51 protein-coding genes and 1 other RNA gene (1 of these 52 only partly in view) are annotated in these 55,860 nt (G+C 69.8%); 19 read left to right on the forward strand and 33 right to left on the reverse strand.

Features of this window, described 5'->3' with window-relative positions:
* Together ABZT49_RS06945 and istB are read left to right on the forward strand one after the other, a co-directional pair.
* A partial coding sequence (locus ABZT49_RS06945) for a hypothetical protein (protein ID WP_355284793.1) occupies window positions 1-199 on the forward strand: 199 nt, incomplete at its 5' end.
* Window positions 196-990 carry an IS21-like element helper ATPase IstB gene (gene istB / locus ABZT49_RS06950; protein WP_355284796.1) on the forward strand — a complete coding sequence of 265 codons (795 nt, stop codon included), beginning with the start codon at window positions 196-198 and terminating at the stop codon, window positions 988-990. The genes ABZT49_RS06945 and istB, both read left to right, overlap by 4 nt.
* Window positions 991-998: 8 nt before the next feature.
* Here the strand turns inward: istB and ABZT49_RS06955 are convergent, their stop codons facing one another.
* The 4 genes from ABZT49_RS06955 to ABZT49_RS06970 all read right to left on the reverse strand — a co-directional run bounded on the left by ABZT49_RS06955 (window position 999) and on the right by ABZT49_RS06970 (window position 6,691).
* Window positions 999-1,790, reverse strand: a complete 792-nt coding sequence (locus ABZT49_RS06955) for a transposase (protein WP_355284799.1) — start codon at window positions 1,788-1,790, stop codon at window positions 999-1,001.
* A gap of 172 nt (window positions 1,791-1,962) precedes the next feature.
* Window positions 1,963-4,041, reverse strand: a complete 2,079-nt coding sequence (tkt, locus tag ABZT49_RS06960) for a transketolase (protein ID WP_355284801.1) — start codon at window positions 4,039-4,041, stop codon at window positions 1,963-1,965.
* A gap of 40 nt (window positions 4,042-4,081) precedes the next feature.
* Complete coding sequence (locus tag ABZT49_RS06965) at window positions 4,082-5,965, reverse strand: glycoside hydrolase family 15 protein (protein WP_355284804.1); 1,884 nt, start codon at window positions 5,963-5,965, stop codon at window positions 4,082-4,084.
* Between the two features lie 66 nt (window positions 5,966-6,031).
* Complete coding sequence (locus ABZT49_RS06970; RefSeq protein ID WP_355284805.1) at window positions 6,032-6,691, reverse strand: hypothetical protein; 660 nt, start codon at window positions 6,689-6,691, stop codon at window positions 6,032-6,034.
* Window positions 6,692-6,917: 226 nt separating this feature from the next.
* Here ABZT49_RS06970 and ABZT49_RS06975 point away from each other — a divergent pair, with 226 nt between their 5' ends.
* Window positions 6,918-7,553 (forward strand): ANTAR domain-containing protein, encoded by a 636-nt coding sequence (locus ABZT49_RS06975; protein WP_355284807.1) that lies wholly within the window; start codon window positions 6,918-6,920, stop codon window positions 7,551-7,553.
* A complete protein-coding gene (locus tag ABZT49_RS06980; protein WP_355284810.1) occupies window positions 7,550-8,548 on the forward strand; it encodes a CmpA/NrtA family ABC transporter substrate-binding protein in 999 nt (332 codons plus the stop codon). The genes ABZT49_RS06975 and ABZT49_RS06980 overlap by 4 nt, the downstream gene beginning before the upstream one ends.
* A 25-nt stretch (window positions 8,549-8,573) precedes the next feature.
* Here the strand turns inward: ABZT49_RS06980 and chrA are convergent, their stop codons facing one another.
* Window positions 8,574-9,959: a chromate efflux transporter gene (gene chrA, locus ABZT49_RS06985; protein ID WP_355284813.1), complete on the reverse strand. Its 1,386-nt coding sequence runs from the start codon at window positions 9,957-9,959 to the stop codon at window positions 8,574-8,576.
* A gap of 134 nt (window positions 9,960-10,093) precedes the next feature.
* Here chrA and ruvB point away from each other — a divergent pair, with 134 nt between their 5' ends.
* The 8 genes from ruvB (at window position 10,094) to ABZT49_RS07025 (ending at window position 18,641) form a co-directional block, all read left to right on the forward strand.
* Complete coding sequence (gene ruvB / locus ABZT49_RS06990; protein WP_093571207.1) at window positions 10,094-11,140, forward strand: Holliday junction branch migration DNA helicase RuvB; 1,047 nt, start codon at window positions 10,094-10,096, stop codon at window positions 11,138-11,140.
* Window positions 11,133-12,080 carry a metallophosphoesterase gene (locus ABZT49_RS06995; RefSeq protein ID WP_355284817.1) on the forward strand — a complete coding sequence of 316 codons (948 nt, stop codon included), beginning with the start codon at window positions 11,133-11,135 and terminating at the stop codon, window positions 12,078-12,080. The genes ruvB and ABZT49_RS06995 overlap by 8 nt, the downstream gene beginning before the upstream one ends.
* Window positions 12,081-12,342: 262 nt before the next feature.
* Window positions 12,343-12,747 (forward strand): tol-pal system-associated acyl-CoA thioesterase, encoded by a 405-nt coding sequence (gene ybgC, locus ABZT49_RS07000; protein ID WP_355284954.1) that lies wholly within the window; start codon window positions 12,343-12,345, stop codon window positions 12,745-12,747.
* Between the two features lie 187 nt (window positions 12,748-12,934).
* A complete protein-coding gene (gene tolQ, locus ABZT49_RS07005) occupies window positions 12,935-13,651 on the forward strand; it encodes a protein TolQ (RefSeq protein WP_093571205.1) in 717 nt (238 codons plus the stop codon).
* A 31-nt stretch (window positions 13,652-13,682) separates the two neighbouring features.
* Window positions 13,683-14,129, forward strand: a complete 447-nt coding sequence (locus tag ABZT49_RS07010) for a biopolymer transporter ExbD (protein ID WP_355284820.1) — start codon at window positions 13,683-13,685, stop codon at window positions 14,127-14,129.
* Window positions 14,130-14,204: 75 nt separating this feature from the next.
* On the forward strand, window positions 14,205-15,629 hold the full coding sequence (gene tolA / locus ABZT49_RS07015; RefSeq protein ID WP_355284957.1) for a cell envelope integrity protein TolA: 1,425 nt from the start codon (window positions 14,205-14,207) through the stop codon (window positions 15,627-15,629).
* Between the two features lie 50 nt (window positions 15,630-15,679).
* Complete coding sequence (gene tolB, locus ABZT49_RS07020; protein ID WP_355284822.1) at window positions 15,680-17,020, forward strand: Tol-Pal system beta propeller repeat protein TolB; 1,341 nt, start codon at window positions 15,680-15,682, stop codon at window positions 17,018-17,020.
* A 595-nt stretch (window positions 17,021-17,615) separates the two neighbouring features.
* Entirely contained in the window at window positions 17,616-18,641 is a 1,026-nt protein-coding gene (locus ABZT49_RS07025) for a Hint domain-containing protein (protein WP_355284825.1), read from the forward strand.
* 85 nt (window positions 18,642-18,726) lie between these two features.
* On the opposite strand, the gene ABZT49_RS07030 is transcribed toward ABZT49_RS07025, so the two are convergent.
* From ABZT49_RS07030 to ABZT49_RS07060, 7 genes are all read right to left on the reverse strand, one after another.
* A complete protein-coding gene (locus tag ABZT49_RS07030; RefSeq protein WP_355284828.1) occupies window positions 18,727-20,241 on the reverse strand; it encodes a DegQ family serine endoprotease in 1,515 nt (504 codons plus the stop codon).
* A gap of 237 nt (window positions 20,242-20,478) precedes the next feature.
* The gene (locus ABZT49_RS07035) at window positions 20,479-20,673 is read right to left on the reverse strand and encodes a DUF2065 domain-containing protein (RefSeq protein ID WP_093571202.1); all 195 of its coding nucleotides are present in this window, start codon (window positions 20,671-20,673) and stop codon (window positions 20,479-20,481) included.
* A 203-nt stretch (window positions 20,674-20,876) separates the two neighbouring features.
* Window positions 20,877-21,797, reverse strand: a complete 921-nt coding sequence (locus tag ABZT49_RS07040) for a protease modulator HflC (RefSeq protein WP_355284831.1) — start codon at window positions 21,795-21,797, stop codon at window positions 20,877-20,879.
* Window positions 21,794-22,906, reverse strand: a complete 1,113-nt coding sequence (hflK, locus tag ABZT49_RS07045; RefSeq protein WP_355284833.1) for an FtsH protease activity modulator HflK — start codon at window positions 22,904-22,906, stop codon at window positions 21,794-21,796. Before hflK ends, ABZT49_RS07040 begins: the two co-directional genes overlap by 4 nt.
* Window positions 22,907-23,046: 140 nt before the next feature.
* The gene (locus ABZT49_RS07050; protein WP_407943455.1) at window positions 23,047-23,622 is read right to left on the reverse strand and encodes a dihydrofolate reductase; all 576 of its coding nucleotides are present in this window, start codon (window positions 23,620-23,622) and stop codon (window positions 23,047-23,049) included.
* Window positions 23,623-23,624: 2 nt separating this feature from the next.
* Window positions 23,625-24,419, reverse strand: a complete 795-nt coding sequence (locus ABZT49_RS07055) for a thymidylate synthase (RefSeq protein WP_355284835.1) — start codon at window positions 24,417-24,419, stop codon at window positions 23,625-23,627.
* 155 nt (window positions 24,420-24,574) lie between these two features.
* Complete coding sequence (locus ABZT49_RS07060; RefSeq protein ID WP_355284837.1) at window positions 24,575-25,219, reverse strand: CPBP family intramembrane glutamic endopeptidase; 645 nt, start codon at window positions 25,217-25,219, stop codon at window positions 24,575-24,577.
* 132 nt (window positions 25,220-25,351) lie between these two features.
* Between ABZT49_RS07060 and ssrA the strand changes: the two genes are divergently transcribed.
* Window positions 25,352-25,716, forward strand: a transfer-messenger RNA (tmRNA) gene (ssrA, locus tag ABZT49_RS07065).
* Between the two features lie 43 nt (window positions 25,717-25,759).
* Window positions 25,760-26,407, forward strand: a complete 648-nt coding sequence (locus ABZT49_RS07070; protein ID WP_355284839.1) for a ClpXP protease specificity-enhancing factor SspB — start codon at window positions 25,760-25,762, stop codon at window positions 26,405-26,407.
* Window positions 26,408-26,827: 420 nt separating this feature from the next.
* Here ABZT49_RS07070 and ABZT49_RS07075 read toward each other — a convergent pair whose 3' ends face one another.
* The 6 genes from ABZT49_RS07075 to ABZT49_RS07100 all read right to left on the reverse strand — a co-directional run bounded on the left by ABZT49_RS07075 (window position 26,828) and on the right by ABZT49_RS07100 (window position 37,309).
* Window positions 26,828-29,107, reverse strand: coding sequence for an NADP-dependent malic enzyme (locus ABZT49_RS07075; RefSeq protein ID WP_355284842.1), 2,280 nt, complete (start codon window positions 29,105-29,107; stop codon window positions 26,828-26,830).
* 481 nt (window positions 29,108-29,588) lie between these two features.
* Entirely contained in the window at window positions 29,589-31,421 is a 1,833-nt protein-coding gene (gene lpdA / locus ABZT49_RS07080; RefSeq protein ID WP_355284845.1) for a dihydrolipoyl dehydrogenase, read from the reverse strand.
* Between the two features lie 24 nt (window positions 31,422-31,445).
* Complete coding sequence (aceF, locus tag ABZT49_RS07085) at window positions 31,446-32,777, reverse strand: dihydrolipoyllysine-residue acetyltransferase (protein ID WP_355284960.1); 1,332 nt, start codon at window positions 32,775-32,777, stop codon at window positions 31,446-31,448.
* 185 nt (window positions 32,778-32,962) lie between these two features.
* Window positions 32,963-35,620 carry a pyruvate dehydrogenase (acetyl-transferring), homodimeric type gene (aceE, locus tag ABZT49_RS07090; protein WP_355284847.1) on the reverse strand — a complete coding sequence of 886 codons (2,658 nt, stop codon included), beginning with the start codon at window positions 35,618-35,620 and terminating at the stop codon, window positions 32,963-32,965.
* Window positions 35,621-35,839: 219 nt separating this feature from the next.
* On the reverse strand, window positions 35,840-36,109 hold the full coding sequence (locus ABZT49_RS07095) for a DUF6489 family protein (protein WP_355284850.1): 270 nt from the start codon (window positions 36,107-36,109) through the stop codon (window positions 35,840-35,842).
* A 207-nt stretch (window positions 36,110-36,316) separates the two neighbouring features.
* Complete coding sequence (locus tag ABZT49_RS07100) at window positions 36,317-37,309, reverse strand: LysR family transcriptional regulator (protein ID WP_355284852.1); 993 nt, start codon at window positions 37,307-37,309, stop codon at window positions 36,317-36,319.
* A gap of 129 nt (window positions 37,310-37,438) precedes the next feature.
* Between ABZT49_RS07100 and ABZT49_RS07105 the strand changes: the two genes are divergently transcribed.
* Both ABZT49_RS07105 and ABZT49_RS07110 read left to right on the forward strand, forming a co-directional pair.
* A complete protein-coding gene (locus ABZT49_RS07105) occupies window positions 37,439-38,374 on the forward strand; it encodes a ring-cleaving dioxygenase (protein WP_355284855.1) in 936 nt (311 codons plus the stop codon).
* 199 nt (window positions 38,375-38,573) lie between these two features.
* Window positions 38,574-39,482: a hypothetical protein gene (locus tag ABZT49_RS07110; protein WP_355284857.1), complete on the forward strand. Its 909-nt coding sequence runs from the start codon at window positions 38,574-38,576 to the stop codon at window positions 39,480-39,482.
* 9 nt (window positions 39,483-39,491) lie between these two features.
* Here ABZT49_RS07110 and ABZT49_RS07115 read toward each other — a convergent pair whose 3' ends face one another.
* The 8 genes from ABZT49_RS07115 to ABZT49_RS07150 all read right to left on the reverse strand — a co-directional run bounded on the left by ABZT49_RS07115 (window position 39,492) and on the right by ABZT49_RS07150 (window position 46,590).
* Complete coding sequence (locus ABZT49_RS07115) at window positions 39,492-39,683, reverse strand: hypothetical protein (RefSeq protein WP_355284860.1); 192 nt, start codon at window positions 39,681-39,683, stop codon at window positions 39,492-39,494.
* Between the two features lie 602 nt (window positions 39,684-40,285).
* Window positions 40,286-40,468, reverse strand: coding sequence for a hypothetical protein (locus ABZT49_RS07120; RefSeq protein ID WP_355284863.1), 183 nt, complete (start codon window positions 40,466-40,468; stop codon window positions 40,286-40,288).
* A 226-nt stretch (window positions 40,469-40,694) separates the two neighbouring features.
* Window positions 40,695-41,618, reverse strand: coding sequence for an NAD(P)/FAD-dependent oxidoreductase (locus ABZT49_RS07125; protein ID WP_355284866.1), 924 nt, complete (start codon window positions 41,616-41,618; stop codon window positions 40,695-40,697).
* Window positions 41,619-41,769: 151 nt separating this feature from the next.
* Window positions 41,770-42,108: a Grx4 family monothiol glutaredoxin gene (grxD, locus tag ABZT49_RS07130; RefSeq protein WP_093566515.1), complete on the reverse strand. Its 339-nt coding sequence runs from the start codon at window positions 42,106-42,108 to the stop codon at window positions 41,770-41,772.
* 27 nt (window positions 42,109-42,135) lie between these two features.
* Window positions 42,136-42,657 (reverse strand): DUF29 domain-containing protein, encoded by a 522-nt coding sequence (locus ABZT49_RS07135; protein ID WP_355284869.1) that lies wholly within the window; start codon window positions 42,655-42,657, stop codon window positions 42,136-42,138.
* Window positions 42,658-42,679: 22 nt separating this feature from the next.
* Window positions 42,680-42,916, reverse strand: coding sequence for a BolA family transcriptional regulator (locus ABZT49_RS07140; protein ID WP_355284871.1), 237 nt, complete (start codon window positions 42,914-42,916; stop codon window positions 42,680-42,682).
* A gap of 232 nt (window positions 42,917-43,148) precedes the next feature.
* Window positions 43,149-45,371 carry a phosphoribosylformylglycinamidine synthase subunit PurL gene (gene purL, locus ABZT49_RS07145; protein WP_355284874.1) on the reverse strand — a complete coding sequence of 741 codons (2,223 nt, stop codon included), beginning with the start codon at window positions 45,369-45,371 and terminating at the stop codon, window positions 43,149-43,151.
* A 97-nt stretch (window positions 45,372-45,468) separates the two neighbouring features.
* Window positions 45,469-46,590 carry a PepSY-associated TM helix domain-containing protein gene (locus ABZT49_RS07150; protein ID WP_355284877.1) on the reverse strand — a complete coding sequence of 374 codons (1,122 nt, stop codon included), beginning with the start codon at window positions 46,588-46,590 and terminating at the stop codon, window positions 45,469-45,471.
* 409 nt (window positions 46,591-46,999) lie between these two features.
* Between ABZT49_RS07150 and ABZT49_RS07155 the strand changes: the two genes are divergently transcribed.
* Entirely contained in the window at window positions 47,000-48,289 is a 1,290-nt protein-coding gene (locus ABZT49_RS07155) for a branched-chain amino acid ABC transporter substrate-binding protein (RefSeq protein ID WP_355284880.1), read from the forward strand.
* Window positions 48,290-48,431: 142 nt separating this feature from the next.
* Here ABZT49_RS07155 and ABZT49_RS07160 read toward each other — a convergent pair whose 3' ends face one another.
* From ABZT49_RS07160 to ABZT49_RS07170, 3 genes are all read right to left on the reverse strand, one after another.
* Window positions 48,432-48,929 carry a CinA family protein gene (locus ABZT49_RS07160; protein ID WP_355284882.1) on the reverse strand — a complete coding sequence of 166 codons (498 nt, stop codon included), beginning with the start codon at window positions 48,927-48,929 and terminating at the stop codon, window positions 48,432-48,434.
* Between the two features lie 43 nt (window positions 48,930-48,972).
* The gene (locus ABZT49_RS07165) at window positions 48,973-49,113 is read right to left on the reverse strand and encodes a hypothetical protein (RefSeq protein ID WP_355284885.1); all 141 of its coding nucleotides are present in this window, start codon (window positions 49,111-49,113) and stop codon (window positions 48,973-48,975) included.
* A gap of 288 nt (window positions 49,114-49,401) precedes the next feature.
* Window positions 49,402-50,370, reverse strand: coding sequence for an FAD-dependent oxidoreductase (locus ABZT49_RS07170; RefSeq protein ID WP_355284887.1), 969 nt, complete (start codon window positions 50,368-50,370; stop codon window positions 49,402-49,404).
* 200 nt (window positions 50,371-50,570) lie between these two features.
* On the opposite strand from ABZT49_RS07170, the gene ABZT49_RS07175 reads away from it, so the two are divergent.
* Window positions 50,571-51,500, forward strand: a complete 930-nt coding sequence (locus ABZT49_RS07175; protein ID WP_355284890.1) for a glutaminase — start codon at window positions 50,571-50,573, stop codon at window positions 51,498-51,500.
* 52 nt (window positions 51,501-51,552) lie between these two features.
* Here ABZT49_RS07175 and ABZT49_RS07180 read toward each other — a convergent pair whose 3' ends face one another.
* Window positions 51,553-51,741, reverse strand: coding sequence for a DUF2735 domain-containing protein (locus ABZT49_RS07180; RefSeq protein ID WP_355284893.1), 189 nt, complete (start codon window positions 51,739-51,741; stop codon window positions 51,553-51,555).
* Window positions 51,742-52,144: 403 nt separating this feature from the next.
* Here ABZT49_RS07180 and ABZT49_RS07185 point away from each other — a divergent pair, with 403 nt between their 5' ends.
* Window positions 52,145-53,179, forward strand: coding sequence for a glutamine synthetase beta-grasp domain-containing protein (locus ABZT49_RS07185; protein ID WP_355284896.1), 1,035 nt, complete (start codon window positions 52,145-52,147; stop codon window positions 53,177-53,179).
* Window positions 53,180-53,541: 362 nt separating this feature from the next.
* Here the strand turns inward: ABZT49_RS07185 and ABZT49_RS07190 are convergent, their stop codons facing one another.
* The 3 genes from ABZT49_RS07190 to ABZT49_RS07200 form a co-directional block, all read right to left on the reverse strand.
* Entirely contained in the window at window positions 53,542-54,639 is a 1,098-nt protein-coding gene (locus ABZT49_RS07190) for a calcium:proton antiporter (RefSeq protein ID WP_355284899.1), read from the reverse strand.
* Window positions 54,640-54,707: 68 nt separating this feature from the next.
* Entirely contained in the window at window positions 54,708-55,589 is an 882-nt protein-coding gene (locus ABZT49_RS07195) for a branched-chain amino acid aminotransferase (protein WP_355284902.1), read from the reverse strand.
* A 122-nt stretch (window positions 55,590-55,711) separates the two neighbouring features.
* Window positions 55,712-55,860: the 3' portion of a hypothetical protein gene (locus ABZT49_RS07200; RefSeq protein ID WP_093566526.1), read on the reverse strand. The gene runs 178 nt beyond the window's last position; 149 of the gene's 327 nt are visible here — the last part of the coding sequence; its start codon lies beyond the right edge, outside the window; it ends in the stop codon at window positions 55,712-55,714.

Raw genomic sequence — 55,860 nt, forward strand, 5'->3', positions numbered from 1 at the left:
GCGGAACTCCGCCGGGTACGGGGGACGGGTTCTCGGCATGGCAAAAACACCTCACGCAAAAGCGTTCTCGGTGTCCACCGAGCCGGGGCAATCCCAGGCCCCGGCGGTGCCGGCTCCCGCCCACCCGGTGGTCGGGCTGCAGCACCCGCTTGCGCTCTATGACGGGCTCTCGGGCCTGATGACGGGAGAGCCGGCATGAGCGACCTGCAGCATGCCCGCCTCGCCGAACTCTGCGCCGAGTTGCGCCTGCAGGCGGTGCCCGCGGCCTACGGCGCGCTCGCGCAGGCAGCATCCGAGCGCGACACGCCCTATGCGGTCTTCCTGGAGGAGGTGCTGCGGGCCGAGCGCGAGGCCCGGCGCACCCGGGCACGGGAGATGTTCGCTCGGGTTGCGGGGTTCCCGGCGGTGAAGACGATGGAGGGCTACGACTTCGGCTTTGCTACCGGGGCACCGCGGGCGCAGATCCAGGAACTGGCCAGCCTGGCCTTCGTGGAGCGGGCGCAGAACGTGGTGTTCCTCGGCCCCTCGGGGGTCGGCAAGACGCATCTGGCGATTGCGCTCGGCTACCTGGCGACGCAGCGCGGGATGAAGGTGCGCTTCACCAGTGCGGCGGACCTGGTCCTGACGCTGGAGACGGCACAGCGCCAGGGGCGCCTGAAGGAGGCGATGCACCGGGCGGTGAACCTCTACCGCCTGCTGATCGTCAACGAGATCGGCTACCTGCCGTTTGCGCGCGAGCAGGCGAACCTGTTCTTCCAGGTGGCGGCCAAGCGCTACGAGCGGGGCGCGATGATCCTGACCTCGAACCTGTCGTTCGGGGCGTGGGACCAGGCGTTTGCCGGCGACGCGGTGCTGACGGCGGCGATGCTGGACCGGGTGCTGCACCATGCCAGCGTGGTGACGATCACGGGCGAGAGCTACCGGCTGAAGGACAAGCGGCGCGCCGGACTGGTGGCGCGACCCGTGCGGGAAACAGCCGTTCCTGCGTGAGGGGTGGGTCAGGTTACGATCGGCGACAAAGCCAAAGGTGAGTCAGACTTCAATCGGCGTTGACACCAGGGGATCCGGCTCCCCTCCAGGGTGATGCTCTGCTCGCGCAGCTTGCCGGTCTCGCAGGAGCCGAAGTCCTGCCAGTCCCCCTGCGCGCCCAGGCGGGGATGGTTGCCGTGCTGGCGCACCACGAAGTGGCTGCCCGCCGCGACCAGCCCCTCCAGCCGGGGCCGAACACAGAAGTGCCGATCGGCGACCCAGACCTGACCGGGCGCAGCGCCATCCAGGAGGGTCCGGGCCAGCGTCCGCTCGTCGGCATAGGCATCTTCGGCCGCCACCAGGTCGACGGCCAGGCCGGTGTCGGGATCGTAGACCACCAGGGTCAGCCCCGGCAGGGCGGCGCCGCGAAGCGCACGCAGGGGTTTCAGACGCTTGTCGCTGCCGGGCAGATGGTTGCCGTCCAGCACGCGGAGCGCGTAGCCCGGCAGGCTTGGATGGCCGGTGCCCGCGGCCGTCATCACCGGGGCCAGCCGAGCCGCGCTGCCGCGCACGAGGGCGCGCAGCAGCGCGGGCTCGGTGCGGTTGACCTTGTCGTAGAGGACGGGAAGCGAGACGGTCAGGTCTTCGGCTTCACGGGCGGCCGCGTGCAGGGAGGAGCGCAGGCCGAGCGCCACGAGCATCATCTGCCGGACGACGGTGGAGAACAGCAACTCCCGCGTGTACTGCCACTGTCGATGCTGGTCGAACACCTCGTCGACCCAACCAGCCGGCAGCGCGTGCTCCAGGGCCGTGCGCGCCATCAGGCTCGTCGGTGCATATTTCTCGAACCGCTCGATGACCGCAGACCAGAGCGCATCGGATCCTTGCAATGCTTCAGATATTGCAAGGATATATTTACGGTAGTCGTACCTTAAAAGGCATGGGTGTAAAGCCCGCCGGCGACACCCGGCGGGCTCCCACACATCTCTTGCCTCAGCCCTTCTTCTTCGCCAGCTGCGCGCGCGCCGCCTCCAAAACCTTCTCCGGCGTGAAGCCGAACTTGGTCTGCAGGTCCTTGATCGGCGCCGAGGAGCCGAAGGTGTGCATGCCGAGGATCGTGCCGGTGCTGCCGGCATAGCGGTCCCAGCCGATCACCGAGCCCTGCTCGACCGCGACGCGGGCCGTCACCTCGGGCGGCAGCACGCTGTTGCGGTAGGCCTCGTCCTGCTGCTCGAACAGGTCCCAGGACGGCATCGAGACCACCCGGGCCTTCACACCCTCGGCCTTCAGGGTCTCGTAGGCGCCGAGGCAGAGCTGCACCTCGGAGCCGGTGCCGATCAGGATCACGTCCGGCTTCGCCTCCTCTGCGCCGGCGAGCACGTAGGCGCCCTTGGCGGTGCCCGACGCCGGGGCGTATTTCTCCCGGTCGACCGTCGGCAGCGGCTGGCGGCTCAGCGCCAGCACCGCTGGCTGGTGCTTGAGATTCATGATCACCCGGTAGGCCTCCGCCACCTCGTTGGCGTCCGCCGGCCGGAAGGTCACGAGGCCGGGGATCGCGCGGAGCGCCAGCAGGTGCTCCACCGGCTGGTGGGTCGGCCCGTCCTCGCCCACGCCGATCGAGTCGTGCGTGAAGACGTGGAAGACCGGCAGCTCCATCAGGGCGGCGAGCCGGATCGGCGGGCGCATGTAGTCGGAGAAGACCAGGAAGGTCGCCCCGTAGGCGCGCAGGCCGACGAGGCCGAGGCCGTTGACGATCGAGCCCATCGCGTGCTCGCGCACGCCGAAATGGATGTTGCGCCCGCCGGGCGTGAACGGCCCGAGGGTACCGGCCTCCGGGCTCTCGAGCTTGGTCTTGTTCGAGGGCGCGAGGTCGGCCGAGCCGCCGAGGAGCCACGGCACCCGGTTGGCGAGCGCGTTCAGCACCTTGCCCGACGATTCGCGGGTGGCGAGGCCCTTGGCGTCGGCCGGGAAGACCGGGATGTCGGCGTCCCAATCCTCGGGCAGGTTCCCGTCGAGATAGGTGGCGAGATCCTTGGCGAGACCGGCGTCCCCGGCCTTCACCTCCTCGACCAAGGCCAGCCACTCCTCGCGCAAAGCCTTGCCGCGGGCGCCGATGCCTTGGCGGAAGTTGTCGTAGACGCCGTCCGGCACCAGGAACTGGGCATCCTCCGGCCAGCCATAGGCGCGCTTGGCGCCCTTGACCTCGTCGGGGCCGAGCGCGTCCGAGTGGGCCTTCGGCGTGCCCTGCTTCGTCGGCGCGCCGTAGCCGATCACCGAGTTGACGATGATCAGCGTCGGGCGGTCGCCCGATTGCAGGAAGGTCTCGAGGGCGTGGGACACCGCCACCGTGTCGTTGGCGTCGGCGACGCGCAGCACCTGCCAGCCATAGGCCAGGAAGCGGGCGGCGACCTCCTCGCTGAAGGCGAGATCGGTGTGGCCCTCGATGGTGATGGTGTTGTTGTCGTAGATCCAGCACAGGTTCGACAGGCGCAGGTGCCCGGCGATCGAGGCGGCCTCGGACGCCACGCCCTCCATCAGGTCGCCGTCGCTGCAGAGCGCGTAGACGTTGTAGTCGAAGAGCGGCCGGTCGCCGTAGGCCAGGCGCTCGCCGAGGAAGCGGCCGCCCATCGCCATGCCGACGGAGTTCGCCACGCCCTGGCCGAGCGGTCCCGTCGTCACCTCGACGCCAGTGGTGAAGTGGTATTCCGGGTGGCCCGGGGTACGGCTGTCGAGCTGGCGGAACTTCTTGATGTCCTCCAGGCTCACCGCCGGGGCGTTGCCGCCGTCCTTCTCCGCCACCTCAGCGAGGTGGAGCAGGCTGTACAGCAGCATCGAGGCGTGGCCGACCGAGAGCACGAAGCGGTCGCGGTTCGGCCAGTGCGGGTGCGCCGGGTCGTAGCGCAGGTAGTGGTTCCACAGGGTGAAGGCGACCGGGGCGAGCCCGAGGGGGGCGCCGGCATGGCCCGAATTCGCCTTCTGCACCGCGTCGATCGTCAGCGTGCGGATCGTGTCGATGCTGCGCTGGTCAATCTCGCTGGTGCCGGCCTTCGGCTTGGTGTCGGCTGCGCTCATCTTCAGGGCCTCTTGACGTGAAAGGGTCCGCGCCCGCGCCTCACGACGCGGGCCCCTGGGCCGCTTGGGCGGGCATCACGGGTTGCTGGCCCGGATGTCCGGAAGCGTCCGGGTCTCCGCCGCGCTCCTTAGCGGGTCCGATCGTCCGACTGAAGTTCAGAAGCGTGTTGACGAGCGCGACATGGCTGAACGCCTGCGGAAAATTGCCGACCTGGCGCTTGCGCACCGGGTCGTACTCCTCGGCTAGCAGCCCGACATCGTTGCACAGGGCGAGCAGCCGCTCGATCAGGGCGCGGGCCTCGTCGCGGCGGCCGAGCCCGATCAGGTTGTCGGCGTACCAGAAGCTGCACGGCAGGAAGGCGCCCTCGCCGGCGGGCAGGCCGTCGGTCGTCTGGCCGTGGGTGTCGTAGCGCAGGATGAAGCCCTCGTGCATCAGGTCCCGGCCGATCGCCTCGACGGTGCCGACGACCCGCGGGTCGTCCTGGGGCAGGAAGCCCATATGGGCGATCAGCAGCAGGCTCGCATCGAGGTCCTTCGCGCCGTAGAACTGCACGAAGCTGTTGAGCTCGGGGTCGAAGCCCTTCTCGCAGACCTCGCGGTGGATCCGGTCGCGCACGCCCCGCCAGCGCTCGACCGCCGTGACGTCGCCGGCGGTCGGCTCGTCGGCGGCATGCGCGTCGTAGAAGCGGATCGCCCGGTCGAAGGCGACCCAGGCCATCACCTTCGAGTGGACGAAGTGCTTGCGCCCGCCGCGCACCTCCCAGATGCCCTCGTCGGGCTCGGTCCAGACCCGCTCCAGGTGGTCGAGGAGGGCGCGCCCGACCCTGACGCCCGATTCGTCGGCGAGCATGCCGCGCTGGTGGGCCTGGAACAGGGCGTCGAACAATTCGCCGTAGACGTCGAGCTGGAATTGCTGGGCCGCGGCGTTGCCGACCCGCACCGGGCGCGAGCCCTCGTAGCCGGGCAGCCAGTCGAGTTCGATCTCGGGCAGGAGCCGCTCGCCGGCGATGCCGTAGAGGATGTGCGCCTGCTGCGGGCTGCCGGCCACCGCCCGGGTCAGCCAGTCGCGCCAGGCCCGGGCCTCGTCGATGTAGCCCGCATCCATCAGCGCCAGGAGCGTGAAGGTGGAGTCGCGCAGCCAGCAGAACCGGTAGTCCCAGTTGCGCACGCCGCCGATCTCTTCCGGCAGCGAGGTGGTGGGCGCGGCGACGATGCCGCCGGTCGGCCGGTAGATCAGGGCCTTCAGGGTCAGGAGCGAGCGGGTCAGCACCGCGTCCCAGGGCGTGCCGCCGTGGCAGCGCTGGCACCAGGAGCGCCACCAGGCGGTGGTGGAGGCCAGCATCTTGCGCGGTTCGATCGGGGCCGGGTCCTCCTCGTGCGAGAGGCCGTAGCTCAGCACGAAGGACACGCTCTTGCCCGCCTCGACGGTGAACTCGGACACCGTCGACTGGCCGACGCCCTTCAGCGGGGCGCGGGTGCGCAGGACGAGCTTGTTGGGGCCGGCGATGGCCCGCAGGTCGTCGTTCTCGCTGCGCGAGACCCAGGGGATGGCGGAGCCGTAATCGAAGCGCACCACCAGGTCCATGCGCATCGCCACCCGGCCGCGCACGCCCTCGACGAGGCGCACCAGGTGTGTGCCGTCCTCGACCGGCATGTAGTCGATCACCCGCACCGCGCCCTCGGCGGTCTCGTGGGTGGTCTCGAGCACCAGCGTGTTCTCGCGGTAGCACCGGGTGGTCGTCGCCTGCTCGGCGGGCGCGATGCGCCAGTGGCCGTGATCCTCGCGGGTGCCGAGCAGGGCCGCGAAGCACGCCGAGGCGTCGAAGCGCGGCCAGCACAGCCAGTCGACGCTCCCGTCGCGCCCGATCAGCGCGGCGCTGCGCCCGTCGCCGACGAGCGCGTAATCCTCGATGAGCAGCGCCATGGTGCGTCCCGAACAATGCCGTGACGCGGTTAGCTAGAGCGGCCTGCCCTTTGAACCAACCCGGGCTCAGCGCCGGCGGTCGATCAGGTCGATCATCGCCGCGCCCGCATTGGTCACGCCGTCGCCGAGCGCCACCATGGTCTGCGTCACCAGCCGGCCGGTCGGCGCGAAGGGCAGCCAGGGGGTGCGCTCCGGCTCCGCCCCGCCGCTCGCCGTGCGGGTCGCCGGCGCCGGCTTCTCGGCCGTCGGCGTCCGGACCTTGAGGCCGTCGGGCCGGGCCGGCGGGCGCAAATCCGCCAGGGCCGGCACCGCCCGGGGGCGGTGCGCCGTGGCCGCGCGGCGCGGGGCCTTCTCCGGCTTGGCCTCCTGGTCCTTGGCCTCTTGGTACTTGGCCTCCTGGTTCGGCAGCACCGGCACCGCGGCCTCGGCCGGCAGGCCGGCGATCAGCGGGAATTGCTGCTCGAATTCGAGCGGGTAGGGCGCACGCACCCGCCCGTCGGCCTCCGGGACGATGCGGAAGAGGTCGCCGCCCGGCAGCGGCTGCACCACCGCGACGTGGCTCTCCGGCGCCCGCGGCGGCGCCTCGCGCCAATAGAGCGAGCCCGCGGCGAGGCAGACTGCCACGCAGGCGGTGGGCAGGAGCGGCAGGTAGCCCCGCGAGGCGCCGGGCAGGGTGCCGAGCGCGCTCGTCTCCGCCGGCTTGCGCGTCCGCCCGTTCTGCCGCATCCGAACCTCCCGCTCGATCCTGGCGGGAGTGAAGCCTGCGTTTCGGGCCGAAGCGGGGCCGTTTCTTTGCGCTTTCGTGTCGGCGGGCCGATCCGTGCCGTTCGGGGCTGTCGCCCGGACCTCCCCCGGGGTAAGAATCGGTTCTGCCGCTTCTTGTCCGCCAATCCTTGTCCACCCTGAGCCGAGAACCGTCTCGGGCCCGACATTTGCGTGATCCGACGCCGACATGCCCGACCGCGCAAGCCCCCAAGCCCCGCCCGCCCCGGCCCCGTCCACCGGGGAGACCAGCCTCGTCATCGCCGTCGTCGACCCGAGCCGCGCCCGGGCCGCGATCCTGGAGGAGGGCCTGCGCGCCGTCGAGGGCGCGCGGGTGGTGGTGATCCCCGACACCGCCGACCTCCTCGACCGCCTCTCCGCCCTCTCGCCCGACGTGGTGGTGATCCACCTCGAGAGCCCGAGCCGCGACCTCCTGGAGCAGATGTTCGGGGTCTCGCGCCTGGTCGAGCGCCCGGTGGCGATGTTCGTCGACCGCTCCGACGCGCCGATGATGCAGGCGGCGGTGGATGCCGGCATCTCGGCCTACATCGTCGACGGCTTGCGCGCCGAGCGGATCAAACCGATCATCGAGATCGCGATCCTGCGCTTCAACGCCTTCGCGCGGCTGCAGCGCGAGCTCACGGAGGCCAAGAGCGAGCTCGCCGACCGCAAGCTGATCGAGCGCGCCAAGGGCATCCTGATGAGTGCCAAGGGCCTGACCGAGGACGAGGCCTACAAGCAGCTCCGCCGCAAGGCCATGAACGAGAAGCGCAAGATCGTCGACATCGCCCGCGCCATCGTCACCGCCGCGGACCTGCTCGGATGAGACTGCAGCTCGGCTACGTCCCGCTCACCGACGCCGCGGTGCTGGTCGCCGCGGTCGAGCGCGGCTTCACGGCGGAGGAGGGGCTGGAGGTCGACCTCGTCGCCGAGCCGTCCTGGGCCACCTTGCGCGACCGCCTGGCCCTCGGCCTCCTCGACGGCGCCCACATCCTGGCGCCGCTCGCGCTCGCCTGCCATCTCGGCCTCTCCGGGCCGCAGGCCCGCCTGATCGCGCCCGCGGCGCTCGCCCGCGACGGCAACGCCGTGACCCTGTCGCTGCCGCTCTGGCAGGCACTCGATGCCGCTTCCGACGCCGTGCCCGACGTCGCCCGGGCGCTGGCCCGGGTGGCCGAGGCGCGCGCCGGCGAGGGGCGGCCGCTGACGCTCGCCACCGTCCACCCGTTCTCCAGTCACACCTACCAGTGGCGGCGCCTGCTGGCCCTGGGCGGCAGCTCGCTCTCGGCGGTGCGCCTCGTCGTGGTGCCGCCGCCCCGCACCGTCGAGGCGCTGGAGCGCGGCCTGATCGACGGCTTCTGCGTCGGCGCGCCGTGGAGCAGCGTCGCGGTCGAGGCCGGGGTCGGGCGCATCGCGGCGCTCGGGGTCGCCATCGCCCCGGGCTGCCCGGAGAAGGTGCTGGCGCTGCCGGCCGAGATGGAGGACCGGGCCGCACCACTCCTGCGCGCGGTGAGGCGGTCGGCGCGCTGGTGCGGCGAGCCGGGAAACCGCGAGGCGCTGGCCGCGCTCCTCGGGAGCCCGCGCCATCTCGGGCTCGATCCAGGGCTGATCCTGCGCGGGCTGTCCGGATCGCTGCGGCTCGCCCCGGGCGGCCCGGTGGTCGCGGTGGGGGATTACATCGCCCTCGGGGAGGCGGAACTGACCCCCGATCCGGCCGCCCTCGGCTGGCTGTTCGCCGAGATGGCGGCGGCGGGGCAGGTCGAGGCGGGTGCGGGGCCGAACGCCTCGGGGTTGTACCGGGCCGACCTGCTGGCGGCGGCGTGAATGCGCGTCGGACGGGGTCCGGGGTTCAGATCAGCCCCGCCAGCCGCAAGGCCACACCCGCCGCGGCGCAAGCCCCGAGCACCGGGATCATCCCGACCCTGAACCGGAACAAAGCCACGGTCGCCGCCAGCGCCAGGGTGAGCGCGTAGGGGTCGACGCTCGACAGCACCGGCACGTCGAGCCGCACCGGCCCGACCGCCACCGGGCGCAACTCGCGAAACAGCGTGTGGAGGGAAAACCAGACCGCCAGGTTGAGGATCACCCCCACCACCGCCGCGGTGATCGCCGAGAGCGCGCCGGCGAGCGCCCGATGGCCGCGCAGGCGCTCGATGAAGGGCGCGCCGACGAAGATCCACAGGAAGCAGGGCGCGAAGGTGACCCAGGTGGTGAGCAATCCGCCGAGCGTGCCGGCGAGGAGCGGCGGCAGAGCCCCCGGCGCCCGGAAGGCGGCGAGGAAGCCGACGAATTGCGTCACCATGATCAGCGGGCCGGGCGTGGTCTCGGCCATGCCGAGCCCGTCGAGCATCTCGCCCGGCCGCATCCAGCCGTACTGCTCCACCGCCGCCTGCGCCACGTAGGCGAGCGCCGCGTAGGCGCCGCCGAAGGTGACGAGCGCCATCTTCGAGAAGAACACCGCGATGCGGGAAAAGACGTCGTCCGGCCCCAGGGCGAGGAGGAGCGTGGCGACCGGAACGAGCCAGATCGCCGACCAGAGCGCGAGGGTGGCGAGCGTCTCGCCCCAGGTCGCGCGCTCCCGCGGCAGCGCGTCGTCGCTGAACAGGTAGGGGCCGTCCCCCGGCTTCGCGGCGTGCCCGCCCCCGGGCCGGAAGGCCGGATGCCCGGCCCGGCCGCCGAGGAATCCGACGAGGCCCGCCGCCACGACGATGAGCGGGAACGGCACGTCGAGGAAGAAGATGCCGATGAAGGCCGCCGCCGCCAGCCCGGCCATCGCCCGGCCGCGCAGGGCCCGCCGGCCGATCCGCTGCACCGCCTCGAGCACGATCGCCAGCACCGCGGCCTTGAGGCCGAAGAACAGCCCGGCGACCGGGCCGGCCTCGCCGTAGAGGACGTAGATCCAGCTCAAGGCCATGATGGCCAGGAGCCCCGGCAGCACGAACAGCCCGCCGGCCAGAAGGCCGCCCCGGGCCCCGTGCATCAGCCAGCCGACATAGGTGGCGAGCTGCTGCGCCTCCGGCCCGGGCAGGAGGGTGCAGAAGTTGAGCGCGTGCAGGAAGCGGTTCTCGGAGATCCAGCGCCGCTCCTCGACCAGCACCCGGTGCATCACCGCGATTTGCCCGGCCGGCCCGCCGAAGGACAGGGCGGCAACCCGCAGCCAGACCGGCAGGGCCTCGGACAGGGTGACGGGCCGGGGCGGCGCCCGGTCAAGCGTCGCGGGCTCGGGGCTCGTCACGGGTTCAGGCTCTCCTGGGGTGCGCCGCAGCGTAGCGCGATCGGTCGCGTTGTGCGACAGAACGCAGCGATTACATCCGGGGAAGCGGGTGCCGCCGGCCTCGCGCCGTCCGTCGAGAGCCCGTCAGGTCCCGCTTGAGCAAGCCCAAAGCCCTCCTCACCCCCGAGCGCCGCGAGGACGATGCCGACGCGTCGATCCGGCCGCTCAGCCTCGCCGACTTCACCGGCCAGCGCGCCGCCCGCGCCAATCTCCAGGTGTTCATCGACGCGGCGAAGAAGACCGGCCAGGCCCTCGACCACGTGCTGTTCGTCGGTCCCCCCGGCCTCGGCAAGACCACGCTGGCGCAGATCGTCGCCCGCGAGCTCGGGGTGAATTTCCGCTCGACCTCCGGCCCGGTGATCGCCAAGGCCGGGGACCTGGCGGCGCAGCTCACCAACCTCGAAGAGCGCGACGTCCTGTTCATCGATGAGATCCACCGCCTCAACCCGGCGGTAGAGGAGATCCTCTATCCGGCGATGGAGGATTACCAGCTCGACCTGATCATCGGCGAGGGGCCGGCCGCCCGCTCGGTGAAGATCGAGCTGCCGAAATTCACCCTGGTGGCCGCCACCACCCGGGCGGGCCTGCTGACGACGCCGCTGCGCGACCGCTTCGGCATCCCGATCCGGCTCGAATTCTACGACATCGACGAGCTCGAACTCATCGTCAGCCGCGGCGCCCGGGTGCTCGGCATCGGCATGGCGCCGGACGGGGCCAACGAGATCGCCAAGCGCGCGCGCGGCACGCCCCGCATCGCCGGGCGGCTGCTGCGGCGGGTGCGCGACTTCGCCATCGTGGAGGACGCGCCGACCATCACCCGCGCCATCGCCGACCGGGCCCTGCGGCTCCTCGACGTCGATCCCGCCGGGCTCGACACGATGGACCGCAAGTACCTGAACATCATCGCCCACTCGTTCAACGGTGGGCCGGTCGGGGTCGAGACGATCGCGGCAGCTTTGTCCGAGCCGCGCGACGCGATCGAGGAGATCATCGAGCCCTACCTGATCCAGAAGGGCTTCGTGCAGCGCACGCCCCGCGGCCGGGTGCTCACCGCCCACGCCTTCCGCCATCTCGGCCTGCCGGAGCCGAACCGCGACCCCACCGTGCAGTTCGGGCTGTTCCCCGGGGACGAGGATGCGTGAGGAGGGCAGGGGGTACCGCCTGTTCACCCGCCGCCGCGTGCTCCAGGGGGCGGGCGCCGTCGCGCTCTCAGGGCTCAGCACCGGCGCCTACGCCACCGGGATCGAGCCGTTCCGGCAGGTCGTGACCCGTTACGCGATCAAGCCGAACCCCGCCGCGCCCTGGCCGGCGGGACTGACCTTGCGCATCGCCGTCCTCACCGACATCCATGCCTGCGACCCGTGGATGAGCCTGGAGCGCATCGCCGGCATCGTCGCGGCCACCAACGCGCTCGAGGCCGACTTGGTGGTGCTGGTCGGCGATTTCGTGGCCGGCCAGCGCTACGTCACGCGCTACGTGCCGGCTGCCGAGTGGGCACCGGTGCTGGGCCGGCTCACCGCACCGCTCGGCGTATACGCCGTGCTCGGCAACCACGATTGGTGGGAGGACAAGGACGCCCAGAGGCGCGGCCACGGGCCGACCATCGCCGGCACGGCGCTGACGCAGGCCGGCATCCGGGTCCTGTCGAACGAGGCCGTACCGCTCGCGACCCGGGCCGGCCCGGTCTGGCTCGCCGGGCTCGAGGACCAGCTCGCCCTGCTGCCGGCCCGGCGCCGCACCGGCCGCGGGCGGGTCGGCCTGCACGACCTGCCCGCCACCCTGGCGGCGGTGCCCGACGGCGCGCCGATGATCCTGCTCGCGCACGAGCCCGACATCTTCGCCGAGGTGCCGGCCCGGGTGGCCCTGACCCTGTCGGGCCACACCCATGGCGGGCAGGTGCGGCTGTTCGGCTGGTCGCCGGTGGTGCCCTCGCGCTATCCCCGCCGCTTCGTCTACGGCCATGTCCGCGAGGCGAGCGACCTCGTGATCTCCGGCGGGTTGGGGCTCAGCATCGCACCGATCCGCTTCGGCGTGCCGCCGGAGATCGTGGTGGTGGAGCTGGGGGCGGAGGCCGCCGTCTGACAGGCTGTTCGAATGGGCTGACCGGTGGGAAACCCTCCACGTCATCCCGGGGCCGCGCAGCGGAACCCGGGATCCATAACCGCTGAGGTTTCAGAAAGAGGCGGAACGCTGGCCGCCTTGTCCGGCACCGTCAGCGGTTATGGATCCCGGGTTCTCGCCTCCGGCGAGCCCCGGGATGACGTTGAGAGTTTACAGTGTGCGTGCCAGTCGATGAGACTTCGAGCAAGGGGACGATCGCCGCGTGACTGATACAGGGAAGACCATGCCCCCGGACGCCCACGCCCTCCCGGTGCGCGTCTACTACGAGGACACGGATTTCTCCGGCTTCGTCTACCACGCGAGCTACCTGCGCTTCATGGAAAGGGGCCGGACCGAGCTGCTGCGCGGGCTCGCCGGCGACCAGTCCGACCTGCACCGGGAGGCGAACGGGCTCGTCTTCGTGGTGCGGCGCATGACCCTCGACTACCTCAAGCCCGCCCGCATGGACGACGCCCTGACGGTGCTGACCGCGACCCGGGACCTGCGCGGCGCCTCGATGCATCTCGACCAGGAGGTGCGCCGCGGCGACGAGACCCTGGTGCGGGCCGACGTCGTGGTGGCCTGCGTGCGCGAGGGCCGCGCCGTGCGCCTGCCGGAGGCCCTGCGCCGGACGCTCACGCGGCGTTGAGCGATCATGCTCACCATTCCTTAACCCTGGCGGGAGCTTAACTCGCGGCGGGCGAAAGCTCTTTCGTGGAGCGGCGGCCCATACTTTCGACAGATTCGGGCGCGATCGAACCACGATACGAAAAGCCCCGATCCCGGTTGGAGTGCCCGCGGGCCGTTCATCGGCCCGGGACGCGAGGATAAGCCGCATGAATCCCGCCGATGCCGCCCAGGCGATGCCCGTGGCCGAGATCACGATGTTCGGCCTGTTCTGGCAGGCCCACTTCGTCGTCAAGGTGGTGATGCTCGGCCTGCTCGGCTCGTCGATCTGGTGCTGGTCGATCATCATCGACAAGACGCTGCTCTTCCGCCGCACCAAGGCGGAGATGGACGCGTTCGAGGAGGAGTTCTGGTCCGGCCGGCCGCTGGAGGAGCTCTTCCGCGCCTACAACGACAAGCCGGCGACCGGGCTCGCCGCCCTGTTCGTCGCCGCGATGCGCGAGTGGCGCCGCTCCTACGAGGGCTCCGGACGCTCGATCCGCAGCCTCGGCCAGCGCATCGACAAGGTGCTCGACGTGACGATCCAGCGCGAGGTCGAGCGCCTCGAATCGCGCCTCCTGTTCCTCGCCTCGATCGGCTCGGCCGGCCCGTATATCGGCCTGTTCGGCACGGTGTTCGGCATCATGACGGCGTTCACCTCGATCGCCGCCTCGAAGAACACCTCGCTCGCGGTCGTGGCGCCCGGCATCGCCGAGGCGCTGTTCGCCACCGCCATCGGGTTGTTCGCGGCGATCCCCGCGGTGCTCGCCTACAACAAGCTCCAGGCCTCGGTGGCCAAGTCCCAGGGGCGCCTGGAAGGCTTCGCCGACGAGTTCTCGGCGATCCTGTCGCGCCAGATCGACGAGCGCATCGGCCTCGCGGCCTGACCCCGAGCCTGTTTGAGAAGGATTGAGCCAGATGGGCATGGCCTCCGGAGCGGCACAGGGCGGCGGGCGCCGTCGGCGCGGCCGGCGGAGCGGCGGCGCGATCAACGAGATCAACATGACGCCGTTCATCGACGTCGTGCTGGTGCTGCTGATCATCTTCATGGTCGCCGCGCCGATGATGACCGTCGGCGTGCCCCTTGACCTGCCGCAGACCAAGGCCGCCCCGCTCAACCAGGATTCGAAGCCGGTTACCCTCTCGATCCGCCAGACCGGCCAGGTCTTCCTCGGCGAGGACGAGCTCACCGACGACGCGATCGTCGCCAAGATCTCGGCCACCGCCAAGGACGGCTTCGAGGAGCGGGTGTTCGTGCGCGGCGACAAGCGGGTCGATTACGGCCGCGTCGCCCAGGTGATGGCGATCGTGACGAGCGGCGGCTTTAAGAAGGTCGCCCTCGTGACCGAGCCCGACCAACGGTAGAGGGCGGGGTTCGCCGTGGTGTTTCCCTTCGACAGGTCCGAACCCGGCGTCTGGGTCTCGGCCGGCGCGCACGTGATGCTGATCGGGCTGGCGCTCTTCGCCGCCGCCTCGCACGTGCTGCCGCAGGCCGAGGAGGGCGTGCCGGTCGAGGTCATCACCGAGAACCAGTTTTCGGAGCTGACCAAGGGCCAGCGCGACGGCGAGGCCCCGGCCAAGAGCCCGCGCGCTGACCGGGTCGCCGACAAGCAGCAGGAGAACGACCCCGGCGAGGCCAAGTCCGACGTCCCGACGCCGCCGACGCGCCCGCCCGAGATGAAGGTTGCCAACGCCGAGGAGATGCCGGTGCCGCCTTTGCGCCCGGCCCTCGAGCAGCCCGAGCCCGCCCCGCTCCCGCCCGCGCGCCCCGACACCGCCAAGGCCGATGCCGAGAAGGCCGCTGCGGCGGCAGCCGCCGCGAAGGCCAAGGCGGAGGCCGAGGCGCGCGCCGAAGCCAAGGCCGAGGCGGAGCGCGAGGCCAAGGAGGCAGCCAAGGAAGCCGCGCGCGAGGCGGCCAAGGAAGCCGCCAAGGAGGCTGCGAAGGCTGCCGCTAAGGCAGCCGCGGCCGCCGCGGCCAAGGAAGCCGCCAAGGCGGCCGAGAAGGCCGAGGCCGAGGCGATCCGGCGCGAGGAACTGGCCGAGGCCAAGGCTGCGGCCGAGAAGGCGGCTGCCGAGAAGGCCGCTGCGAAGGCGAAGGCCGAGGCCAAGGCGGAAGCGGAGGCCAAGGCTCAGGCAGAGAAAGCTCAGGCCGAAGCCAAGGCGCGCGCGGAGGCAAAAGCCCAAGCCGAGGCCAAGGCCCGGGCCGAAGCGAAGGCACGCGCCGAGGCGAAGGCCGAGGCGGAAGCCAAGGCAGAGGCCGAAGCCGAGGCGAAAGCGCAGGCCAAGGCGGCAGCCGAAGCCAAGGCCCACGCCGCCGCGGAAGCGAAGGCGAAGGCCGAGGCTGCCGCCAAGGCCAAGGCCGTGGCAGATGCGAAGGCCAAGGCCGCCGCCGAGGCCAAGGCGCGGCACCAGGCCGAGCTTGCCGCCAAGTTCAATTCGGGCGCGATCCGCGACGCGCTGGCGGCGCACGGACCGTCGCATTCCACCGGCGCCACTGGCCGCGAGGTGCAGCGCACGGCGGCGCTCGGCGCCGCCACCGGCACGTCGCAGCGCCTCAACCCGAGCCAGCGCGACGCCCTGGTCGGCCTGCTGCAGCAGCAGATCGAGCGCTGCTACTCCGCGCCCCCCGGCGCTGCGCAAGGCATTGTGCTGCCGCAGCTCGACATCCGCCTGAACCCCGACGGATCCCTCACCACCGATCCGCGCATCCTGCGCGCCGGCGGCAGCGCGGTCGACCGCTCGATCGCCGAAGCCGCGGTGCGGGCGGTGCGGCGCTGCGCGCCCTTCCGCATCCCGTCCCAGTACGCCCCGTTCTACAACGACTGGCGGGTCATCAACGCGGAGTTCGAGCTGCCGCGGGCTTGACGATGTCCCGCTCCGGCCGCCTGTTTCACCCAAGACGGACGTCTTCTCCCATGCACTCCCCCTCGCGATTGCGTCACGCGCTCGCCGCGCTCCTGTGGCTGTGCCTCGCCGCCGGCCTCGTTTCGGGCTTCCCCACCCCGGCGCAGGCGCAGCTCAACCTGCGCATCGGCTCCGGCGGCGCCTTCCAGCCGATGCCGATCGCCGTGGCCGACTTCTCCGGCGATCCGGGCCTCGGCCCGACCCTGTCGGGCATCGTGACCAACAACCTGAAGCGCTCGGGCTACTTCACCCCGGTCGAGAAGGCGCGCTTCCCCGAGAACCCGAACTTCGATGCCGCCCCGAACTTTTCCGCCTGGAAGGACACCGGCGTGCAGGGCCTGGTCACCGGTCGGGTCACCCGCGACGGGTCGGGCCGGCTGAAAGCCGAGTTCCGGCTCTGGGACGTCCTGTCGGGCCAGCAGATGATCGGCCAGCAATATGCGGGCGACGGCGCCAATGCGCGGCGGATGGGCCACCTGATCTCGGACGCGGTCTACACCAAGATCACCGGCATCGGCGGCTTCTTCGACACCCGCGTCGCCTTCGTCGACGAATCGGGCTCGAAGGAGCACCGCCGCAAGCGCCTCGCGATCATGGACCAGGACGGCGCCAACGTGCGCTACCTGACGAGCGGCGAGGCCTCCGTGGTCGCGCCGCGCTACTCGCCCTCGACCCAGGACATCACCTACATGTCGCAGGTCACCGGCCAGCAGCCGCGGGTGCAGGTGATCAACCTGTCCACCGGCTCCCGCCAGGTGATCCCGACCAATGCCGAGATGAGCACCAGCCCGCGCTTCTCGCCGGACGGGCGCCGCCTGGTGATGAGCGACCAGGACGGCGGCAATGCCAGCATCTACGTGATGGACCTCGCCTCCAAGGCGCAGACCCGGATCACCAACGCCAACGCCATCGACACCTCGCCGTCCTTCTCGCCGGACGGGCGCGAGATCGTGTTCGAATCCGACCGCGGCGGCCAGCAGCAGGTCTACATCATGGGTGCCGACGGCTCGAACCCGCGCCGCCTGACCTTCGGCGACGGCTCGGCCTCGCAGCCGGCCTGGTCGCCCAGGGGCGACTACATCGCCTTCACCCGCCAGCGGAAGGGCTCGTTCGCGATCTGCATCATGAAGCCCGACGGCAGCGGCGAGCGTGTGCTCACCGAGGGCTTCCACAACGAGGGCCCGACCTGGGCGCCGAACGGCCAGTACGTGATGTTCTTCCGCGACCCCGGCGGCCAGGCCGGCGGCAAGCTCTACATGGTCGACATCACCGGCAAGGTCGAGCAGCCGGTCCCGACCCCGTCCTATGCGTCCGACCCGACCTGGTCGCCGTTGATCGACGCGCAGAAATAGCTGAGATCAGCTTCACAATCCGGTGTCGTCGAAGTTTCAAAATCAGTTGCATTCCGTCGATCTCGGAGCCATCCGAGATCGACGGGCCGGCTGATCGGAAGCGGCTTCCGGTCCCGAGCCGAAAGTCCGGCCCGAGTTCGGGAACGGAGTCGATCGACGCTCGGTCGGAGCCTCGAACCACACGGCCCGATCAGAGAGCCTTAGGATTCTTCGACCGTCACCGGCCGGGACACAGGCTTCAACGCCTTCCGGAGCGCCAGCCCTGGGGCAGCCATCATCCGCGCGGGATTTCCGCCGGAACGGACCGACCGCGAAATTGCCGGTTGCAGCTTGCTGTGCGCGACTTTAAAACGCTCAAATCCCTCCAATTTACTCGTCTACGGCCGGAGATCAAGCTGGCCTGCGCAGTGCGCCGCTTCCTTGGTCAATTCCCAAAGCAAAGTCTCAAGATCGCCATTCGATTGTCTGAGTAATATACAATAGTATATTATTGCTGTGAATTTCCTTTGATGTGGCCCATCGGTTTTTTTGCAAATTTATCACTGGAAATACCGTCACCATGGCATAAAATAACTCTACCGCACGGAGAAATTTGATGACCAGCATCAACGTTGGCTTCACTTTTAAAAACCAAGACGCGACGATATTCGCACAGGGGAACCTACAGCTGGACGATCAAACCGGCATCGTGAGCGGCATTGACGGAACGGTTGGCGGCAACCCCATAAAAGGACTTTCGACCTACAGGGACCCAGACAACACTCTTTTTAAAGAGCCGTATTTCGGAAGAGGGCTCGTTACCGCCAATCACTGGAGTGCCACCGCGAAAGGCCTGTCTTTCACCGATGGAGTCACGCAGTATAATCTCAGCGGAAGCATGCCTTTTGTCGGGAGGCCTGGTCAGCTCGGTGATACGCTCTACGTCAGCGACGGAACCACCCGCACCGTCGATTTCTACAGCGATCTCATAAGCGTGACCCAGCCCGTGTGTTTCGGTGGCGGTACGAGGATCCGGACCGCTCGTGGCGAGGTCGCGGTCGAAGAACTGCGCACCGGGGATCTGGTTGTCACCGCCTCTGGCGCTCTCCGGCCGATCACCTGGATCGGACACCGCCGCCTCACCGCGGGCGCTCGGCCGCTGCCTGGTCATCAGCAACCGATCCATGTCCGCGCCGGTGCCTTCGGAGCCGGTCTTCCCGCCCACGAGCTCCGCCTCTCGCCGGGCCATCCCGTCCTCGTCGGTGCCGACGCGGGGAGCGAGGGCGGTGTGCTGGTGCCGATCATGTGCCTGATCAACGGGACCAGCATCGCGCGCGAGCCGGTGGCCTCGGTCACCTACTGGCACGTCGAACTCGACGCTCACGACATCCTGCTCGCCGAGGGCCTGCCCGCCGAAAGCTACCTCGACTGGGGCGACCGGCCGTTCTTCGAGGACGCCTCCGATCACGCCTTGCACAATCCCGATTTCGTCGTGCCGGGTCTCGCCGCCCGCTGCCGGCCGGTGGCGGTGGACGGGCCGGTGGTCGAGACTGAGCGGACGCGCCTGGCGGCCTTGTTCGAAGCCGAGCTGACTGCGCATTGCGCCTGGGACACGAACGGCCTCGGCGCGCGGATGCTGTAAAACAGAACGGCCCCCGGCAGCGTGCGACCGGGAGCCGTGTCGATGGAGCGCGTGCGTGGCGACGGACAAACCCGCCGCCCCGTCGTTACTCCAGGCTCAGCGCCACGAACCGCACCTCACCCTCCTTGTTGGAGACGAGGAGCAACGCCGACTTGCGGCCGTCCTTCTTGATCTGGTCGATGCGGCGGGTGACGTCGGCGGGGGAATTCACCGCCTCCTGGCCGACCTCGACGATGACGTCGCCGGGCTGGATGCGCTTGTCGGCGGCGTTGGAATTCGGGTCGACCCGGGTGACCAGCACGCCCTTGACGCTGTCCTTCACCCCGAAGCGCTTGCGCGCCTCGTCGGAGAGGCCCGTGAGGTTCAGGCCGAGCGCCTGGCGGGTGACGTCGGCCTCCGGCTGCGGCCGGTTGAGGTTCGCCTGCTGCTGCGGCTTGTCGCTGTCCTCCAGGCGGCCGAGAGTCACCTGCTTGGTCTGCTCCTGGCCCTTGCGGACCGTGGTCACGTCGACGACCTTGCCGACCGGGGTCGAGGCGACGATGCGGGGCAGGTCGCTCGAGCTCTTGACGTCGACGCCGTTGAACTTGGTGATCACGTCGCCGACCTCGAGGCCGGCGGTCTTGGCCGGGCCCTTCTCGTCGACGCCGGCGATCAGCGCGCCGCGGCCGCCGCCCTTGAGGCCGAGCGCTTCCGCGGTGGTGTCGTCGACGTTCTGGATCCGCACGCCGAGCCAGCCGCGGCGGACCTCGCCGAACTGGCGCAGCTGGTCGATCACCGGGCCGGCGGTGGCGGTGGGCACCGCGAAACCGATGCCGACCGAGCCTCCGGTCGGCGACAGGATCGCGGTGTTGATGCCGATCACCTCGCCGTTCATGTTGAACAGCGGACCGCCCGAATTGCCCTTGTTGATGGCCGCGTCGGTCTGGATGTAGTTGTCGTAGGGACCGGACTCGATGTTGCGGCCACGGGCCGAGACGATGCCGGCCGAGACCGAGCCGCCGAGGCCGAACGGGTTGCCGATCGCGATCACCCAGTCGCCCGGCCGCATCTTTTCGGAGTCGCCGAGCGGCACCGACTTCAGCGGCCGGTCGGGATCGGGCTTCACCCGCAGCACCGCGAGATCAATCTTCGAGTCCTTACCGATGATCTCGGCCTTCAGCTTGCGGCCGTCATGCAGGATCACCTGGATGTCGTTCGCGTCGCCGATGACGTGGTTGTTGGTGACCACGATGCCCGACGAATCGATGATGAAACCGGAGCCGAGCGAGTTCGAGCGGCGCGGCGCCCGCGGCTGGCTCTCGCCCCCACCCTGGCCGCCCTGGCCGCGGCGGTTGAAGAATTCCTCGAACAGGTCTTCGAAGGGGGTGCCCTGCGGCAGCTGGGGCAGGGTGCGGCTGCGCGTCTCGACGGTGGTCGAGGCCGAGATGTTCACCACCGCGTCGGTCACCTGGTCGGCGAGATCGGCCAGCGATTCGGGTCCCTTGGCCAGGGCGACGCCCGGCAGCGACGCCGTGCCGACCGACAGGGCCAGGAGGGCCCCCGCGAGGGCGGGCAGGCGCCGTCTCGCGAAGGCGGGGTTACGGCGCGAGGAAGCGGCCATTAGGGAACCTCGTTGGGCAGGATCGTCGTCATCACGGTTCGGCCCGGCGCGGGAGCGGGGAAGCATCGTGTCGCCGCCATCCGACTCGCCCGGGCAACCCCCGGCGACCGGGCCGGGAGCGTCCCTTAAGATCGTCTCCCGGCCGGTCGGTTCAAGTCCCGGCTTCATCGTCCGAAGCGCAGGTCCGGTGGCACGGTCCGGGTGGTCCATGCGCGAGGGCGGTGGCGAGACCCGCCTTCAGCCGAGGAGCAGGCGCACCACGCCGACCACGACGACGCCGGCGGCGGCCGAGAGCAGGCCGACGAGGCGCATCCGCTCCATCGGGGTCTGCGAGGCCTCCTGCATCGCCCGGCGCATCGCCGCCGGGAAGGCGGCGCAGAGCAGGCCCTCGATGGCGAGCGCGAGGCCGAGGGCGGCGACGAGATCCTTCACGGCCGGATCTCCCTCACGGCCGAAAACCGCGCGGACGCCCGCAAGCGGTCCCCGTTTCCCGTGGCCCTGTTCCCTCCTGCGGTCGCATTGTCTCATTCTCCGCCGCCCGGCCGGCCGCGAGGCCCGCCGTCACAACAATGCGCCCCGCCGGGGCGGGGCGCTCAGGTATCGTCAGGTGTCGGTCCGCAGCGGAGACCGCCGGCCTACTGGCCGGCCGCCGGGGCCGTGGCGGGGCGTGCCCGCCCTTGCGGATCGTTGAAGTAGCGGAAGAACTCCGAGCCGGGGCTGATCACCAGCCGGGTCTCGGGTCCGCTCAGGCCCTTCTCGTAGGCCTGCATCGACCGGTAGAAGGCGAAGAAGTCCGGATCCTGCCCGAAGGCGTCGGCGAGGATGCGGTTGCGATCCGCTTCGCCCTGGCCGCGGAGCTGGTCGGCCTTCTGGTTCGCCTCGGCGATGAGCACCGTCACGTCGCGGTCGGCCCGCGCCTTGATGGTGGCCGCCACCTGGGCGCCATTGGCGCGCAGGTCCGCCGCCTCGCGCTCGCGCTCGGTGCGCATCCGCTGGTAGACGGCCTGCGAGTTCGCCGCCGGCAGGTCGACGCGGGTCAGGCGCAGGTCGATAATCTCGATGCCGAGATTCTTCGCCTGCCGGTTCACCTCTTCCTGGATGCGGTTCATCAGGGCCTCGCGCTGGGTGCGCACGATGGCGTCCCGCGAGGCGCTGGCGAGCACGTTGCGCATCGCCGCGTTGGTGAAGCTGCCCAGGCGCTGGTTGGCGACCTGGATGTTGTTCACCGACTGGTAGAAGCGCAGCGGATCGCTGATCTTGTAGCGGGCGAAGGCGTCGACCTCAAGGTTCTGCCGGTCGGCTGAGAGCACGGTCTGCACCGGCAGGTCGAGGTCGAGCAGCCGCTTCTCGAACAGCGTGATGCTCTCGAAGAACGGCAGCTTGAAGTACAGGCCCGGCTTGTCGGTGCCGGCCTGGTTCAGCACGGTGCGCACCCGGCCGAATTGCAGCACCAGCGCCTGCTGTGTCTGGCTCACGGTGAAGGCCGAGGCGTAGATCAGCACCAGGACGAGGACGCCGAGGACCACGAGGCCGGTGCGAAGGACGTTGCCGTTCATCGCGCGCTCCCCTGGGCCGGACGGGCGGCATTGGCGAAGTCCTGCAGCGGCAGGACCGGCAGCACCCCGGCCGCCGTCGCGCCGGCGCCAGCGCCAGCCGCGCCGCCCTGGTCGATGATCACCTTGTTCACGCCGCCCAGAACCTTCTCCATCGTGTCGAGGAACATCCGCTCGCGGGAGACCGCGGGTGCGAGCTTGTAGGACTCATAGACCTCGCGGAAGCGCGCGGCCTGGCCGGTCGCCTCGGCGGTGGCCTGGGATTTGAACGCCTCGGCCTGCTGCAGCACCTGCGAGGAGCGCCCGCGGGCCTCCGGCACGACGCGGCTGGCATAGGTTTCGGCCTCGTTGCGGGCGCGGGCCGCGTCCTGCTGGGCCGCATTCACGTCGACGAAGGCCTGGCGCACCTCGGAGGGCGGGCTGACGCCCTGGAGCTGGACCACGTTGATCAGCACGCCGGCGCCGTAGGAATCGAGCGCCTTCTGGATGATCTGCTGCACCTCCTGCGCCACGCTCGACTGCTCGGTGGTCAGAATCGCCTGGATCTGGCGCCGGCCGACCACTTCGCGCATCGCGCTCTCGGCCACCGACTTGATGGTGCCCTCGGGGTTCTGGAGGTTGAACACGAAATCCTCGGCCTTGGCTGGGTTCACCCGCCACTGCACGTCGAAGTCGATGTCGACGATGTTGTCGTCGCCGGTGAGCATCAGGCTCTCCTCGGGCACGTCCCGGGAGCGCTGGGCGCCGGCGCCCGAGCGGTAGCCGACCTGGATGCTGCGCGACTCGCCGACATTCGGCTTCACCACCGCGCCGACCGGATAGGGGAAGTTGTAGCGCAGGCCCTCGCCGGACTGGCCGGTGTAGCGGCCGAACACCGTGTTGATACCGACCTGGCTCGGCAGCACCGTGTACCAGCCGGTCATCAGCCACAGCACCAGCACGACCAGCACCGCCAGGATCGCGCCCTTGGTGCCGACCGAGCCGCCGCCGGGAATCAGGGTCTTCAGCCGGTCCTGGCTGCGGCGCAGCAGGTCCTCGAGGTCCGGCGGCTGGTTGCCGCCGCCCGAGCCGCCGCCGCCGCCACTGCCGCCGCTCTGATTGCTCCAAGGCATGCTCGCCCACGTCCTTTCCCGGCCGGCACGCCCCGCGCTGTCTCTCGCGTCCCGCGCGGCACTCGCACTGCTCTGGTCTTGCTCCCCTGCGATATCGGCCGAGCCCCACGCGAAAGCAACCACCGGCGCCGGCCGAATTCTCAAGGTTTCTGCGATGGCCCGGGAGTTCCATCGCCGCACCCGGAATCCTGAGATGGTTTCCCGCTCTCGGACGTATCGTGCCCCGGCTGACGCACCAGCGTCACGAACCGGAAGCCGTGCTCGTCCTCGGGACCCGCCGGATGCGCCTCCGCAGTGACCTCGCCAAACGACGCGGGAAGCGCGGGAAAGCGCGCATCGCCCTCGGGCGCGGCGTCGACCTCGGTGAGGTGGATCCGGTCGGCATGCGGCAGGGCCAGCGCGTAGATCTCGGCCCCGCCGGCCACCATCACCTCCTCCACCGAGCCCGCCAGCCGCAGGGCCTCGTCCCATCCGGCCGCCGCTTCAGTGCCGGGCGCCTCCCAGGCGGGGTCGCGGGTCAGCACGATCACCCGGCGTCCCGGCAGCGGCCGGCCGATCGAGTCCCAGGTCTTGCGCCCCATCACCACCGGCTTGCCCATGGTGAGGGCGCGGAAGCGCCGCAGGTCGCTGCGCAGGCGCCAGATCAGTGCATTGTCGCGACCGATGACGCCGTTCTTCGCCACGGCGACGATGAGGGTGATGCGGGGAGGGGGCATTCTCAGACCGCCACCGGCGCCCGGATCGCCGGGTGCGGGTCGTAGCCCTCGATGCCGATGTCGTCGTAGCGGAAATCGAACAGCGAGCGCACCGACGGGTCGAGATGCAGGCGGGGCAGCGGGCGAATCGCGCGGGAGAGCTGCTCGCGCGCCTGGGTGATGTGGTTGGAATAGAGATGCGCGTCGCCGAGCGTGTGGACGAAGTCGCCCGGCGTCAGGTCGAGCACCTGCGCCATCATGTGGGTGAGGAGCGCGTAGGAGGCGATGTTGAACGGCACGCCGAGGAAGGCGTCGGCCGAGCGCTGGTAGAGCTGGAGCGACAGCCGCCCATCCGCGACGTAGAACTGGAACAGGCAGTGGCAGGGCGCGAGCGCCATGCGGTCGAGGTCGGCCGGGTTCCAGGCCGAGACGACGAGGCGGCGCGAATCCGGGTTGCGGCGGATCTCGTCGAGCACCCAGGCGATCTGGTCGACGCTGCCGCCGTCGGGCTTGGCCCAGGATCGCCACTGCCGACCGTAGACCGGGCCGAGGTCGCCGTGCTCGTCGGCCCACTCGTCCCAGATCGTCACGCCGTTCGATTGCAGGTAGGCGACGTTGGTGTCGCCGGCGAGGAACCACAGGAGCTCGTGGATGATCGACTTCAGGTGCAGCCGCTTCGTCGTCACGAGCGGGAAGCCTTCCGCGAGATCGAAGCGCATCTGGTGGCCGAACACCGATAAGGTGCCGGTGCCGGTGCGGTCGTGCTTCTCGACGCCGTCGTCGAGGATGCGCTGGAGGAGGGCGTGGTAGGGGCGCATGGCGGACATCCTCCGCGTGAAAACGACCCGGGGCACCGTTCGGCGCCCGGCGGGCTTCCAAAGACTCTGAGCGGGGAGGCGGTGTCCCGCTCCGGCCGCGTAGCCCGGCAGGATAACGCGGGTCTGGCTGGAATCGCAGCGCCCGGGACGCGGAATCAGCCGGTACTCCACACCCGCGCCAGGATCACGGCGCCGTTGCTTGCCGCATGGAGCGCGATGCAGGGCCACAGGCTGCCGGTCCACAGCCGCATCAGTCCCAAGGCCACCCCCAGGGGCAGGACCGAGACCGGCTGAAGCAGGCCGCGCTCGGCGTGGCAGAGTGCGAAGACCGCGGCGCTGACCGCGACCACGGCGGCAGGGGACAAGAGACGGGAGAGGCGCCCGAACAGGTCGCCGCGAAACAACATCTCTTCCGCCAGCGGCGCCAGCACCACCAGCCACAGGATCCAGCTCCAGAGCACCCCGCCGGTGAGGGAGGGCGACAGCCGCCAGGCCCGGACCGGCGCCTGGCCCGTGAGCAGAAGCAGCAGGGCGGTGCCCGCGACCTGGAGCGGCGGCCAGAGCAGGACCAGCAGCACCGCGCGCCGCGACAGGGCGGGGCGGGTAAAGCCGAGGCGCCGGCCCAGCCGGATCCGGCCGGCGAGGACGAGGAGCGCGAGCGCGGCATGCGGCAGCACCGTCAGAGCGAGCAGCGCCCGCTCGCTGCTACTCAGGGACGGGAACGGCAGCAGGCCGGGCGGCGGGGCCGGCAGGCGACCGATCGCCGCGACCGCCCCGTAGGAGAGCCCGAACGCGGCCACCTGCAGGACCAGCGCCCACAGGATGGCGACGGCGACGCCGAGCCAGGGACGGCCTTGGGGATGCGTTTTCGGGCCCCCGGAGGCTGGCGTCGGCGCATCACATCGCGAAACGGTCACAGAATGGCGCGCGGCGGGCTTCAAAAGCGGCACGGGACCCTCTATATTCGCCTTGCCGGTCGCGAGGCCGGCTATGGCGATAAACGTTCTTCGGAATAAACCTATCGGACCCGGGGGCGGTACCCGGCGCCTCCACCCAAGCCCGGAACGGCCCGTTCGGTTCGGGCTTCGGCGGGGGCGAAATAGGATCGACGAGGGCGTAAAGGTTGAGCTTTCGCTCGGCATGGTTCCGCCGTAATCGGGCCAATGCAATAGTTGCCAACGACAACTTTGCTCCGGTGGCGGTGGCCGCGTAAGCGGTCCCCAAGACCAAACGAAGTCCTACCGGGTAGCACCGAATAGGCGGGGTTCGGAGGCACCTGGCAACAGAAGCCTCCACTCGAATTCCCTCCCCGCGAGCGATGCGGCGCCAGGCAACGGTTGATGGCAGACGATCTGATTCGCTACGATCTCCTGGTGCAGGATGCCCTGCGCAATGTCGTGCGCAAGGTGCTGGGCGATGCGGCGCGCGACGGCTTGGCCGGCGAGCATCACTTCTACGTCTCGTTCCGGACCGACTATCCCGGCGTGCGGATCTCGCAGCGCCTGCGGGAGAAGTACCCGCAGGACATGACGATCGTCCTCCAGCACCAGTTCTGGGACCTCGGCGTCACCGAGCACACCTTCGAGGTCGGGCTGTCCTTCTCCGGCGTGCCGGAGCGGCTGCTGGTGCCGTTCGAGGCGGTGACCGGCTTCTTCGACCCCTCGGTGCAGTTCGGCCTCAAGTTCGAGCTCAACGACGGCACGGCGACCAGCGAGGACGCGGCCCCCGCCGGCACCACCTCCCTGCGGGCTATCCGCGGCGCCGGCTCCGAGCCGAGCGAGGCGCAGCCGAAGGTCCCGGCGATCGGCAGCAACCTGCCGAAGATCGTGCCCGCGGCGAAGGCCGAGGCCAAGCCGGCGGCCAAGGACGCCTCGCCCAAGGACGATTCCGCGGCCGAGCCGAAGGCCGACGAGGCCGCCGATCGCACCGACGCCCCTCAGGAGGGCGCTTCGGTGGTCAGCCTGGACGCATTCCGCAAGAAGAGCTGAGCTTTACGCCTGGATTGATCCGGGATCCGCTGTGCAGTCCGGGACCGACGCAGCTTTCGCCAATATCATTGGACAAGCCAACAGGCCCTCATCGTGAATCGATGAGGGCCTGTTGGCTTGTTGCGTCGATCGATCCTGCGCACGGAGAGTTCGCTCTCTGCGTCATCCCGGGGCTCGACGAAGGCGAGAACCCGGGATGACGATGGCGGATGCAAAATCCGCCGGTGAGTGCAAACGGGCTCCGACCGCCGTTTTGGCCGCGTGAAAGCCGGGTGATAGTCCGGCCCGTGCGACCAGCACCTGTACACCTCTCCCCATAGGGGAGGGGGATCGCACTCATCGGTGTCGGATCAGACGAAACCGTGGGGCGACGGATCGAGCGGGACCGCCGGGCCTGACGCCCGGCGGTCCCGCCCCGCCTCAGCCCGCCTTCGCTGCTCCCGCCGCGACCGCCGTCACCGCCGTCATGTTGACGATGCCGCGCACGGTGGTGGTGTGGGTGAGGATGTGGACCGGGGCGGCGGCGCCGAGCAGGATCGGGCCGACGCTGATGCCCTGCCCGGCCACCACCTTGAGGGCGTTCAGGGTGATGTTGGCGGAGTCCAGGTTCGGCATCACCAGGAGGTTGGCCTCCGCGGTGAGGCGCGACTCCGGAAACACCCGCTCCATCAGCGGCCAGCTCAGCGCCGCGTCGGCCTGCATCTCGCCCTCGACCTCGAGGTCCGGCGCCCGCTCGGTGATGAGCGAGAGCGCTGTGCGCATCTTCTCGGCCGAGGGGTTGCGGGCGGTGCCGAAGCTCGAATGCGAGACGAGCGCGACCCGCGGGGTCTGACCGAAGCGGCGCATCTCGGCCGCGGCCAGGAGCGTCATGTCGGCCAGTTCCTCCGCGCCCGGATCGAGGTGGATGTAGGGGTCGCAGATGAACAGGGTGTGCCGCGGCAGCTGCAGGAGGCTCATGGCGGTGAGCGACTTCACCCCCGGCGCCATGCCGATCACCTCGCGCACGTGGCGCAGGTGGCTGTGATAGGAGCCGGTACCGCCGCAGAGCAGGCCGTCGACCTGGCCGAGCGTCAGCAGCATCGCGCCGACCAGCGTCGGGTTGCGGCGCGCTTCCGCGAGCGCCACCTCGCGCGACAGGCCATGGCGCTTACGCTGAGCGTAATAGCCCTGCGCGGCCTGAGCCTGGAACGCCTCGTCGTCGAGGTCCTGCACGTCGACGTCGCGGCCGACCTCGATGCGCAGCCCGAGCGCCTTCATCTTATCGGCGATCACCTCGCGACGGCCGACCAGCACCGGGCGGGCCAAGTCCTCGTCGACCACCACTTGCGCGGCCCGCAGCACCCGGTCGTCCTCGCCCTCGGCGTAGGCGACCCGGGCGCGGGCCGCCTCGCTCGCCGCGGCGAAGACCGGCTGCATCACCGTGCCGGAGGTGTAGACGCGGGTCTCCAGCGAGCGGCGATAGGCCTCGACGTCGAGCATCGGCTTCGTCGCGACGCCGCTCTCGGTGGCGGCAAGCGCCACGGCGGGCGCGACCTTGGTGATCAGCCGCGGGTCGAACGGGCGCGGGATCAGGTAGTCGGGGCCGAAGGCGATGTCCTGCGTGCCGTAGGCCGCCGTCACCACGTCCGACTGCTCGGCCCGGGCGAGTTCGGCGATGGCGCGCACCGCGGCGAGCTTCATCTCCTCGTTGATCGTGGTCGCGCCGACGTCGAGAGCCCCCCGAAAGATGAACGGGAAGCACAGGACGTTGTTGACCTGGTTCGGATAATCCGAGCGGCCGGTGGCGATGATCGCGTCCGGGCGCACGGCCTTGGCGGCCTCGGGCCGGATTTCGGGCTCGGGATTGGCCAGCGCCAGGATCAGGGGCTTGTCGGCCATGCCCTTGACCATCTCCGGCGTCAGCGCGCCGGCGGCCGAGAGGCCGAGGAAGATGTCGGCGCCGGGCACCGCGTCGGCCAGCGTGCGGGCTTCCGTGACCTGGGCGTATTCCGCCTTCTGGGCGTCGAGGTTGTTGCGGCCCTGGTAGATGACGCCGCGGCTGTCGGTGACGAGGACGTTCTTCTTGTCGAGGCCGAGGCTCACCAGCAGGTTGAGGCAGGCGATGGCGGCGGCACCCGCGCCCGAGCAGACGACGCGCACCTCGCCGATCTTCTTGCCGACCACTTCGAGGCCGTTGAGGATCGCGGCGGCGGCTATGATCGCGGTGCCGTGCTGGTCGTCATGGAAGACCGGGATCTTCATCCGCTCGCGCAGGCGGGTCTCGATCACGAAGCATTCCGGCGCCTTGATGTCCTCGAGGTTGATGCCCCCGAAGGTCGGCTCCAGGCTCGCGATGATGTCGACGAGCTTGTCCGGATCGGTCTCGTCGATCTCGATGTCGAACACGTCGATGCCGGCGAACTTGCGAAAGAGGCAGCCCTTGCCTTCCATCACCGGCTTGCCGGCGAGCGCCCCGATATTGCCGAGACCCAAAACCGCGGTGCCGTTCGAGATCACCGCCACGAGGTTGCCGCGGGAGGTGAGCTCGGCGGCCTGGGCCGGGTCCTTCTCGATGGCGAGGCAGGCGGCGGCGACGCCCGGCGAGTAGGCGAGCGCGAGGTCGCGCTGCGTGCTCATATCCTTGGTCGGCAGCACGGCGATTTTGCCGGGCGTCGGGAAGCGATGGTAGTCGAGGGCGGCCTTCTCGAGTTGCTCGTCCATGGCGTGTCCTCCTGATGTGCGTACGGGATGGCGGAGCGCGCCGAGGCGCGCGGGGTCATTTCCCGGCCGGCGCCTTCGTCGGGCGCCGATCGGGATGGGAACGCTCAAGGTTCGGGTCTGATCCCGCTCGTTTGTAGCGGGCAGAAGTGTTTACGGGCGCGAGAACGCCAGGGCTAGGACGCGTAGCCCCGACCCAGCCGCCTGTTGCGCAAGCCACTATGCTGACGTTTCGATGGTCGTTCGAAGATGAAGCGCGGGACCTCCCTCTCCCGTGTGGGAGAGGGGTCGGGGGTGAGGGTGCTACGGTTCCGCAGAAGGCGCCGACCGTTCCGTTACCAGCACGACTCTCTCAGGATTACACTGAAGCGTGTCACCCTCACCCCTACCCCTCTCCCAAACGGGAGAGGGGGGCCCGCGCTTTATTTGATGAGTGTCTCGTGGGACGGCGGCGATGCCGCCGCCTCACACCAAGATGATCACCTCAATGCGCCTTCTTCTTCGGCATGTAGAGGTCGGTGATCGTGCCCTCGAAGGCCTCGGCCGCCATGCCGACCGTCTCCGACAGGGTCGGGTGCGGGTGGATGGTCAGCCCGATATCCTCGGCATCCGCCCCCATCTCGATGGCGAGCGCGGCCTCCGCGATCAGGTCGCCGGCCGAGGGGCCGACGATGCCGCAGCCGACGATGCGGTTCGACTCCTCGTCGAACAGCACCTTGGTCAGGCCCTCGTCGCGCCCGAGCGACAGCGAGCGGCCGCTCGCCGCCCAGGGGAACACGCCCTTGCCGACCTTGATGCCCTTGGCCTTGGCCTCGGTCTCGGACAGGCCGACCCAGGCCACCTCCGGATCGGTGTAAGCCACCGACGGGATCACCTTGGCGTCGAAGAACGAGTTCTTGCCCGCGGCCGCTTCCGCCGCGATTTTGCCCTCGTGCACCGCCTTGTGGGCCAGCATCGGCTGGCCGACCACGTCGCCGATGGCGAAGATGTGCGGCGCGGTGGTGCGCATCTGCTTGTCGACCGGGATGAAACCCCGTTCGTCCACCGCGACGCCGGCGGCCTCGGCGCCGATCAGCTTGCCGTTGGGACGGCGGCCGACCGAGACCAGGATCTTGTCGAAGGTGTCGGTCGCCGGGGCCGAGCCGCCCTCGAACGTCACCTTGAGGCCTTCCGGCAGCGCCTCGACGGCCGTGACCTTGGCCTTGAGGTGGATCGCCTCGTACTGCTTCGAGATCCGCTTGAACAGCGGCGTGACGATGTCCTTGTCGGCGCCCGGGATGATCTGGTCCATCAGCTCGACGATGGTCACCTTGGACCCGAGGGCGTGGTAGACCGTCGCCATCTCGAGGCCGATGATGCCGCCGCCGATGACGAGGAGGCGCTTCGGCACCCCGTCGAGCTCCAGCGCCCCGGTCGAGTCGATCACCCGCGGATCGTCGTGCGGGATGAACGGCATCTTGATCGGCTCGGAGCCGGCGGCGATCACCGCGTTGTCGAAGCCGATGATCGTCGTCTTGCCTTCGTGCTCGACCTCGATCTGGTGCGGGCTGACGAAGCGGGCGGTGCCGGTGACGACGGTCACCTTGCGCTGCTTGGCCAGCCCCCCGAGGCCGCCGGTCAGGCGCTTGACCACGCCCTCCTTCCAGCTGCGGAGCTGGTCGATGTCGATCTGCGGCGCGGCGAAGCTGATGCCGTGCGAGGCCATCGCCTGGCTCTCGTCGATCACCTTGGCGGCGTGGAGCAGGGCCTTCGAGGGGATGCAGCCGACATTGAGGCACACCCCGCCGAGGCTCGGCCAGCGCTCGACCAGGATCACCTTCTTGCCGAGGTCGGCGGCGCGGAACGCCGCCGTGTAGCCGCCGGGACCGGCGCCGAGCACCAGCACCTCGGCCCGCATCTCCTCGCCGGAGACCGGGGCCGCGCCCTTGGGGGCGGGTGCCGCGGACGCGCCCTGCCCGCCGGCGGTGGCGGGCGAGCCGTAGCCGGCCTGGCCCGCACCCGCCGCGAGCGACGAGCCGCCCGCTGCCGCGGGAGAAGGCGCTGCCTTGTCGGCGACCGCCGGCTTCGCTTGCCCGGCCGCGGCCGCGCCCTCCAGCACCAGCAGCAGGTCGCCTTCCGTGACCGTGTCGCCGGGCTTGACCTTCACCTCCACGACCTTGCCGGCCACGGAGGAGGGGACGTCCATGGTCGCCTTGTCGGATTCCAGGACGACGATGGTCTCGTCGACGGCGATCGTGTCGCCGGCCTTGACCAGCACCTCGATCACCGGAACGTTCTTAAAGTCGCCGATGTCCGGCAGACGGACTTCGTTGCTCATCGGATCACCTCGCGGTTTCGTTCGTCAGACGACGAGGCGCCGGACGTCCTCGAGGACGTGGGCGATGTGGCGGGTGAAGCGCGCGGCCAGCGCGCCGTCGATCACGCGGTGGTCGTAGGAGACCGAGAGCGGCAGCATCAGCCGCGGCTTGAACTCGGAGCCGTTCCACACCGGCGCCATCTTGGAGCGCACGACGCCCAGGATCGCGACCTCGGGGGCGTTGACGAGCGGCGTGAAGCCGGTGCCGCCGATGCCGCCGAGCGACGAGATCGTGAAGGTGGCGCCCTGCATGTCGCCGCTGCCGAGCTTGCCGTCACGGGCCTTCTTCGACAGCGAGCCCAGCTCCTGGCTGATCTCGACGATCCCCTTGCGGTCGGCATCCTTGACCACCGGGACGACGAGGCCGTCCGGCGTGTCGACGGCGACGCCGATGTTGTAGAACTTCTTCAGGATCAGCGCGTCCTTCTCGGGGTTCAGCGACGAGTTGAACTCCGGGTGCTGGCGCAGGGCCGAGACCGCGGCCTTGATCAGGAACGACAGCAGAGTGACGCGGTAGCCTTTATCCTTGCCGGCGGTGTCGAGTTCCTTGCGGTAGGCATCGGTCTCGGTGATGTCCGACTCGTCCGAATGGGTGACGAGCGGCACGTTGAGCCAGGCGCGGTGCAGGTGCGGGCCGGAGATCTTCTTGATCCGCGGCAGCGGCCGGATTTCGGTCGGGCCGAACTTCGAGAAGTCGACCGCCGGGATCTCCGGGATGCCCATGCCGCCGGTGGGGGCCGCAGCGGCCTGGGCGGCGGGAGCGGCGGAGCGCACCAGCGAGCCCTTCACGTCCTCCTTGGTGATCCGGCCCTTCTCGCCGGATCCCTTGATCCCGGTCAGGTCGACGCCGAGCTCGCGGGCGAGGCGCCGCACGGCGGGGCTCGCATGGACGTTCGAGAAGTCCGGCGCGGACGAGGCCGGGGCGGAGACCGGGGGAGCGGCGGGCTTGGCCGGATTCGGCTCCTGCTGCGGCATCAGGGCGGCGGTGTCCGCCGAGGGGGCGGCGCCGGCATTCGGGGTCGCGGCGGCCGCGGCGGCGGGGGCCTTCTCCTCGCCCTCGCCCTTCAGCAGCAGGACCGCGCTGCCCTCGCTCACCTTGTCGCCGACCTTGACCAAGATCTTCTCGATCACGCCGGCCGACGGGGAGGGCACCTCCATCGTCGCCTTGTCGGATTCGAGCGACACGATCGGGTCCTCGGCCCCGATGGTGTCACCCTCCTTCACCAGGATCTCGATGATCGGGATGTCCTTGAAATCGCCGATATCGGGGATCTTCACTTCGATCGACACTGCGCGCTCTCCCGAATTCTTTGCTATGCTTGACGCAGATAGGGCGTGGTCCGACGACGTGGACACCGGTTCGTCGCGGGGCACGCGGTTGAATCAAAGTCTTGGAGCAGTGCTCGACGGCAGGGCGATCGGGCGCCGCTCCGGTAGGTGACGGGCGCACGAGGCCGTCCCCTCCCGCTCAGCGGGAGAGGGGGCCTTGCGCGCGGCGAGGATCAGACCGTCCAGGGGGCCGGCTTCTCCGGGTTCAGCCCGTACTTGGCGATCGCCTCGGCGACCTTGGCGGCCGGCACGGCGCCCTCCTCGGCCAGGCTCTTGAGCGCCGCGACGGCGACCCAGTAGCGGTTGACCTCGAAGAACTCGCGCAGCCGCACCCGGTAATCCGAGCGGCCGAAGCCGTCGGTGCCGAGCACCTTGTAGCGCCCCGGCACGTAGGGGCGGATCTGGTCGGCGAAGAGCCGCATGTAGTCGGTCGCCGCGATCACCGGACCCTGACGGCCTTCGAGGCAGGTCTCGACGTAGGACTTCTTCTGCGGCTCGGTCGGGTGGAGCATGTTCCAGCGCTCCGCCGCCATCGCCTCGCGGCGCAGCTCGGTGAAGCTCGGGCAGGACCAGATGTCGGCCGAGATCCCGAAATCCTGCTCCAGCAGCTCGGCCCCGGCGATGACCTCGCGCAGGATCGTGCCCGAGCCCATCAGCTGGACCTTGAGCTTTCCGCCCGCCTTGCCCTCGCGGAACAGGTACATCCCCTTGAGGATCCCGGGCGCCGCCCCATCGGGCATGCCGGGATGCTCGTAGTTCTCGTTCATCACCGTGATGTAGTAGAACACGTCCTCCTGCTCGGCATACATCCGGCGCAGGCCGTCCTGCACGATCACCGCCACCTCGTAGGAGAAGGTCGGGTCGTAGGAGACGCAGTTCGGGATGGTGGCCGAGATCAGGTGGCTGTGGCCGTCCTCGTGCTGCAGGCCCTCGCCGTTGAGGGTCGTGCGGCCGGCAGTGCCGCCGATCATGAAGCCGCGGGCGCGCATGTCGCCGGCGGCCCAGGCGAGGTCGCCGATGCGCTGGAACCCGAACATCGAGTAGTAGATGTAGAACGGGATCGTCGGCGCGTCGGAATGCGAGTACGAGGTCGCGGCTGCGATCCAGGACGACATCGCCCCGGCCTCGTTGATGCCCTCCTGGAGCATCTGGCCCTTCTCGTCCTCGCGGTAATACATCAGCTGGTTGGCGTCTTCGGGCCGGTAGAGCTGGCCGACCTGGCTGAAGATGCCGAACTGCCGGAACATGCCCTCCATGCCGAAGGTCCGGCTCTCGTCGGGCACGATCGGCACGATGCGGTTGCCGATGTTCTTGTCGCGCAGGAGCGTGTTGAGCACCCGCACGAAGGCCATGGTAGTGGAGATCTCGCGGCCCGCGGTCTCCTTCAGCTGGGCCGAGAAGGCGTCGAGCGGCGGGACCTGCAAGGCCTGCGATTGCTGCCGGCGGGCCGGGAGCGGGCCGCCGAGCGCCTTGCGGCGGGCCATCAGATACTCGTGCTCCGGCGACCCCTCGGGGAAGCGGATGAACGGGATCTCGGCGATCTGGTCGTCGGAGAGGTCGATCTGGAAGCGGTCGCGGAACTGCTTGAGGACCGCCTCGCCCATCTTCTTCTGCTGGTGGGTGATGTTCTGGGCCTCACCGGCCTCGCCCATGCCGTAGCCCTTGACGGTCTTGGCGAGGATGAGGGTCGGCTGGCCCTTGTGCTTCACCGCCGCCGAATAGGCCGCGAAGACCTTGCTCGGGTCGTGGCCGCCGCGGGTGAGCCGCCAGATGTCGTCGTCGCTCCAGTCCTTCACCAGCGCGGCAGTCTCCGGGTACTTGCCGAAGAAGTGCTCGCGGATATAGGCGCCGTTCTTCGACTTGAAGTCCTGGTACTCGCCGTCGACGCACTCCTCCATCAGGCGCGCCAGCATGCCGGTGGTGTCGCGGGCCAGCAGCTGGTCCCAGCCCGAGCCCCACAGCACCTTGATGACGTTCCAGCCGGCGCCGCGGAAATTGGCCTCCAGCTCCTGGACGATCTTGCCGTTGCCGCGCACCGGGCCGTCGAGGCGCTGCAGGTTGCAGTTGATGACGAAGACCAGGTTGTCGAGCTTCTCGCGCGAGGCGAGCGAGATCGCGCCGAGGGACTCCGGCTCGTCCATCTCGCCGTCGCCCATGAACGCCCAGACCTTGCGGCCGTCGGTATTGGCGAGCCCGCGATGGTGCAGGTAGCGGAGATAGCGCGCCTGGTAGATCGCCATCAGGGGCCCTAAGCCCATCGAGACGGTCGGGAACTGCCAGAAATCCGGCATCAGCCAGGGATGCGGGTAGGACGAGAGGCCCTTGCCGCCGACTTCCTGGCGGAAGCTCAGCATCTGCTCCTCGGTCAGGCGGCCTTCCAGGTAGGCGCGAGCGTAGATGCCCGGCGAGGAATGGCCCTGGACGTAGATCAGGTCGCCGCCTCGCTCCCCCTCGGCGCCGTGCCAGAAATGCATGAAGCCGGTGTCGTACAGGGTCGCGGCGGACTGGAAGCTGGCGATGTGGCCGCCGAGCTCGGACGAGTCCTTGTTGTTGCGCAGGATGATGGCGATCGCGTTCCAGCGGATCGCCGAGCGGATGCGGTGCTCGATCACCCGGTCGCCTGGATGCGGGTCCTGCTTGTCGGCCGGAATAGTGTTCAGGTACGCGGTGTTGGCCGAGTACGGAACCGGCGCGCCCTTCTTGCGGGCGCCCTCGATGACCTGCTCGATGAGGAAGTGCGCCCGATCCGGGCCTTCGACCTCCAGCACGCCGTCGAGCGAGTCGAGCCACTCCTGGGTCTCGACCGGGTCGAGATCGCGACTGCGTTCCACGTTATCCTCCCTAAGGTCATACTCGATCGGCGGGTCGAGCTGCCGCAGGCGTCAGCATTGTTCGTGCCACCGCTATGCTTCCGCAACCCGACTGATATTGCAAGGGTTTAGCTCATCCGGCGGCGGTCGGGGTTCTGAGCATCCGCATCATCGTCGTCGCTGCAGTGCGGAAATCCGGAACCGCTCCCGAGCCGGCAAACGTCGGGGCTTCGACTGAGTTCAGGACTCGGACTTGGTCGGCGGGGTCGAGGAGGCGCCGAAGCCCTGCTGGAACATCTTGAGGAACATGTTCTGCATCTGGTCCGCGCCCTGGGGGAAGACAGTGAACCAGCTGCGCATGATTGCGTCGGGCGAGAAACGGTCCATCTCGGCCATCATGCGCCGCTCGACCTCGGCCATCACCGCCGCCTGCAGCGGCTCCACGTTGGGAAGACCCACGAACTGGCGTGCCTCGACCGGGGTGCAATCGACCTCGACGCGGAACTTCATCGCATTCTTCCTCCCGGCCCCCGCACCGAGCTTAGAGCACCTTTTGGGCCCCGAGGGAACCCGATCCGGGTGCAAAAAATGCGGTGAAATCAACGACCTAGTCTAACAAAACGGCGGCGGCCGCGCGTGGCGCGGGCGCTCCTCCACATACGACGAAGGTCGTATGCGCCCCCTCGACGATTCCGAGGGCATTGTAAAGCCACATTGTTACGGGTCCGGCATTCTGTAACCCGGAGTGGTGGACGATCCGTCGGCCCGAGGCTCCATCATCGACGGCACAGAGGCCGGACGGTCGGCCGCCCAGGGCGCTGCCGCGAGCCGGCGCTCAAGGAACGTCACCAGGGCCGTGACCCGGGCCGGCCGGGCGGGGCCCGGCGGCATCAGCAGGTTCAGCCCGACCGCCGGCGGCGACCAGCCCGGCATCACCCGCTCGAGCCGCCCGGCGCGCAGGTCGTCCCAGACCAGGAAGTCGGGCTGCACCGCGAGGCCGAAGCCCGCCCGCAGGGCCGGCGTCAGCGCGTCGGCGTTGTTCGCCCGCAAGCGCCCAGCGGGTGTCACCGTCACCTCGGCGCCGGTCGCGTCGTGGAAGTGCCAGCGCTCCGGGTTCGGCAGGTAGGCGTAGCCGAGGCAGGCATGGCCCGAGAGGTCGCGCGGGTGCTCCGGCCGTCCGGCCCGGTCGAGATAGGCGGGGGCAGCGACGAGCGAGCGACCGACGGCGCAGAGGCGGCGCAGGCGCAGGCTCGAATCGGCGAGCGCCGCGATGCGAAGGCCCAGGTCGAAGCCGTCGCCGACGAGGTCGACCTGCGCGTCGCTCAGGTGGAGGTCGACGGCGACCTCCGGATGCGCGGCGAGGAAGTCGGGCAGGAGCGGCGCCACATGGGCGAGGCCGAACGACATCGGGGCGGCGAGGCGCACCAGGCCCCGGGGCGTCGCCGATTGCGCCAGGGCCTCCGCCTCCGCCGCCTCGCCGGCCGCCAGGATGCGGGCGGCGCCGTCGAGGGCGAGGCGCCCGGCCTCGGTAAGGGCAAGCCGCCGGGAGGTGCGGTGCAGGAGCGAGGCACCCAGGCGCCGCTCGAGCCGGCTCACCGCCTTCGAGACGGTCGCCTTCGACAGGCCGAGCTCGGTCGCGGCGCGGGAGAACGACGCGGTCTGGGCCACCCGGGCGAAGATCGCCCAGGCCTCGAAATCGGGCAGCGCCATGAGCCGTTTCCGGAAACGATGGGTTTCGATTGTTTCTATTTCTGACCGCCAGGGCAACCCCTAGATTGCCCTCATCGCGGCGACGTCGGCAGCTTCCCCCGCCGGACCGCCCACCGGGAGTTCCCGACCATGACGACCACGATCTCCAGCGGCCTGCACCACGTCACCGCCATCTCGGGCCCGGCGCGCCGCAACCTCGACTTCTATACCCGCGTCCTCGGGCTGCGCCTCGTCAAGAAGACCGTCAACTTCGACGATCCCGGCACCTACCACCTGTATTACGGTGACGCGGACGGCGCGCCCGGCACGATCCTGACCTTCTTCCCCTGGGAGCACGTCGCCCCCGGCCGGGTCGGGGTCGGGCAGACCGAGGAGACGGCGTTCCGGGTGCCGGCGGGCTCGATCGGGTACTGGACGCATCGCCTGGTCGCGGCCGGCATCGCCTTCGAGGCGCCCGCCAAGGTCTTCGGCGAAACGGTGCTGCCGTTCCGCGATCCCGACGGGATGCGCCTCGCCCTGGTCGGCGTCGCCGGCGCCGAGGCCGAGCCGGCCTGGGGCGGGTCGGAGGTGCCGGCCGAGCACGCGGTGCGGGGCTTCCACGGCGTGACCCTGATGCTGCGGGAGGCCGCGCCCACCGCCCGGGTACTCACGGAGGTGTTGGGCTGGACCGAGGCCGGACGGGAGGGTTCGCTCACCCGCTACACCGGCACGGCCGGGCTCGGCGGCTACGTCACCCTGCGGGAGGTCGGCGACTTCCTGCCCGGCCGCTCCGGCGGCGGCTCGGTCCACCACATCGCCTTCCGGGCGGCCGACGACGCGAGCCAGGGCGCGATGGCGGAGCGGGCTGGGGATCTCGGCCTCCAGGTGACCGAGCAGCGCGACCGCAACTATTTCCGCTCGGTCTATTTCCGCGAGCCCGGCGGCGTGCTGTTCGAGATCGCCACCGATGCGCCGGGCTTCTCCGCCGACGAGCCGGCGGAGGCCTTGGGCGAGGCGCTGAAGCTGCCGGCCTTCCTTGAGCCGCACCGGGCCGAGATCGAGCGGGTGCTGCCGGCGCTGGCGTGAGTTGGCAACGGGCCCGGGCCGGAGTGGCCCGGGCCGCACTGGAGCGGCGCCCGAGCGGGCGCCGCTCCAGCTCCTTGGTTGCACTGCATTGTCTGCGACGGACCGTTTCCACGTCCTCGGGCGACGCCCGTGCGTGGTAACCATCGGTTAAGCAAACATGGTTACCCAAGTCTTCCTGGATGTCTGGGAAGCTCGGGTCATGGTGGATCAGAACGACGTCGCCGGCGCGCCGGCTCCGGCCGGTGCGGCGGCGGCCCCTGACGGTACGGCGCCCAGCGCGGCCCCGGGGCCGGCCAAGCCCAAGTTCGCCGGCCTCCCCGGATTGCCGAAGCTGAAGACCACGACCCTCGCCGGGCTCCTCTGCGCGACTTGCCTCGGCGCGCTGGCGGGCGGCGGCACGGTGGCGCTGATGGGAGCCGTCCAGGGTGGTGGCTCCGGCATCCCGCAGGCCGAGTGGGCGCGTCTCGGCGGCCGGGTCGAGGCCGCCACCACCGAAGCCACCCGGCTCGCCACCGACCTGTCGCTCCTGCGCGACCGGACGATCCAGGCCCACGATTCCGCCGACAAGGGCCGCGCCGAGGCCGGCGCCCGCCTCGGCCAGATCTCCGAGCGCCTGGAGCGGTTGCAGCGCCAGGACGGAGACCTCGCGGGCAAGGTCGCGGCCGTGGCCGAGCGCCTGACCGCTCTCGCCGAGCGCCAGGAGCATGCCGACCGCGAGCAGGCGGTCCGCCTCAATGCGCTGATCGACAAGCTGGAGAAGCGCCAGGGCGCGGCGCCGGTCGCCGCGGCGCCGCTCGCGCCGAATCCGGCACCGATAGCGGCGGCTCCCGCAGCGGCCCCGAAGCACGTCGCGGCCGCGGAGCCGGCTCTGACCGGCAGCCTCCCTGACAAGACGACGGCCACGGCCAGGCCGGGCACCATCGAGGGCTGGGTGCTGCGCGATGTCTATGACGGGATGGCGATGATCGAGAACCGCAACCGACGCCTCGTCGAGGTCGGCCCGGGCGATACGCTGCCGGGGGCCGGTCGAGTCGAGGCGATCGAGCGCCGTGGCAGGTCCTGGGTCGTGGTGACCAGCAAAGGGGTGATCACCCCGCAGGCCTGGTAGGCGCCGCGCTCAGGCGTGCTGCAGAGCCGGCGCCGCCTGCCCGGTCGGAGCGGGGCCTTGCGCCGGCAGGAAGCCGGCGGCAGCGCGCCGGCGACCGCGGGCCTTGGCCTCGGTCCGGGCGGCCTTGCTGGGATGGAGAAGCTCGGCGAGGCGGGCGAGGCTCTCGGCGTCGTCGAGGTTCCGTGACTCGAAATCGGGCATGATTGTCCCCCGGGCGCGCGGCCCGTGGCTGGTGGGGGGTACGCATACTCACGCTTGAGAACCAGTAACGGTGAAGAACTTGTACAGTTCCGCACCGCGCGTCACGCTGCAAGAAAAAGTTTCGGCCCACCACCCAAAGACGGTATCCGCCCCTTGCAACACTGCCGGAGGGTCTAACCGCGCGCCGGCATGATCGGCGTGCGCCAACGCACGCCGGGCGTTGTGCGGCGCATGGTGATCGTGTGTGCGTTGCGGTGTAGCGAAACGGCGCAGCGCGTCGGACGGCCGCGAATACCGAATCACTCGTGGGACGCTACACGCGAAACCTTAGCCGTTCGTGCCGAGGCCGAATGTCGGTTCGGTGCGATCCGGGGTGGCCCCATGGGCGACACCGCCGACGCCTTGCCGCGCACCCCAACCACGATCCACGCGAATCGGTTCCGCCGGCCTTGGCAAGCCTCTCCGGTCAGGGAAGGCAGCGACCTACCGGACGGATACGTCCGCGGCCGGCCCTGCCACCCTCCGCGTCATTCCGGGCTCCGCTGCACGGCCCCGGAATGACGCGAAGAGCATCAAGACTGTCGAGCAGGTCAAACAGGCTCTCAGCCCCGCGATTCCGACGCGGCGCGGGCCGACTGGGCCATGCGGATCAAGTCCCGCACGGTGAGTTCGTGGTGCTCGGGCGGCTCCGCCTCGGCCGTCCGCGGGGTGGCCTCGCGGGCCAGAATCGTGCGCTGCGTGCGCCGGGTGAGTCCGACTCGCCATGCCTGCGCCAACGCTATCATGGGCGCCCCTCCCGTGATCGTTCAATAAAAGCTAACAAACCTTCACTGTGCGATAAAGTCTTGACAGGGCGATTGTCGTCACAGCCGGGTCGGCAAGGATTGCCGCCCGGCCGGCCAAGCGCTTGCTGCTGCCTCGTTATTTGCGTGATGGCGACGCGCCGCGGATCGCAAGAAATCTGTCCTGACCTATGCTGATTCGCGCGCGGCCGGCGAATCGGCCGGCGAATCAGCGGGTGTCCTCGCGCAGGAGCTCGGTATTGATGGCGAAGGCCGCCATCGCGCCCTCGGCGGCGGCCACGATGGCGAGTTGGACCCGCCGCGAGGCGTCGCCGGCGACGTAGAGCCCCGGAACGTTCGTTTCCTCGTAATCGCCGGTCGGCACCGTGCCCTTGCGCGACAGGTCGCAGCCGAGCCGCTCGACGAGCGGGGAGGGAATGCACGGCCCGGTGGTGAAGAACAGGGCGGCGCAGTCGAAAGCCGTGCCGTCGCGCAGGCGCACCCGGGCGAAGCGTCCGTCCGAGCCCTCGAGCCGGGCAACGGCGCGCTCCTCGATCCGGATGCCCTGGCGGGCGAGGCGCTCGCGCTCCGGGGCACCGAGGTCGCAGGGTCCGTCGGTGAAGAGGGTCAGGTCGCGGCTCCAGGCGGTGAGTTCGAGGGCCAGACCCATTCCGGCTCCCTTGCCCGCCTCGCCCGGTCCGTAGACCGCGAGCGGCCGGTCGCGGTTCTCGTAGCCGTCGCAATAGGGGCAATGGTGGACGCCGTGGCCCCAGAACTCCGAGAAGCCCTCGATCGCCGGCAGGTCGGTGCGCAGGCCGGTGGCGAGGATCATCCGGCGGGCATCGGCCCGGCGCTGGTCGTCCATCACCACCCGGAAGCCGTCCGGCCGGCGCACTGCGTCGGCGACGCGCCCATCCCAGATCTCGACCGTGTCGTAGGCGGCGAGCTCCCGCCGCCCCTCGTCGCGCAAGGAGCCGGGGGAGAGGCCGTCGCGGCCGAGAAAGCCGTGCATGTGCGGCGTCACGGCGTTGCGCGGATGGCCGGCATCGATCAGCAGCACCCGGCGCCGGCAGCGGCCCAGGATGAGCGCCGCCGACAGGCCCGCCGGCCCGCCGCCCACGATGATCACGTCATGGATGATCGCGTCGTGCATGTCGCTGTCCCGAGAACCGTCACTCGGGAATAGACGCATCGGCGGCAGGCCGGGTTCGCCGCAGCATCAACGAAACGGGCGCTTGCGCGCCCTCTTGCAACGAAAAAGGGCGCTCGCGCGCCCCCTTCCGATCAGCGATGAGGCCGCTGGATCACGCCGCGGCGGTGCTGGTGGCGATGCCCTTCTCGGTGAGCAGCTGCTGCAGCTCGCCGGACTGGAACATCTCGCGGGTGATGTCGCAGCCACCGACGAACTCACCCTTGACGTAGACCTGCGGGATGGTCGGCCACTGCGAGAAGGCCTTGATGCCCTCGCGGATCTCCATGTCCTCGAGCACGTTCACGCCCTTGAACGGCACCCCGAGGTAGTTGAGGATCTGGGCCACCTGGCCCGAGAAGCCGCACATCGGGAATTGCGGCGTGCCCTTCATGAACACCACCACGTCCTGGGACTTGATCTCGGTCTCGATGCGGCTGTTGACGTCGGTCATGGGCTCTACCTTCCGTGTATGCCGTAGCTAGTGATGGTCGCACGGGTTTTGCAAGACCGCGGCAAGGCGCAGGAGCGCCCAGTCGAGGGTGAAGCTTTTCGCGACCAGTTCCTCGGGTGTGAAAGGGGTCCGATCGGGGAGGCCCGACACCAGCACGTCGCCGTGCAGCTCCAGGGCGGCTGCGGCATCCGCTACCGAGACTTGCCACAGGTCATCCCAATCGACTCGTTGGCGCATCGACGGGGCGTAGCGTCGCCGGGCCGTCGCGTGGAAAGCGATGATCTCGGCCCGCCAGGAGCGTGTCGATTGGGCACTAGGAGCAGACAGGTACTTGAGGACGTGGACAAGCATGACCCGAAGGGCGCTCTCGAAGGCCTTGATCTGCGAGAGACCCACAGCCTCAACCTCCTCGGCGATATTTTCCCAGTCGAGGACGTTCGAGAGGTCCGGGCGTGCCCCGAGAGCACGGAGGGCCGCCGCCTGCTGCTCCGCCCAGGCGACGACGTCTTCGTCGTAGAGGCTCGGCTGATCCGTGCGGATCTCGTCCATGCGGCGGCCCTCGGGGTATGGTTCAATCCTGCGGCACGCCCGTGGTCAGGGCAAGGGCGTGCAGCACGCCGCCCATGCGCCCCTGGAGCGCGCCGTAGACCATCTGGTGCTGCTGCACCCGCGACTTGCCCTTGAACGCCGCCGACACGACGGTGGCGGCGTAGTGGTCGCCGTCGCCGGCGAGGTCGCGGATCTCGACCGTGGCGTCGGGCAGGGCTTCCCGGATCATCGCCTCGATCTCGCGGGCATCCATCGGCATCGGGTCGTCTCCTAGTCGGACTCTGGTTGCTTCGACGATATCCGGGACAGGTGAGCCCGTTCGCTCCCGCCCGCAACCTCATCCTGAGGTGCTGCCGCTCGCGGCAGCCTCGAAGGAGGGCTCCAGTTGTCGCCGAGGCGTCTGGAGCCCTCCTTCGAGGCTCACTTCGTGAGCACCTCAGGACGAGGTCGAGAGTGGGATCAAGGGTTTATGCTGCGGCCTGCCTGAACCCTCAGGCCGCATCCACCGTGGGACCAGCCATATAGGTCGGCAGCCAGCCCTCGTGCGCCTTGCGCAGATCGTCGAGGCCGACGATCTCGTCGCCCGGCAGGGTCAGCGAATCGGCGCCAGTGACGCCGATCACCGCCGCGTCGATGCCCTGCGCGCTCGCGCTGTAGAGCAGGTCGGCGACCGCGTCGGGCTCCACCGCCAGGAGATAGCGGCCCTGGTCCTCGCCGAACAGGTAGGCGTGGCAGGGGACCGGCAGCGGGCATTCGGGCAGCACCGCGCCGATCTTGCCGGCGAGCGCCATCTCGGCCACCGCGACGGCGAGGCCCCCGTCCGAGAGATCGTGGACGGTGTCGACGAGCCCCGAGGTGATCAGCCCGCGCACGAAGTCGCCGTTGCGCTTCTCGGCGGCGAGGTCGACCGGGGGCGGCGCCCCCTCCTCGCGGCCGCAGATCGTGGCGAGGTAGGCTGACTGGCCGAGCCAGCCCTTGGTCGTGCCGATCAGCACCAAGGCGTCGCCGTCGCGCTTGAAGGCGATGGTGGCGATCTTGTTGACGTCGTCGACCACGCCGACGCCGCCGATCGTCGGCGTCGGCAGGATGCCGACGCCCTCGGTCTCGTTGTAGAGCGAGACGTTGCCGGACACGACCGGGAAGTCGAGGGCGCGGCAGGCCTCGCCGATGCCCTGGATGCAGCCGACGAACTGGCCCATCACCTCCGGCTTCTCCGGGTTGCCGAAGTTGAGGTTGTCGGTGACCGCGAGCGGGCGGCCGCCCACCGCCGTGATGTTGCGCCAGGCCTCGGCCACCGCCTGCTTGCCGCCCTCGACCGGATCGGCCTCGCAGTAGCGCGGGGTCACGTCGGTGGTGATGGCCAGCCCCTTCGGCCCGTCCTCGACCCGCACCACCGCGGCGTCGCCGCCGGGCTTCTGCACGGTGTTGCCGAGGATGAAGTGGTCGTACTGCTCGTAGACCCAGCGCTTCGAGCACAAGTCCGGCGAGCCGACGAGCTTGGCGAGCGCGTCGACGTTGCGCATCGGCGCCGCGACATCCTCCGCCTTGATCTCCGGCTGGTAGGCGTTCTGGCGGTGCGGCCGGTCGTAGAGCGGCGCCTCGTCGCCGAGTTCCTTGATCGGCAGGTCGGCGACGGTCTCACCGCCGTGCTTGATGACGAAGCGGAGCGTGTCGGTGGTGTGGCCGATGATCGCGAAGTCGAGGCCCCACTTCACGAAGATGGCCTCGGCCTCCTTCTCCATGCCGGGCTTGAGCACCATGAGCATGCGCTCCTGGCTCTCCGACAGCATCATCTCATAGGCGGTCATGCCGGGCTCGCGGGTCGGCACCGCGTCGAGGTTCAGCTCGACGCCGAGGTTGCCCTTGGCGCCCATCTCGACCGCCGAGCAGGTCAGGCCCGCCGCGCCCATGTCCTGGATCGCGATCACGGCGCCGGACTGCATCAGCTCCAGGCAGGCCTCGAGCAGCAGTTTTTCCGCGAAGGGGTCGCCGACCTGCACGGTCGGGCGCTTCTCCTCCGACGAGGCGTCGAAGGCGGCCGAGGCCATGGTGGCGCCGTGGATGCCGTCGCGGCCGGTCTTCGAGCCGAGATAGACGATTGGGTTACCGACGCCCGTCGCCGCCGCGTAGAAGATCGCGTCGGTTCTGGCCAAGCCGACCGCCATGGCGTTGACCAGGATGTTGCCGTCGTAGCGGGTGTGGAAGCCGACCGCGCCGCCGACCGTCGGCACGCCGAACGAGTTGCCGTAGCCGCCGATGCCCGCGACCACCCCCGAGACGAGGTGGGGCGTGCGCGGATGGTCCGGGGAGCCGAAGCGCAGGGCGTTGAGCGCCGCGATCGGCCGCGCGCCCATGGTGAAGACATCGCGCAGGATGCCGCCGACCCCGGTGCCCGCGCCCTGGTAGGGCTCGATGAAGCTCGGGTGGTTGTGGCTCTCCATCTTGAACACGCAGGCGAGCCCGTCGCCGATGTCGATGACGCCGGCATTCTCGCCCGGGCCCTGGATCACCCACGGTGCCTTGGTCGGCAGCGTCTTCAGGTGGAGCCGCGAGGACTTGTACGAGCAATGCTCGTTCCACATCGCCGAGACGATGCCGAGCTCGGTGATGGTCGGCTCGCGCCCGATCAGCCCGACGAAGCGCTGGTACTCGTCCTCGGTCAGGCCGTGCTGGCGCACGAGCTCGGGCGTGATGGAGACGTCGTTGCGGATCATGCGGCATCCTCTCGCCGGTCGGGCGGCCCTGCTGCCCGTGCGCTTAATGCCTGATGGGACCCGAAGGCAACTCGCGACGACGCGTTGGGCCGCTTGGTTATGCGGCTTGCACCGCCGCGGCCGCGTGCCGGCGCCGGCTGCGGCGCCGGCCGAGATAGAGCAGCAGCCCCGTCACCCCGAAGAGCGGCATCGCCAAAGCCGCCAGCATGAAGGCGATCCGGCCGGCGAGGCCGAAGAACCGCCCCTCGTGCAGGGCGAGCATGCTGCCGGTGAGCCGGGCGCCCAAAGGCCGCTCGGCGTAGAGGTCGCGGGATTCGAGGGTGCCGTCGGGCCGGAAGCGCCACTCGTCGCGGGCCTGGGGGTGAGCGGCGTCCGGCGCCACCGCGCGGATGCGGATCGTCTCGCCCTCGCGGGCGGGGGCGAAGGAGGCGGTGGCGTAGCGGCCGTTCGTGGCCGCCGCGAAGGCCGCGAAGGTGGGATCGAGGGGGGCGGGCGCGCCGTCCTTTTTCCCCATGCCCCGGGTGGGAGCCGCGGCGGCCGGGCGGCCGGTGAGGAGCATCGTCACCCCGTCGCGGTACCAGCCGTAGGACCACCACAGGCCGGTCAGCGCCATGACGAGGTAGAGCACCAGCACCCAGGTGCCGACGACCGCGTGCAGCGACCAGTACAAGGCCCGGCCGCGGCGGGCGAGCGCTGGCTTCAGCCAGATCCGCCAGTCGCGCCCCCCCTTCGGCCAGCGCAGGTAGAGGCCCGACAGCGCGAGATAGATCATCGCTAGGGCCGCGGCGCCGGTGAGGGTGCGGCCCCAGCCATCGCCGTTGCCGGGCAGCAGCAGCCAGCGGTGCAGCCGCCGCACGGTGCCGAAGAAATCCTCGCCCCGGGCCGGGCCGAGGATCCGGCCGTCATAGGGATCGACATAGGTCTCGGTGCCGCGGCCCGGCCCGTCGGCGAGCCGCACCCGTGCCGCGCCGTCCGGCGCGCCGCTCATGATCATCAGCGTGACGCGGCGCCCCGGCGCCTCCTCCGTCAGGCGGGCGACCAGCGCATCCGGCGTCAGGCGCGGAGCCTCCCGCACCGGGACGGTGACGATACCGGGGCTCATCAGGCCCGTGACTTCGTCCTCGATGCTGAGGATGCCTCCGGTCACCCCGACGAGCATCAGCACGAGGCCGGCGGTCAGGCCGAGGAACCAGTGGAGCTGGAACAGGACAGGCCTCACCGGCGGGCCCCCGGGGCGGCTGGGATCGCGGGCGCGGAGCCTGCCTCAGGCTGAATCATGATCCGTATTCCCGCGTCGCGCCCCGGGCTGATCGATCGCTGCCGCAAGATCGTCGGCCGATATCCTTCGTCGCGGTGACGCTTATGCCTCCGGCGAAGCGGGTGTCAACGATTCCGGTATGGATCGTGTGCGGGAATTCCTTTTAATAATTCCAGAAAGAGTGCGTCTGCAAGTCGATTTGCGAATTAGACTTTAGGGGCGGGCACATCTCACATGTAAGGAGCTAACAACAGCGATCGGGCGCAGTTTCGGCTTGACGAGTCTCTCTCCTGCGCCGGACTCTCACCCTCGGCAACGCGACGCCGGCCCTGACGGGCCCGAGACGATCGCGGCCGAGAGGAGAGGAAGCATGACGCCCATTCGCGAGGCGCTGCGTGGCGCCGTCGTCGCAATATCCCTATGCGGCCCGTTTGCGACTCCGGTTGTCGGCGCCGCCGCCGCGACCCTGGCGCTCGCCGGCCCGGTCCTCGCGCAGGAAAGCGTAAAAATCGCCTTCATCGATCCGCTCTCGGGCGGCGGCGCGCCGACTGGCGAGGCGGGCCTGCGCCACTTCCAGTACATGGCCGAGGTCCTGAACGCCCGCCAGAAGCAGTTCCGCTTCGAGGTGCTGGCCTACGACAACAAGGTCAACCCGCAGGAGACCCTGATCGCCGCCCAGAAGGGTATCGATGCCGGCGCCCGGGTGCTGGTGCAGGGCAACGGCTCCTCGGCCGCGGCCGCGCTCACCGACTTCGTCGCCAAGCACAACGAGCGCAACCCGACCCGCCAGGTCATCTACATCAACTACTCCGCCGTCGATCCGTCGCTGACCAACGAGAAGTGCAACTACTGGCACTTCCGCTTCGATGCCAATTCGGACATCAAGATGGAGGCGCTGACGAACTTTATGAAAACGCGGCCGGAGATCAAGAAGGTTTACCTGATCAACCAGGATTATTCGTTCGGCCAGTCGGTGCGGTCCCAGGCCCGCGCCATGCTGAAGGTCAAGCGGCCCGACATCGAGATCGTCGGCGACGAGGTGACGCCGCTGCAGAAGGTGAACGACTTCTCGCCCTACATCGCCAAGATCAAGGCGTCGGGGGCGGATGCGGTCATCACCGGCAACTGGGCTCAGGACATCAACCTGCTGCTCAAGGCCGCCGCCGAGGCCGGGCTCCAGGCGGGCTTCTACACCTACTATGCCGGCGGCACCGGCGGGCCGAGCGTGGTGCGCCAGACCGGGCTCGCCCACCGGGTGTTCGAGGTCTCGCAGGGCGCCGCCAACGAGGGCGATGCCGCCGCGCAGGATTTCGAGACCGCGTTCCGGGCCCGCACCGGCATCGGCTCGACCTATCCGCGCGCCTTCAACGCGATGAACGCGCTCTTGACCGCGATGCAAGAGGCCGGCTCGTCCGAGGCACGCAAGGTGGCGCCGAAGCTCGAGAATGCCCGCCTCAAGCCTTATATCGGCAGCGAGGGCACCATGCGGCCCGACGACCACCAGTACTTCCAGACGATGTTCGTTCACTCCTTCGGCCCGATGGAGCCCGGCATGCGCTTCGACGAGGAGGGCACCGGCTGGGGCTGGAAGATGGTCGGCCGTGTCGAGGCCAAGGACACGCTGCTGCCGACCACCTGCCGGATGGAACGGCCAAGCTAACAACCCATCTCATTCGCCTGACAGTTCTGACACCCTCCGCGTCATTCCGGGGCCGCGGAAGCGGAGCCCGGAATGACGCGGAGGGTGTGAGACCGTTGGGAGACAATCGGATAGGGGTCTGACGCTCGAGCGGATAGCGCTCCTAGGGAGCCCCATCCGCCTCGGTCAGCGCATCGAGGAACGCGTCGAGCATGGCGGCCGCGAAGGCCTCCATGTTGCCAGCGCGGTCGCCATGGCCGGTCTCGCGGGTCAGGCGGCGGGTGACGGGGCCGGCGACGGCGAGGCAGGTATGGCCGGCGGCGTCGCCGTAGCGGTTGCCGCTCGGCCCCGCGGCGCCGGTCTCGCACAGACCCCAGACCGCGCCGTGACGCTCGCGCACGAGGGCCGCCACGCGCTCGGCGTAGGGCTCGCTGGCGCTGCGCAGGCCCGCCATCCCGGCCTCGTCGAGCCCGATCAGGGCGTGGCGCGCCTGGGCCGTGTAGACCACCGCGCCGCCGAGATAGTAGGCGGAGGCGCCGGGCACGGCCAGGAGGGCTGCGGAAACGAGGCCGCCGGCGGAGGATTCGGCCACTGCGACGGTTTCCCGCCGGGCCGTCAGCCGGGCAGCGACGAGCCCAGCCCTCTCCATCAACTCGCGCAAGCGGCGTCCTCCTGCTAGGGGGACAAATCTAGCCGGTCGGGTCCTACTCCGCCAGCGCGCCCTCGTCGTCGCCGGTCGGCGCCAGCCGCACCCAGGCGTCGAGGGCCCGGCCGATGCCGAGGCCGACTAGGCCGCAGAAGCTCAGCGACAGGCCGATATGGAGGAAAAGGGACGCATCAGACATTGGACTCACCCGACTTGAAGGATCAGAGGTGAACCGCGAGAGGCTACGCCCCCCGTGGTCCCGGTTCATGGGCTCCCTGTGGCTTGGGGCGGTGCCAGAAGCACCACCTTCGAGGGTCGGCGGCGCCTGCTCGAGGGCTGGCAGCGCCTGCTTTGAGGGATGCGGGCATCCCGGTCAGGAGAGGTGTCGCACCGCCTTTAGGCGGAACGATGGTCCTGATGTGGCGCCAGGCTAGCCCGGGCCGGCCCCGATCGGCGGTGTGCTCCCGCACCTTGACCGTCCGGGCCATCACGCCCCCTCCGCGAGCACCCGCTCGGCGAGGGCGAGGCCGCTCAGGTAGGCGAACTCGACCCGCGGCCCGAGACAGCCGTCGCCGGCGAAGCCGAGGCCGGTCTCCGGCGCGAACAGGCAGGGCTCGCCCACAGCCCGCTCGACTGCGGCGTAGCGCCAGCGATGGACGGCGCGGTGACGGATCTCCCCGAGGGGGACGCGGTCGCGCAGGGCTGCGACCAGCCGCTCGGCGACGTCGTCCGCCGTGCGTTCGAGGTTGGCCCGCGACCAGGACGGGGCGGCATGCGCCACCAGCGTGATGCCGCCCTCACGCCCGGGCTTGCTGTCGTTCCGGGCGATCCAGGCGAAGATTGCCTCCGGGTCGCGGTCCTCGCGCACCGGGGAGCCCGGCAGGGGAGGGCCGTCATGCGCCAGCATCAGGGTCCAGCACGGGGCGTAGCGCACCTCGGCGACGCCCGGCAGGTCTTGGTCCGCGCTGGCAAGGAGCGCGAGGCTCTGGGACGACGGGCAGGTGAGGAGAACGTGCGAGAAGGGGGGCTCCGCCGCGAGGGCCGCGCCGTCGGTCTCCGTCAGGCGCCAGCCGCGCCCCTCCCGCACGAGGCGGCCGACGGCACGGCCGCAGCGCAGGTCGATCCCATCGAGGAGGTCGCGCGCCGGCGCGGACATGCCGGGCACCCCGACATGCCGGCCCTCGCCGCCCCAGGGGCCCGCGACGCCTCGCGCCGTCCAGTCCGCGATCAGGGCGGCGAAACGCGGGTCGCGGGCAGTGAAGTACTGGGCGCCATGATCGAAGCGTAGGGAATCGGGTCCGTGCCGCGTCGCCATCCGGCCGCCGGGGCCGCGGCCCTTGTCGATCACGACGACCCGCCGGCCCGCATTGCTCAACCGGCGCGCCGCCGCGGCGCCGGCGATACCCGCTCCGACGATCGCGATGATCCCGTCACCGATGGTCCCGTCCTGATCCAATCCCGCCGCTCCCGCGCTGTCGCTTCGTCATCAGACGCTGCGTCAACGCACGGCGATCCCTGTGGTGCCAATCAATCGTGCGAAATCTCTTATGGCGAAGCATGGAACCTGTCGCGACCCGCTTGAGGCCTCGAACTTGCACCGATAAGGCCACGCTTCACTTGACCCACCCGTCTCCTGCCTCTGAGGATCCCCGTTCCGTGCCGAACCTCGAAACCGTCGTGAGCGAGATCGCCGACGAGATGCGCCAGCGTCCCGACCGCGGCGAGGTGGCGCGCTACATCCCCGAACTCGCCCGGGTCGATCCCGGCCATTTCGGCCTCGCGGTGATCGCCGCCGACGGGACGGTGGCGGCGGCCGGCGATTGCGACGTGCCGTTCTCGATCCAGAGCATCTCGAAGGTCTTCACCCTGACGCTGGCGCTCGGCATGGTCGGCGACAAGCTGTGGCGGCGGGTCGGGCGCGAGCCCTCGGGCAGCCCGTTCAACTCCGTCGTCCAGCTCGAATACGAGCGCGGCATCCCCCGCAACCCGTTCATCAATGCCGGGGCGATCGCCGTCACCGACCTGATCCTGTCGCGCCACCAGCCGCGCGAGGCGCTCGGCGAGATCCTGCGCTTCATGCAGTTCCTGGCCCAGGACACGAGCATCACCATCGACGAGGCGGTGGCGGCCTCCGAGCAGCGCACGGGATTCCGCAACGTCGCGCTCGCCAATTACATGAAGTCGTTCGGGGTGATCGACAATCCGGTCGAGTACACGCTCGGGGTCTATTTCCACCACTGCGCCATCAGCATGACCTGCCGGCAGCTCGCGGTGGCGGGACGGTTCCTGGCCCATTCGGGTCGCGATCCCAGCACCGGCCTGTCGGTGGTGCAGGCCGAGCGGGCCAAGCGCATCAACGCCGTGATGCTGACTTGCGGCCATTACGACGGCTCGGGCGAGTTCGCCTACCGGGTCGGCCTGCCGGGCAAGAGCGGCGTCGGCGGCGGCATCCTGGCGGTGGCGCCGGGGCGTGCCTCGATCGCCGTGTGGGCGCCGGGGCTGGATGCCGCCGGCAATTCCCATCTCGGGCGTATCGCCCTGGAGCAGCTGACGAAGCGCCTCGGCTGGTCGATCTTCGGCGAGTAGGCGCGGCCCCGGCAGGGGCTTCGCCTCAGGCGAGGGCCGTGATCCCGAACGGTTACGGCTTGCGCGAGCGCTCCTCGCGGATTGCCTCGTCGTGGTAGCCGCCGCTCGCCGGCATGATCTCCGGGCCGCGCTCGCGCGCCGCCGGGTTCGGGACCGCCCAGTCGTTGCGGCCGCCGCGGCTGCGGCCGCCGGCCGGGAAGGCGTAGATCTTCGCGGAAGGGCGCGGGCCGGTGGTGCTCATCAGGGGGCCTCCCGTTGGGGGCCGCGCGGGCTCGCGACGGCCTCTGAGAACGTAACGAAGTGTGCCCGGTGAACGCGCTGTTTGACCACGAAAAAATCAATGGGTGGCTATAATTCGTGCATGCCCGCGCTTGCGCCGTCGCGCGAATTGGCGGGTGTGGCGCGCGCTTGAGCGTCCTGGCGTCCTGGCGCGCAACCGGGCAGGACGGATGGACCACTCGCGGGACAGGGGCTGCCGCTGGAGCGTCCCCCCTCCTACAGGTCGTCGAGAACGCCTCGCCGTTGCGATCGTTCCGCCCGCGGAGGGGGTTGGCACGGGACGTGCAAGCCAGGGGATGCCGCTGGCGGGTGATGGGCGCCGACGAGGAAGCCGGGCTCCATCGGAACCTGAAGAGAGACGCGAGATGACCAAATACAAGCTCGAGTATATTTGGCTTGACGGCTACACGCCGACCCCGAACCTTCGCGGCAAGACCCAGATCAAGGCCTTCGACAGCTTCCCGACCCTCGAGCAGCTCCCGCTCTGGGGCTTCGACGGCAGCTCGACCCAGCAGGCCGAGGGCAGCTCCTCCGATTGCGTGCTGAAGCCCGTCCGCCACTTCCCCGACCCGGCCCGCAGCAACGGCGTCCTGGTCCTGTGCGAAGTCATGATGCCGGACGGCAAGACCCCGCACCCGTCGAACAAGCGCGCCACCATCCTCGATGACGAGGGCGCCTGGTTCGGCTTCGAGCAGGAATACTTCTTCTACAAGAACGGCCGCCCGCTCGGCTTCCCCGAGACCGGCTACCCGGCGCCGCAGGGCCCGTACTACACCGGCGTCGGCTACTCCAACGTCGGCTCGGTCGCCCGCCAGATCGTCGAGGAGCATCTCGACCTCTGCCTCGCCGCCGGCATCAACCACGAGGGCATCAACGCCGAGGTGGCGAAGGGCCAGTGGGAGTTCCAGATCTTCGGCAAGGGCTCCAAGCGGGCCGCCGACGAGATGTGGATGGCGCGCTACCTGATGCAGCGCCTGTGCGAGAAGTACGAGATCGACATCGAGTACCATTGCAAGCCGCTCGGCGACACCGACTGGAACGGCTCGGGCATGCACGCCAACTTCTCGACCACGTACATGCGCGAGGTCGGCGGCAAGGAGTACTTCGAGAAGCTGATGGCGGCCTTCGGGGAGGCCCGTGCGGACCACATCGCCGTCTACGGCCCGGACAACCACATGCGGCTGACCGGCAAGCACGAGACCGCCTCGATCCACACCTTCAGCTGGGGCGTGGCCGACCGCGGCGCCTCGATCCGGGTGCCCCACAGCTTCGTCAACAACGGCTACAAGGGCTACCTCGAGGATCGCCGCCCGAACTCGATGGGCGACCCCTACCAGATCGCCTCGCAGATCCTGAAGACGATCTCGACCGTCCCGACCGCGGTCTCGGCCGCGGCCTGAGACTTTTCGCAAGGGGTGAGGGAATGAGCGGCGCGGGCCCGAAGGGGCCCGCGCCGTTTCGTATTTCACACTATTCCTGCAACCGGCAAAGCCTGAGTCGAAGCGAATTGCCGTGCCAGGCCGCCCTTTCCCGGACGACTGGAACGAAGTGGAAGGAGATCCGGGATCCAGCAGAGGACGGGCCGCGAAGCGGCTCTATCGATTGCACCGTTGCAGACACAAAGACGCTTCGCGACTTTTCACGCTGGATCCCGGATCTCCTTTCCGCTGAAGCTTCAGTCGTCCGGGAAAGGGGGAGAATCACGACGGCGCGCGAGCGGCGGGCCCGGTGTTTTTGCCGAAACGCACGTGCCGGCACCGCCTCACGGACTGAAGATCAGCGTCAGGTAGGTCAGGAACACGACGAGGTGTACCGCGCCCTCCAGCACCGTGGTGCCCTGGCGCGAGAAGGTGATGACGCTGAGAAGCAGCGTCATGGCGAGCACCGCCATCTCGGCGGGTGCGAGGCCCAGCACCACCCGCTGGCCCGAGATCAGGCCGATGCCGAGCACCGCCGGCACGGTGAGGCCGACCGTCGAGGTGACGGCGCCGAGGCAGAGGTTGATCGCGCGCTGGAGCTGGTCGCGGCGGATCGCCTTCACGGCGCTGATGCCCTCCGGGGTGAACACGATGGCGGCGATGATGACGCCGCCCAAAGCCGAGGGCGCGCCGAGCGCCTTGATGCCGTGGTCGAGGATCGCCGCCAGGCTCTTCGACAGGAGCACGATCGGCAGCAGGCTGGCCAGCAGCAGGCCGGCATGGCGCAGGATCGCGCCGCGGCCGGCATCCGGGTGGGGCGGCTTCTTCTCGACGGTGGTGCCCGGCGCGACGAAATCGGTGAAGAAGTCGCTGTGCCGGCCGGTCTGGAGCAGCAGGAAGATGCCGTAGAGCACCACCGTCAGCACCGAGAACGCCACCGCCTGCAGCGCCGTCAGCGAGCCGTCCGGGGTCGAGGTGGTGAAGTTCGGGAGGATGAGCGCGATGGTGGTGAGCGGGATGATCGCCGCCAGATAGGCGCTGGCGCCGTCGAGGTTGTAGTTCTGGCGGTGATGGCGCAGGCCGCCGAGGATCAGCCCGAGCCCGACGAGGCCGTTCATCACGATCATGATGACGGCGAACATCGTGTCGCGCCCGAGGGTCGGGGCCGCCTTGGCGCCGAGCATCACCGCGGCGACGAGCGCGACCTCGATGATCACGATCGACAGCGTCAGGATCAGGGTGCCGTAGGGCTCGCCGAGGCGGTCGGCGAGTTCCTCCGCCTCGTGCACCACGCCGAAGGCCGACCACAGGATGACGGAGAACAGCCAGGCGAACAGCCCCGCCGCCACCAGCGGCGCGTCGAGCCCCCCGAGCCAGCCCCCGCCGAACACCGCGAAGGCCGCCACCGTCGCCCATGCCACCCCGAGCCGCACGATCATCATCTGCCCGCCGATCCCCCTTGTTGCGCTGCCACAAGGGTAGCGCAGGAAGCGTGGGGGTAAAGGCTGGGTCAGCCCCGGTGCGCGAAGGCCCAGTACAGCTCGCGGGCCTTGCCGAACAGCGGCCCGGGCGCGAAGGTCCTTTCGTCGAGGGCGGTCACCGGCACCACCTTGGCGAAGTTGCCGACGGAAAAGACCTCGTCGGCGCCCATCAGGTCGTCGACCGTGAGGGTCCGCTCCACCACCGTGATTCCGGCCTCGCGCAAGAGCGCGATCACGCGGCCGCGGGTGATACCGGCCAAAAACGTGCCGTTCGGCACCGGCGTATGGACCACGCCGTCGCGGGCCATCAGCACGTTGGCGGTGGCGAACTCGGCGACGTTGCCCAAAGCGTCGCGCATCAGGGCGTTGCCGAAGCCGCGCGATGCCGCCTCCGCGATCGCCCGGGAACTGTTGGGGTAGAGGCAGCCGGCCTTGGCGTCGAGAGGGGCCGAATCCGGCGTCGGGCGCCGGAACGGCGACACGGTCGCGGTGAAGCCGGTCGGCGGCGGCATCGGCGCCTCGTAGAGGCACAGGCACCAGTTGGTCGAGGCCGGGTCCAACCGCACCGCGCCCCCCAAGCCCCCTTCGGCCCAGTACATCGGTCGGATGTAGAGCGCGGCGTCGGGCGCGAAGCGCGTGAGCCCGTCGCGCACCAGCTCGGCCCAGGTGCCCTCCGCCACCACCGGTTCGAGGCCGAAGGCGGCGGCCGAACGGTTGATCCGGGCGAGGTGGAGGTCGAGGTCCGGGGTCACGCTCTCGAAGGCCCGGGCGCCGTCGAACACCGTCGAGGCGAGCCAGGCGGCGTGGGTGCGTGGCCCCATCATCCGCACGTTGCCCGGGTGCCAGGCGCCCTCGAAAAACGTCCAGGTGTCCTCGGTGAAACGGTCGTCGGATCTCGTCGGCTCGGCCATCGCGCACTCCCAACCCTCGCGTCCCGCATGATCGCGCGCACCGGCGGGTGCTGTCCACGCGGGACGATCGTCCGGGAGAGAGGGAGGGGGTTGTCCGCGACGCGCGTCAGGCCAGGCTTGCGTCAGGCGACATCGAAATCGCCGGAGCGCCGGGCCAGCAATTCGAGGGTGCGGATCACCGCCATGCCGACGCGGTCGGCATCGAACATGCCGTCGTCGGTCGCCGGCTCGACGCCGACCGGGCCGACCTGGCCGCCGGGCGTGTCGATTA

Origin of the sequence: Methylobacterium sp. EM32, assembly GCF_040593685.1 — a bacterium.
In the GTDB taxonomy this organism is placed as follows: Bacteria; Pseudomonadota; Alphaproteobacteria; order Rhizobiales; family Beijerinckiaceae; genus Methylobacterium.

Excerpts from the sequence above, each read along its gene's own strand:
- istB (WP_355284796.1), top strand. The coding sequence starts at position 196 with ATGAGCGACCTGCAGCATGCCCGCCTCGCCGAACTCTGCGCCGAGTTG.
- ABZT49_RS06955 (WP_355284799.1), bottom strand. The coding sequence starts at position 1,790 with ATGGCGCGCACGGCCCTGGAGCACGCGCTGCCGGCTGGTTGGGTCGAC.
- tkt (WP_355284801.1), bottom strand. The coding sequence starts at position 4,041 with ATGAGCGCAGCCGACACCAAGCCGAAGGCCGGCACCAGCGAGATTGAC.
- ABZT49_RS06965 (WP_355284804.1), bottom strand. The coding sequence starts at position 5,965 with ATGGCGCTGCTCATCGAGGATTACGCGCTCGTCGGCGACGGGCGCAGC.
- ABZT49_RS06970 (WP_355284805.1), bottom strand. The coding sequence starts at position 6,691 with ATGCGGCAGAACGGGCGGACGCGCAAGCCGGCGGAGACGAGCGCGCTC.
- ABZT49_RS06975 (WP_355284807.1), top strand. The coding sequence starts at position 6,918 with ATGCCCGACCGCGCAAGCCCCCAAGCCCCGCCCGCCCCGGCCCCGTCC.
- ABZT49_RS06980 (WP_355284810.1), top strand. The coding sequence starts at position 7,550 with ATGAGACTGCAGCTCGGCTACGTCCCGCTCACCGACGCCGCGGTGCTG.
- ABZT49_RS06995 (WP_355284817.1), top strand. The coding sequence starts at position 11,133 with ATGCGTGAGGAGGGCAGGGGGTACCGCCTGTTCACCCGCCGCCGCGTG.
- ybgC (WP_355284954.1), top strand. The coding sequence starts at position 12,343 with ATGCCCCCGGACGCCCACGCCCTCCCGGTGCGCGTCTACTACGAGGAC.
- tolQ (WP_093571205.1), top strand. The coding sequence starts at position 12,935 with ATGAATCCCGCCGATGCCGCCCAGGCGATGCCCGTGGCCGAGATCACG.
- ABZT49_RS07010 (WP_355284820.1), top strand. The coding sequence starts at position 13,683 with ATGGGCATGGCCTCCGGAGCGGCACAGGGCGGCGGGCGCCGTCGGCGC.
- tolA (WP_355284957.1), top strand. The coding sequence starts at position 14,205 with ATGCTGATCGGGCTGGCGCTCTTCGCCGCCGCCTCGCACGTGCTGCCG.
- tolB (WP_355284822.1), top strand. The coding sequence starts at position 15,680 with ATGCACTCCCCCTCGCGATTGCGTCACGCGCTCGCCGCGCTCCTGTGG.
- ABZT49_RS07025 (WP_355284825.1), top strand. The coding sequence starts at position 17,616 with ATGACCAGCATCAACGTTGGCTTCACTTTTAAAAACCAAGACGCGACG.
- ABZT49_RS07030 (WP_355284828.1), bottom strand. The coding sequence starts at position 20,241 with ATGGCCGCTTCCTCGCGCCGTAACCCCGCCTTCGCGAGACGGCGCCTG.
- ABZT49_RS07040 (WP_355284831.1), bottom strand. The coding sequence starts at position 21,797 with ATGAACGGCAACGTCCTTCGCACCGGCCTCGTGGTCCTCGGCGTCCTC.
- hflK (WP_355284833.1), bottom strand. The coding sequence starts at position 22,906 with ATGCCTTGGAGCAATCAGAGCGGCGGCAGTGGCGGCGGCGGCGGCTCG.
- ABZT49_RS07050 (WP_407943455.1), bottom strand. The coding sequence starts at position 23,622 with ATGCCCCCTCCCCGCATCACCCTCATCGTCGCCGTGGCGAAGAACGGC.
- ABZT49_RS07055 (WP_355284835.1), bottom strand. The coding sequence starts at position 24,419 with ATGCGCCCCTACCACGCCCTCCTCCAGCGCATCCTCGACGACGGCGTC.
- ABZT49_RS07070 (WP_355284839.1), top strand. The coding sequence starts at position 25,760 with ATGGCAGACGATCTGATTCGCTACGATCTCCTGGTGCAGGATGCCCTG.
- ABZT49_RS07075 (WP_355284842.1), bottom strand. The coding sequence starts at position 29,107 with ATGGACGAGCAACTCGAGAAGGCCGCCCTCGACTACCATCGCTTCCCG.
- lpdA (WP_355284845.1), bottom strand. The coding sequence starts at position 31,421 with ATGAGCAACGAAGTCCGTCTGCCGGACATCGGCGACTTTAAGAACGTT.
- ABZT49_RS07095 (WP_355284850.1), bottom strand. The coding sequence starts at position 36,109 with ATGAAGTTCCGCGTCGAGGTCGATTGCACCCCGGTCGAGGCACGCCAG.
- ABZT49_RS07100 (WP_355284852.1), bottom strand. The coding sequence starts at position 37,309 with ATGGCGCTGCCCGATTTCGAGGCCTGGGCGATCTTCGCCCGGGTGGCC.
- ABZT49_RS07105 (WP_355284855.1), top strand. The coding sequence starts at position 37,439 with ATGACGACCACGATCTCCAGCGGCCTGCACCACGTCACCGCCATCTCG.
- ABZT49_RS07110 (WP_355284857.1), top strand. The coding sequence starts at position 38,574 with ATGGTGGATCAGAACGACGTCGCCGGCGCGCCGGCTCCGGCCGGTGCG.
- ABZT49_RS07115 (WP_355284860.1), bottom strand. The coding sequence starts at position 39,683 with ATGCCCGATTTCGAGTCACGGAACCTCGACGACGCCGAGAGCCTCGCC.
- ABZT49_RS07120 (WP_355284863.1), bottom strand. The coding sequence starts at position 40,468 with ATGATAGCGTTGGCGCAGGCATGGCGAGTCGGACTCACCCGGCGCACG.
- ABZT49_RS07125 (WP_355284866.1), bottom strand. The coding sequence starts at position 41,618 with ATGCACGACGCGATCATCCATGACGTGATCATCGTGGGCGGCGGGCCG.
- grxD (WP_093566515.1), bottom strand. The coding sequence starts at position 42,108 with ATGACCGACGTCAACAGCCGCATCGAGACCGAGATCAAGTCCCAGGAC.
- ABZT49_RS07135 (WP_355284869.1), bottom strand. The coding sequence starts at position 42,657 with ATGGACGAGATCCGCACGGATCAGCCGAGCCTCTACGACGAAGACGTC.
- ABZT49_RS07140 (WP_355284871.1), bottom strand. The coding sequence starts at position 42,916 with ATGCCGATGGATGCCCGCGAGATCGAGGCGATGATCCGGGAAGCCCTG.
- purL (WP_355284874.1), bottom strand. The coding sequence starts at position 45,371 with ATGATCCGCAACGACGTCTCCATCACGCCCGAGCTCGTGCGCCAGCAC.
- ABZT49_RS07155 (WP_355284880.1), top strand. The coding sequence starts at position 47,000 with ATGACGCCCATTCGCGAGGCGCTGCGTGGCGCCGTCGTCGCAATATCC.
- ABZT49_RS07165 (WP_355284885.1), bottom strand. The coding sequence starts at position 49,113 with ATGTCTGATGCGTCCCTTTTCCTCCATATCGGCCTGTCGCTGAGCTTC.
- ABZT49_RS07180 (WP_355284893.1), bottom strand. The coding sequence starts at position 51,741 with ATGAGCACCACCGGCCCGCGCCCTTCCGCGAAGATCTACGCCTTCCCG.
- ABZT49_RS07185 (WP_355284896.1), top strand. The coding sequence starts at position 52,145 with ATGACCAAATACAAGCTCGAGTATATTTGGCTTGACGGCTACACGCCG.
- ABZT49_RS07190 (WP_355284899.1), bottom strand. The coding sequence starts at position 54,639 with ATGATGATCGTGCGGCTCGGGGTGGCATGGGCGACGGTGGCGGCCTTC.
- ABZT49_RS07195 (WP_355284902.1), bottom strand. The coding sequence starts at position 55,589 with ATGGCCGAGCCGACGAGATCCGACGACCGTTTCACCGAGGACACCTGG.